This window comes from Segatella copri (assembly GCF_026015465.1).
In the GTDB taxonomy this organism is placed as follows: Bacteria; Bacteroidota; Bacteroidia; order Bacteroidales; family Bacteroidaceae; genus Prevotella; species Prevotella copri_E.
Window position 1 is genome coordinate 115,343 of the sequence record NZ_JAPDUQ010000003.1, and the last position, 57,671, is coordinate 173,013.

Sequence of the window (57,671 nt, forward strand, 5' to 3'; positions counted from 1 at the left end):
TCCCATCTCATCGAGGAAAACCGTTCCGCCGTTAGCTATCTCGAAGGCACCCTTCTTATCCTGTTCGGCTCCGGTAAAGGCACCCTTCTTATATCCGAAGAATTCAGATGCTGCCACCTCCTTAGGAATGGCGCCGCAGTCGATGGCATAGAAAGGTTTGTCCTTGCGCAGACTCTGTTCGTGGATGCTGCGCGCCACATATTCCTTTCCGGTGCCGCTGGCTCCGAGAATGAGCACTGACATCGGGGTAGGGGCAACGAGCGAAACGAACTCGTAGAGCTGTTTGGAAGCCTCGCTTTCACCTTTTATATATCTAGGCACCTCTGTAGCGCCCTGCTGCTCTTCTTGGGGCGCATCCTGCATGGCGGCAGATTCCGCACGCTGAGGGGCTGAAACCGCAGAAGCAGCCGACTGGATAGCCTCACGGATTTTCTCTAAGAGGATTTCGGGATGGAAGGGTTTAGCCACGTAATCGGTAGCACCCGATTTCATGGCACATACAGCATTCTGAACCTCTGCATAGCTAGTCATTACGATAAAAGGCAGGTGGGCATCGGACTTTCTGATATGCTGGAGCAATACCAGTCCGTCATGGTCGGGCAGGCGCAGGTCGGAAAGAACCAGATGGAATGCATCGCCGGCTCCCATCGCTTTGATGGCAGCGCCTACGGATGTTACCCTTTCTACATCGAATCCTTTCTTTTTGAGCCAAGTCTGTATCATTGTTCCGAATGCCAAATCGTCTTCTACAATCAATATCCTCTTCATAATGTTCTGTTTTATCCTCTTCTATAATATCGTTATATATAACTTTGTGCAAAGGTACGGAAAAGTTGTATGGAAAGCTATTTAATTCACATTATTTAGCAATAAAACCGACTAAAAATCTACAAACCCTGTTCTATTATCTTATTTTTAGTGAAAAGAACAATTGTTTTCGGATAAAAGCATGCTAGTTGCTTTATTTTTTGTATCTTTGCATAAAAAAAGCTGCACTCGGCAATTTGAAAGCAAGCTTTCATTGCACTCGTTTGCATTTTCTTTGCAACCATGTTAAAATAAGATTTAGAGTCATGAATCCGATAGTACAAACCATCATATTGTCAGCTTCGGCGGTGCGCATGTTGCCGCATATCGCTCTGTATCTGCTCTATAAGAAGGAGATAGATGCCGACTTGCTGAAGGTGCAGGACAGGAAGCCTACGGTGCTCAACCTGATCAAGGCATGCACCCGCGAAAGGAGTTTCCGTAATCTGTTTTATTACCGCATGGGCGAATACCGTTCGGTTTTCATCAGCTGGCTGTTGCCTCCCGAGCGTACGATGACCATCTGGTGCCCGCATATCGGGAAGGGTGCGCATCTGGAGCACAGCTATGCCACCTATCTCAACGCAGAAAGCATAGGTGATGACTTCTACTGTCTGCAGATGGTGACGCTGGGCAACGGCAAGGGCGGCAGGCCTACCATAGGAAATGACGTGAAGATTTATACCGGCGCCACGGTATTCGGCGGCATCCATATCGGCAACCACGTGACGATAGGCGCCGGTGCTGTGGTATTCCAGGATATTCCCGACGGGGCTACCGTGGTAGGGAATCCGGGGAGAATCATTCAGAAATAATCAATTTAAAGATAGAGAATATGAACTATGCATTGATCATAGCCGGAGGTTCTGGCAATAGAATGGGACAGGACATCCCAAAGCAGTTTATGCATGTAGACAACTGTCCTATCATCATCCATACGATGATGGCTTTTCAGAAGCATCCTGATATTCAGGGTATTGCTGTGGTATGTCTGGCAGGTTGGGAAACGGTACTGCAGTCGTATGCCAACCAGTTCTGCATTACCAAACTGAAATGGATATTCCCTGGCGGAAGCAATGGTCAGGAGTCGATCCACAATGGTATCTATGGCTTGAAAGAGGTGGGATGTGGTGATGACGACCTGGTGCTGGTGCATGATGCCGTGCGCCCACTCTTGTCGCAAGACATCATCTCATCCAATATCGCCATCTGCCAGAAGTATGGCTATGCCATTACGGGTATCAAATGTAGAGAGGCTATCCTGGAGAGCGAAGATGGTTTCACGACCAACACCAGTATTCCGCGCGACAAGCTGATCCGTACCCAGACACCCCAGACCTTCCGTTTGGGCAATCTGATAGCAGCCCACGAAGAGGCTAAGGAGAAGGGCATCGCCAATTCGGTGGCATCCTGTACCCTGATGGCAGAACTGGGAGGCAGACAGATGCATATCGTGCCTGGTTCAGAGAAGAACATCAAGATAACCACCGTTGAGGATTTGGAGATACTGAAGGCACTGATGAAGGTTCAGCCTGAGGCTTGGTTAAAATAAACGTGTTATGATAGGAAATTCACCATATAAGGAAGATATTGCGCGCCTTTTCCGGGAAGGTTTGGAATTGGGGCGTCTGCATGGCAAAACCATTCTTGTGGCTGGTGCTACAGGATTGGTAGGAGGCTGTGTGGTTGATGTGCTGATGCAGAATCCTGCCCGGTGCTACAAGGTGATAGCAGCCGGAAGAAACAAGGAACGTGCCCGACAGAAGTTTGCTGTCTATTGGGAGGATGAATCTTTCTTCTTTGCAGAGATAGACGTTACCCAGCCTGTCATCAAGAGCATGGACAGGATGATAGGGGAACCGGTCTATAATGAGTTGGCTGAGGGCGCTGATTACATCATCGATGCAGCCAGCAATGCGAGTCCTAACTTCTTTAGGCAGAACCCTGTAGAGGTGATGAAGGCAAACATCAACGGTGTATCCAACCTGCTGGAATATGGATTGAGTCACCGCATGCAGCGCATGGTTTATATCTCTTCGGGTGAAATCTATGGCGAGGGCGATGGCTCTGAATTTACCGAGAAGAGCAGCGGCTATGTGGATTGTGCATCGGTGCGTGCCTGCTATCCATCTTCCAAACGTGCTGCCGAAACGCTCTGCATGGCATACGGAGCAGAGTATGATGCCGATGTGGTGATAGCCAGACTGAGTCATACCTACGGTCCGGGCTTTACGGAGAGTGACAATAGGGTGTATGCCCAGTTTATCCGCAATGTTCTGAAGGGTGAGGATATCGTCCTGAAGAGTAAGGGTGAGGCTTTCCGCTCCTGGCTTTATGTGGTAGATGCCGCCCATGCCATCTTGCGCCTCCTGCTGGATGGCGAGAGGGCAAATGCCTATAATGTGGCTCATTCAGAATCGAATATCTCCATCCGCCAACTGGCAGAGCTGATAGCCCGGAAAGCGGATAGAAAGGTGGTGTTTGATATTCCTGAGGCGGATGCGCAGCAGGGCAATACCACGCCTATCACCAAGGCAACCTTCAGTACGGATAAACTCAAGGCTTTAGGCTGGAAACCGCTCTTTGATGTAGAAGAAGGTTTCGGACATACCTTGCAGGAAGTGAGGGAAGGCTAAAGCTTTCTTTTAATCTCATTCCATGTTTCCCGCTTTTCCATGTTCAGATAGTAGCGAAGGTGTTTCTCTACTCTCTGTTCTACGGGTGGAAACTTCATATAGTCGCCAAAGAAGTGGCGCAGATAGGTATCAGCCTGCTCCGGCAGCAAGACGGTGGTATCCTCGAACGGGAATTCCTTGCCCTTGCCGAGCCATTCCTTCGGGAAAATCTCCTTATAGTGGTAGGAACCTGTATTCACCAGTACGTTCTTCGCCTTATCGAAGTCATACCGGTGACTCATCTCGTCCATCTGCTGGATGAGGCGGTGGCGCATCTTGCTGCGGCAGAAGAAGGCGAGCGTCTTGATGGCAAAGCGGCCCCAGGTTTCCTTGTGCAGGAGCAGGGAGATGTACTCAAAGAAAGTATTGTGGGTGGTTACGGCATTCAGACGGTTGATGGTCTTAGAGTATTTGCGATACAGCGCCTTTGCCGTTTCCAGGTCATCGTCGGTGGCATCAAGAGGGAAGATATCTACGTAAAGACCGATGATGCAAGGACGCTCCTTCTCCTCGATAAGGGTGGTTTCGCGATTCACGAGTTTGGAGAAATACAGAGGGTATGACTCGTTGTTGTAGGGAGTTACTACCTCGTATTTGCCAAAGTCTTCGTGTTTGGCGATTTCGAGCAGACGGTCGTAGTCGGGGCGTGGCATCAGCACGTCGATGTCATCGTCCCAGGGAATCATTCCGTGGTGACGGGCGGCTCCGATGGCGGTGCCGGCACAACAGTAATATCTGAGGTGATACTTGTTGCAGATGTCGATGAATGCCTTCAATATATCGAGTATTGTGGCGTTCCATTCCTTCTTGATGTTCTTAATATCCATACTTTTTTCTGTTTTACGGCTGCAAAAGTAAGCAAAAAGTTTTGAACTTCAAACTATTTATGCTACTTTTGCATTCTAAAAAGTAAAAACAAGTAATATTCCATATTTATCAGATAGAAACGATGGCAGAATCATTAAAGGAAAAAACCGCCAAGGGATTGTTCTGGGGAGCGATGAACAGTGGCTCTACCCAGGTACTCAATATCCTCTTTGGCATCTTCTTGGCGCGTTTGTTGTCGCCAGCCGATTATGGTATCATCGGCATCCTCACCATATTCACCCTGATAGCGGGCAATCTGCAGAGTAGCGGGTTTACCCAGGCACTGGTGAATATCAGAAAACCCACCGATAACGATTATAACTCGGTGTTCTGGTTTAATGTCCTGGTGAGTCTTACCATGTATGTGGTGCTCTTTTTCTGTGCGCCGCTGATAGCAGATTTCTTCCATCAGCCTTGTCTCACCTCCCTGTCGCGCTTCGTGTTCTTGAGTTTCTTCATCTCTTCGTTTGGCATAGCCCAGAACGGATATATGATGAAGAACATGATGAACAAGGAGATTACCATCGTTAATTTCATGGCCCTGATCAGTTCGAATGTCGTGGGACTGGTACTGGCATTCAACGGCATGGCTTACTGGAGTCTTGCCTGGCAGCAGGTTATCTTTATCCTTGTGCTGAATATAGGAAGATATTATTATACGGGATGGCGCCCGAACTTTCATATCGATTTCGGACCGGTGAGGAAGATGTTTGGATTCAGCGTGAAACTCCTGGTTACCAACATCATCAATACGGTGAGCAACAATGTATTGACCTTTGTCTTCGGCAGGTTCTATCCGATTAATGATGTGGGTAACTATAGTCAGGCATACAACTGGGACACCAAGGCTAATTCGTTTGTTGCCAATACGGTGGGACAGATAGCTCAGCCTGTCTTGGCTTCTATCCAGAACGATAAGAACCGCGAGTTGCTGGTGTTTAGAAAAATGCTCCGTTTCACGGCATTCCTTTCTTTTCCATTGATGTTTGGTTTGACCCTGGTATCACGCGAATTCATTCTGATTACGATTCATGAGAAATGGATAGCCAGTGTGCCGCTGTTGCAGATTCTCTGTGTGAGCGGTGCCTTTATGCCGATTTATACGCTCTATCAGAACCTTGCCATCAGCAAGGGGCGTTCTGATGTGTATATGTGGTGCAACATCGGTCAGGTAGTGGGTTTGCTCGCCTTGGTGTTGTTCTGTCATCAATATGGCATCCAGACCATGGTGATAGCCTATACCGTGTTTATCATCGCCTGGCTTCTGGTCTGGCAGTGGATGATGAAGCGTGTTGCCGGATTGCGGTTCCTGGATGTGGCAAAGGATATACTGCCATTCATGCTCTGTGCAGCAGCCACGATGGTAGTTACCTATTTCATGACCCGCAGCCTGCAGAACATCTATCTCCTGCTGCTGGTTCGTCTGCTGGTTTCAGCCATCATCTACTTCTGTATCATGAAACTGCTGAAGGTGCAGATATTAGAAGAGTGTATAGCTTTCTGTAAGCGAGGTAGATAAGATTCACCCTCTTGACAGGTACCCCCTTTTTGATGAACTTGATGATGAGGCGTATGAGGTAGCTCTTAGGCTTGTAGTAGAGCGCCTGATCCACCTTTTCGAAGGCTACATGAGCGTTTGCTGCCCAGCGGTAGGCATTGACGATGCCTATCTCTGTGGCTCTGAGATACTGATGTTCCGTATCGTTCTGCTCGAAGAAATCGATGAGTCGGCGGGTTGACTTGAAGTATGACAGGAGGTTCTTTTCTGAGATGTTGTGATTGTAGGAATTCTCATTGTCGGTACGGTAATAATATACCGCATCATCGATGTTCACCTTTTTGCCGTAGAACATGAACTGGGCATTCCAGAAAAGATCTTCCGCATAGTTGATGCCCTCTTCAAAGAATATCCTGTGCTCCATGATGAGCGAACGCTTATAGATTCTGCCCCACAGCCGGTTGGTGATAATGTTCTGACAAACAAGCAGTTTGAGCAGTTTCTCATCAGAAACATCAAAAGGTTTCTGGAGTCTGCCTGCTTTTCCTTCGCACCATTCCCGGTAGCCGCCATCAACCAGGTCGGCATGGGTGCTTTCGGCTTTTGTGGTCAGTTTTTCTACTGCATCTTCCGGCAGCATGTCATCGCTATCGGCAAATAAAAGATAGTCGCCTGTAGCCGCCATCAGTGCCGTCTGTCTTGCGGCGCCCACGCCCCGGTTTCTGTCGTGGTGGATGATGCGTACCTGTTGTGCTCTTTCAGGATATTCTTTCAGGAGCGATTGTAGGATACCGATGCTTTTATCGGGGGTACAGTCATCTACAAAGATGTATTCGATAGACGCATACGACTGCTCGAACAGTGACCGGGCGCACTGTTCGATATATTTTTCTACTCCATAGATAGGGGTTAAGATACTTATTTTCAGCATGATGGTTTTAATCTAAGATACTTTTTTATCTTGTCGAGTTCTCTTTTTTTATCTTGTGAGATACTCGAATATCAGCGTGCTGTTATAGAAGAACAGGAAGATGGTGATGATGGCGAGTCCTCCACGAAGATAAGGCAGATATTTCTCCTTACAGTTTCTGATGATATATCCGATACAGATCGGAATGATGAACGCCCAATGGGCAGCCATGATATAAACCTCGTTCAGTCCGAATCCCATGACCAGATGAATGAAGGCATCGCATGCCACCCATGAGGCTGTGAGCCAGAGAAAGGCCGATCTTCTTCCCATCCAAAAGCCCATACACAGCAGAATCACGATGATACCCTCTATGATATAAGGAACGGGTGTCTGGTATTTCACGAATATCGGGCGGTGGCTGTGGATATCTTCCAGAAGATGTTCTCTGTGCAGGATAAGCGATTCGCCAAAAACGTTTTCTACCAGTGATTCTGAACGGGAGATAGACATATCTGCCCATGAGAGCATGCCTCGTTTCTGGATATTTTTGCCAGCGATGGCCTTATCGTGTTTTTGCTTCTGTTCCATCTTAGCCCTAAAAGTACTGTCTTTCGCAGCTTTCTGAGCCACGAGCCGTTCTCCTTCCAGACGGTTCGGAATGATGAAAGCCTTGTTCTGATAAATGCCTGCAGCACCTATCAGGAGGGTAGGCAAGATGATGCCCAATGCCAGATATTTCGGGCGGAAGAGTTTTTTGCCATTGGTAAAGAGGGCGGCAAGGAAGGTCTTGGCGCCATTGCTCAGCGTGATGCCTGCCGTGAAGAAAAAGAGCAGGGCTGTTTGCCACCAAGGCATGCTGCGGTGTTCCTGCTGCTGTTTGCCTGCCAGATAAAGTGTCATTGACAGGAAGAAAAGCGACATGCCGAAATGGTCATCCACAAAGGTGGCGAGCAGCACGTAGGCAAAGGAAAAAAGCATCGCTGTGAGCACATTGCTGTCTATAGCCTTCAGCTGCATTACCTCTCTGAAGATTCTTCTGAAGAAGAGGGTGGAGTAGGTGGAGAAGAATGTCATCATCACCGCCACGATGGTAGTTGCCCAGTTGCGGGAGGTGAGTTCTATCAGCCAGCCGTTCAGTAGCGAGAAAGGATAGAGGAAGAAAGGGAGCATGGGATGGCGATACTCCGTGTAATACACCTTCCACTTCGAGAGGGTAAGGTAGGTGTAGGGGTCGAAACCTGAAATCTGAAAGTTCTTGGTGAAGAGCGTCCAGAATCCTGCTTTCGGTTTGCCGAAATCATCAAAATGATAGGTTATCATCAGCACATTGAAGGCGATGATAACGATGAGTGTAATCAAGGCAAAGAGCCTTTCTTCTTTTTTAATTCTAAATATATTGTTCATTCTCTGATTATTTTTTGCTGGGCTGATGCATGCCGCATCTCCTTCTTAGCGCTGCAAAAGTAATTGTTTTTTCTGAATATTCAAAAAGAAAGGCTCTATTTTGTATCTTTTTTCTGATAAAAACGGAGTTTTATTTTGTATTCTCTTTTATTTGGTGTATCTTTGTCGCAATGATGATGAAAAAGTCATCAGGACGGACAGTTGGATAATAAAGATAAATAATGACAATGAAACATGCTTTTTTGATAATGGCTCATGGCAGTTTACCGCTTCTCAGGGTATTGCTGTCGATGCTCGATGATGAGCGCAATGATATATTTCTGCATATCGACCGGAAATCGGATATGCTGGATGGTGCTGAACCGCTGGCTCTTTCCAAGGCACGCCTCTTTGTGTTGGAACAGAGGGTGGATGTGCGTTGGGGAAATCTGAGCCAGATTAAGGCGGAGTATGTGCTTTTCGAGGAGGCTTTGAAGCATGGACCTTATGCCTACTACCATCTGCTGAGTGGTCAGGATTTACCTATCAAATCGCAGGATTACATCCATCAGTTCTTTGAGGAGCATCAGGGTAAAGAGTTTGTGGGCATCAATCATGGTGAGGAATTTGAATGGGATTGCCGCCGGAAGATGATGCGTTATTGGCTATTTACCAGTCTTACCCGCTCGAAGTATGGGGCTTTGAATGCCATTACCAGGCGACTGAATAAATATCTTTCGATGCTGCTCATGCCGTTCCTGCATCGCCAGAAGATGGATTTTGCCAAGGGAGCCAACTGGGTGAGCATCACGCAGGCATGCGTGGAATATGTGGTGAGCAAGAAACCGTTTGTGCTGAAGAGATTCAATTATACCTTCTGCCCTGATGAGTTCTTCCTGCAGACCCTGGTATGGAATCATCCCGACTTTCGGGCTGCCCTGTATTCTGAAAAGGATGAATACGAAGGATGTATGCGACTTATCGACTGGAAACGCGGTAATCCATACGTCTGGACTATAGCAGACAAAGAGGAGCTGGAACAAAGCAACCGCCTCTTTGCCCGTAAGTTTGATATGGAGCATGAGGATATCATCCGCTGGATCAAGGCTTCTTATGGGGCTTTATCCTAACATATAGCCTACCAGCAGGTATCCGTTGCTGATCCACAGATAGAGGGTGATGGCGAGCATCAATCCTCTGAAGGCCCATTTCAGGTTCTTTCCTTTTACCTTGAGCGCCAGGAAGGCGATGGCGATAGGAAGGGCATACATATAGTGGGCAGTCATGATATATACCTCGTTGATACCGAAGCCCAAACCGATATGGAGGGCAGCATCCATCAGGAAGAATGTCAGGGTGAGCCAGAGAAACTTTGATTTTCTTCCGGCAAGGATGCCAAGTAAGAAAAGCACAACGATGCATGCCTCTACCACATAATTGACCGCAGACTGGTATTTCACGATAACCGGACGGTTGCGCAATACATCGCCCAGAAGGTTCTGCTGGTGCAGCATGATGCTTTCACCAAAGAAATTCTCGACCAGAGTTTGCGAGCGGGAGGTCGTCTTGTCGGTCCAGTTCATGAATTCGCCCTTGGCGATAGGTTTGCCCGTGTTCTTGTTCCATATCTGTTTATGGTCACGAACATATTTGGCATGCGCTTTATCCTTGATGATTTTCTTGACGGCAGCTTCTACCTTTGCCGAGTCTTTCACGCCAGTGCTGTCGCGGTATTGCTGGTAAATCTTGGCTGTGGCTTCCTTGTTTTTCTTCATCTTAGCCTCGTGTCTTGCCATCTCCTTAGGCCATACGAAGGTGCGGTATTCCCATCTGGCGAAAGCCCACATGAGTGCGGCAGGAAGGATGACTCCTATCAGGAAGTATTTGATACTGAAGAACTTTCTGCCATTGGTGAAAAGGGCGGCAAGATAGGTCTTCAGACCATTGTTGAGCGATACGCCCGCTGTAAATACAAAGAGCAGGATAGTCTGCCAGATGGTAAGTTGTCTGCCTTTCTTCATGCATACGCCTGTGATATACAGGGTACAGAGGAGTATGATCATCGACATGATGAAATGGTCGGGTACCATCGCTGAAACCATCACATAGGCAAAAGAAAAATAGAAGGCAGAGAGCAGATTGGCATCAAAGCGCTCTGTACCAATCACTTCTCTGAATATACGATAAAGGAAAATGAAAGAATAGAAGGCGCAGAACACCAGGATAGCTCCCACGACAAACTGAACGCAGTTGATGCCGGTAAGCATTATCAATCCTTGATTTATCTGATTCGGGATATACATGAAGAACGCCAGTAGCGGGTGGCGGTATACGTTATATTCTGTGTCCCAGTGAGATACGATGCTATAGGTAAGCGGGTCGAAACCTGCCACATGGAAGGTCTTGACAAAGAGTTTGTGATAATTATCGGTAATCTGCGAGAACTGACTGTAATATTTGATGACAGTCAGGGCATTGAGGGCACACGCTATGATGAGTGCGATGAGTGCTGAAACTCTTTCCTCTTTCTTGATTTTAAAAATATCGAATATCTTTTTCATATCTTTCTTTTATCGTGTTTTGGGAATCCCCTTATTTCTTCAGGAAGAACCTTACCAGGAGGAAGTTTACCGGGATGCAGATGCAGAGGGTGGGTATCATAGCCAGTTGTTTGGCTAGACCCAAGCCTACGAAGAGGTTGAGGCAAAGGGTCTGCATCGAGTAGTTGACGATGTGGGAGAGGGTGAATCCTGCTCCGCGCTTGGCATTCGCCTTTACCTTGAAGGTATAGCGGGTGCTGGCGATGAAATTGAAGATGAAACTCACTATGTAGGCGATGGTGTTGGCTGTGGTAGCCAGGCTGTGGTCGCCCATGCTGGGGATGAAATGGTCCAGTGCCGGCATCATAGCCAGGTAGATGACATATTGCAGTACCGTAGCCAGTCCGCCTACGATTCCGAATCTGATGACTTCGCCCAGCTTCTCTCGCTTGGCATCATCCATATTATTTATCTTGTTCTTGATATTCATGTTGCAAAAGTACTTCAAAATCTCCAAATTACCAAATATATCCTGGTATTATTTATCTCAGCATCTTTCCTTTTCCGAAGAGATAAGCCAGTCGGGTCTTCTCCATCATCTTGGCGATGCCGATGCTTCCGGCTATGGCGATGAAGATGGTAACGAGGGCAAAACAGATTTCGCTCCTGTCCCAGTTAAAGAGGGGATGATAGAACTTGGCTGCCATCGTAAAGATGGGGTGGAAGAGGTAGATGGGCAGCGTGTTGCGACCCATATATAATAAGGTGTCTTCTGTCTTTCGGACGCTGACATTATCCTGTAGGCGTTTGATGAGGCTGTGTATCCACATCAGGGATGAAATGCAGCACCAGCAGGAGAAGACGATGGCGAGAGTGCCCCAGTCATACCATTCTTCCAAGCCCAGCAAGTTGATCCAGAGCAGCAGGGCAACCGGTGAAGGACGGAAAATTCTGTCAAAGCCGATATGGCATTGTCTGAGTACCGCTCCGATGAAATAATAGGTGGCGGCACTGGGCGAAAGAGCGGGTGTCTTGGACAGGAGCAGGAGTAGGGTGGCGAAGATAAAGAGGCTTGTGGTGGTGCTCATCGTCGTTTTTCCCTGTCTGATGGCTCCCCAGGTTGCTCCCTTGAAACTGACGTAATAGAGAATGCCGCAGATAATCATGGTCTGGATGAACCAATAGGGACCGATGGAAGTAACGAATATCTTCTCACAAATCTGAGAGAGTGACAGTTCCGTGATGCCATCTCTCACTGGCATGAAATAGGAGAGGACAGAGAAACCGGTCACCATGATGACGTAAGGCAAAGCGAGACACATCAGGTATCTTCCCATCTCCTTTGAGCTTTTCTCAATATTCACGAGATAGCCAGTGATGATGAGGAAGGTAGGCATCATGAACGAGAGAATGCCTGCCTTGAGCTGGGGGTATGCGTTGCCGAAGCTCACGATATGAATCAATATCATGAGAATAATGAGTATGGCTCTTATCCAGTCGATGTCTGTATTTCTTTGTTTCATAACAAGTTAAAGTGTTGTAAGTCAGTAAGTTGGTATACTTAATACGGCATTTCGACGTACATGGGTACTTGGCAAGATGGTTCGCGACTCCGTTAGGCTTTCCTGTCTTCCGTTATGCGTTTCTAAATTCTGAAGGGCTTGTAATGTCCTTTGTTGGCGAAGGCGAGCATCTCCTTATCGCCTCGGCTGTCGCCAAATGCTTCTATCTCGTATTGCGCGCGGTCGAAAGATAATGAGAGGGTACCGTAGGCATTGGCGGAGGTGGTCAGTGCCTCGCAGATGCGGTGCACCTTTTCCTCGCCATAGCAGTTGTTGCTCTTGAACTTGCCGGTAAGTCTGCCGTCAATCACTTCTATCTGGGTACCTAAAACCCTGACTCCATCTAGGCCGCGAACTTTAAAGAACGGGCGGACCCAATTGTCGATGCTGGCACTCACGATGAAAACCTGAGCACCTGCAACCAGGGCTTCGTGTACCAGCGTGACACCTTTGGGGCGCAACAGATGCTGGTATTCTTCGGCAAAATCGCGGCAGAGCGCATCAAACTTCTCGATACGCATGCCGGCAAAAAGATGGGCAAAGATGAGTTGCTTCGCCTTCCAGTTGGGAAAGAGATGCAGCTTCATCAGTACCAGGAGCGGACTGTACATCAGGAAAACCATCAGAAACCGACCGGTACCCTTGGCATATCTGATGAATTCCAGTAGGGTATCGCTTGTTGTCAGCGTTCCGTCGAAATCGAAACAATATATTTTCTTCTTCATTTTCTTATACGATATAAATAAGGATCAGGAAGGAGAGCAACCAGGCGAGCACGATAAACTGTGTAATGCGGTCGCGCAGGATAATCTTCGTAGGGTCACCACTCTTCTGGTCTACCACGGCTATCTGGATGTATCTCAGCAAACCGACCAGCACAAAGACACTCGTAAGATAGAGATAATCAGTATGGAAATTATCAATCACCTCCGGACTCACCGTATACATGATGTAACATACCAGGGTTACGGAAGCCGTAATCGTGATAGCCTGGTTAATGAAGGTGAGGTTGTAGCGAATGGTATTCTTGCGGGGAGCCTCGCCCGTCTTCTCCATGCGCAGCACATCATCGCGGCGCTTGGCAAAACTCATGAAGAGGGTGATGAGGAAGGTCATCAGCACAATCCACTTACTGAGTACGATGCCCGTTGCTACACCACCTGCCAGCAGACGGAGTACGAAACCGAAAGCCACGATACACACATCGATGATGGCATATTGCTTGAATTTGGCGCAGTAGCCGAGATTCAGAAGCCAATAGAAGATGATGATTCCCATCGTCTCCCATGAGCCGAGCAGGCTGCATACACCCATAGAGAGGGCAAACATCAGGAACATCAGTCCGTATGCCTGCTTGATGCTGACCGCCCCCGATGCTATCGGACGATGGCACTTGACCGGGTGGCGGCGGTCGGCCTCCACATCAAAGATGTCGTTGAAACAATAGATGCTCGATGCGGCAAAACTGTAGGCGAAGAAAGTAATCAGACCCGCCAGCAGAGCATCTGTATGCAACAGGGCGCCGCCAAAGAACAGCGGTAAGAAGATAAAGCCATTCTTGATCCATTGTTTCGGGCGAACCAGTCGCAGCAGCGCAGCAAAACCTTTACTGTCTTCCAATTTATTCTCGTTCATAAAACTCCTATTTTTCTTAATAAATAAACTCCTTTTTACTTGATAAACTTAGCTAACTCTTTAGAAATCCATCCGGCTATCTTACTCAGAATCCATGCTGCAGGCAGGGTGATGCCTATGCAGATGAAGAAAGTAGGCCAATAGCCCAAGTGATGCGGCTCAATGTATTTCAGTACGAAGTGGATATGGAGCAGATAACACTCCAGGCTCAGCGCTCCCACAAACATGAACCCCTTGTTAAACCAGCCCGGTGTGCGGCGGAAGATGCGGTTCAGCAGCAGGATGCTGGTGATGGTGAGCGGGATATAGAGCATGCGTTCCAGAAAGAGCGGAAACATGCCATGCTTCTCCTGTTCCAGGAAGATGCTTGCCAGCAGCGTCATCAGGAACATGAGCCATATCATCCATATCGAAGCGCCGTCGAGCGTCTGTTTCTGTCTTACCATCTCACCCATGTTGATGCCGATGAAGAAGATAGGCACGCGGCTCCAGAAAATCTCCAGATGTCCTACAGCCTGATGTATCGGGGTGACATATTGTACCAGGATGCACCACATGATCATCACCACCGGCAGCCAGCGGTAGATAGGATGGCGCTTGATGAGTTCCATGTAGGCAGGGGCAAAGAGATAGAGCATCATCGTAGCCGGGATGTACCAGAAGTTGAGCTCATCATGCAGCCAGAACCCCCAGTTGATGGTTATCTCGCCAAAGAGATAGATCCAGTTCCAGGTGCTTCCGCCCTGGAAAGAAGGGATATAGAAGAGGCAGGCTATGATGAGCCAGGTAGGGTAGATGCGCAGATAACGACGGATGAAGAAATGCTTGACAGAAGGATTCTTCATCCACGAGAACCAGAGACCTATTCCGCTGAGAAAGAGGAACATGTCTACACCGACATTGCCCATTCTGCGAAGCCCGAAAAAGGCATCTTCTCTAGGCAATGCCACATGAAAGAGGATGATGAACAGCATGGCTGCTCCCATCAACTCGCCGCGAAACCGGCTGATATTCGCCAGTTCTATATCTTTAATCTTCCAATTCATGCTGGTATTTCTTTTTTGTTTATTATGGGGGACAGGCGATGGAATCGCCTGGAACGGGGGCGCGCTTGCTGCTTTCTTTCTTGCTGCTTGCTTCTTCTTCGTTCTTTCTTCCTTCTCCCTTTGTTCTTGCTTTTTCCTTTGTTCTTCCTTCTTCCTATTGAAGAGGGTTAGGGCTTCGGGTTTGGAATCTTCTTCATCAGTTGGGTGAAGAGCCATGCCAGGCAGATGCTCGATATGATGTAGAGGAGCAGACCGGCATAGATGTCGCCCTGACGGCTGATAGGGATGAATATCTTGCGGGTGATAGGGTGGCATACGAAGAGGGCGGCGGAGATGCTGCCCATCCACTCTAATGCCTTGTAAATGCCTGATAACCAGTTGATGTTCTGGAGCATGTCGGCTACCAATACGCTCAGCAGACAGAAGAAGAACGGCACGAAGGTCCAGCCAACCATGCTGCCGCTCAAACTGTAAATCAGCGAGATGCAGAAGATGCAGCCAAAGAAATTGGTGATAGGCGAATGGAAGGTCATCAGAATCTTCTCGCCATAGCGGGCATAGAGTATGCCCAAACCGAATGGCAGCATGCCGCCCATAAAGTTGTAGCGGTAGCGGTTCATCACTTCACTCTCTGGATTGTCAAAACCTAGGATGAGCTGGATGCCGATGCAGATGGCCATCAATCCTACGGTCCATCCCCAATGGCGGCGATAGAGCAACAGACGATAGACGATGTAAAGTTGTAGCATCAGACCGAAGAACCAGTACGGACCCGGCCAGATGATGTTATCCGGATTTGGCAATACATTGTTGAACATGCCCATCATCGCAACGATGTCGAGTGCTGCATAGTGGTGAGAGCCAGGCGTGATAAGGTCGAGCATCGTGAATGCCACGAAACCTACTATCATCATCTTGAAGAGTTTCAGATAGTGATAGCGGATAAAGTGGAGCGGTTCGCGCCAGTTGATGCTTCCTGTAAGCTTCTTGCCCGAGATGCTGTACATTCTGGTCTGCTGTTCGGTAGAGAGATGAGGTTTAGCCTCGTATTTCATCACCAGTCCGTAAGCACTCAGGAAGAGGAATACGGGCACACCATAATGACCGAAGAACGAGAGCAGGTGTACAGGCAGGTTGAGGTCCATGCTGGCCATTACCTGGTTCAGCCAGTCAACATTATGTTGAAAGTACTGATATTCGTTCTCCTTGACAATAGGTCCCAGCCAATGGCAGTAGTTATGCATGAAGATGCCGATGATGGCGAGTCCTCTCAGGGCATTGCATGCTTTTCTTGTTAATATCGATTGTCTCATTTCTTATCTCCTTTCTTCTTTTTTACCTTTTTACTTTCTTCCTTTTTTACCTTTTCCAGATGCGCATCACGAAGTTTGTCGTAATCGGCAGAGTTTTTGAGGATACGTGGTCGCATCTCGTCATATTTCGGACTCAGGATGTTATATTCCTCCTGGTAGGTAGGTGTCTCAATGCCAGCCAGATACAGCAGGAGATGAGGCAGGGCATCGGTCATGAAGCGCTTGTCCTTAGCCTTGCGTATCTGACGGTAGATATCGCGGTGGTTCCTGATATATTTTGGCGAACAGTATATCCAGAACGGAATTTCAAACTCATAGTGAGCCAGCGGCCAGTCGATTTCTGCAGAGTGGTTACGGCAGATGAAGCCACGGTTCTCTTCGTAGCATTCCTCGCCATGGTCGGGCACGTAGATGACGATGGCATCCTGCTTCTGGAACCGCTTCACAATCTGGGCTACGATAGAGTCGTTGTAGAGGGTGGCGTTATCGTAATGACTCAGCATCTTGCGCTGGGCATTGGTCAGTTCAGGGCGCTTGTCTTCATAACTACTTGCCCAGAAGCGGGCTTGCTTTGTGCGGTAGCGCTGCTTATAGTTTACATGCTGGCCCATCAGGTGGAAGATGGTGAGGTTGTGCTCCTTCTGGAAGTTCTTCAGACTGTCATCATAATCCTTCAGCAGTCCGTCGTCCAGATCGTGGAGCTGGGTGTTGCGATGGTCAAACTGGAGTTTGCTCAGTTCCGGGTTGTTCAGGAAGAAACCGCCGCTGAAGTCGTAAACCGCCTCCTTTGCCTGTGGCAGGAATTCGTTGGTGATGAAGGTTACGTTATAGCCTGCCTTGCGGAACACTTCAGGGAAGAGCGGATAGTCGCACCATTCGCCTTTCTCGCCTACCACATGGGTAGAGAGCATGTTCTTGAAAACGAAACTGGTCAGGTTCCAGCAGGTTACCACATCGGTAAACTTGGTGAGCTTGCGCGATTTCTCCAAGGCTACCTGCTGTGGAGTGGTATCCATAAAATAGCCGTACTGCTGGGAATGATGGCGGCCGAAGCTTTCGCCGATAATCAGTACGATGTTTGGCGAACGGTAGCTGCAGCTGTCAACCTTTACCTCGTGGGCAGCATGAATGAGTTGGGTAATCTGATGCGCAGCCAGCTGGTTGGCATAGATACTGAATTGGAGTCGGTAGATTGGCAGATAGAGTACAGCATGATCCTTCTCTGTCAGGATATGCTCTACTTCGCCTATAGTTCTACCATTCATGAGTTTATGGTAAGCCATCTTGTTGTGCCAGGAGGTGCAGCATCCTGCGATGAGGATGATGAGGCATAGGATTCCGAAGCTGGCAGGCATGGCTGCAGTCATGCGGGGGATAGCCATTAGCCGTTTTTTGACTGAAGCCAACTCCAGAACGGTAATGATGAAAACGTATAGCTTGATGAGTTGCTTGCGGAAGATGGCGATGAGAATCTGGATGAGAGCCAGAAGCAGGATCCAGCCCACACTACTGAAGAGAACCTCGGCAGAGATGAGGGCTGAGAGGAAACTGCTAGCCTCCGAACTGTTGGTCTCGCCCACCAGCATCAGCATAGAAGGGTTGAGCGTAGAGCCGAAATTCACGTAGCAATAGGTGTCGGCGGCAGCTGTACTATATAATATAAGGTATAGTACGGCACGCAGACCCCAGCGCACCTTCTTGGGGAAGATGGCGACAACGGCACACACCACATAGAGGTCGACAAAGAGTTCCAGGAACAGGTTGTCGTATAAAGTCCCCTTGGCAGGTGTAGTCACGATAGAACTGATCATGCCCAGCAGGTACATGAACACAAAGAAGTTGGCATTTCTGCGAATCGGCGCAGAAGCCACGTTCAGACACTTCTTAATGATTTCTTTCCAACTCATTTTTTGCTGTTTGTTGTTTAAATATGATTTAAAGCGGTTTCGGAGAGAGGAATGCCTAGAACTGCCTGTAGTTTCTGACAGCCAGTTGTTCGATGCATTCCGGCACCATTCCCCTGATGCTTTCCTCCTCTTTGATACGCTTTCTGATTTCCGTGCTGCTGATGTTGAGCAGTGGAGTTTCTACGATGGTAACGCCTTCAGGCACATTGCCAATGCTGGCTCCCTGACGCGGATAAACCACGATGGGATAGTGGGCTAGGATGTCGTCGTGGTGGTACCACTTGTCGAAAGCAGCCCAGTTGTCGCCACCAATCAGCAGGGTGAACTCGTTTTCCGGGTAATCCTTGCTAATGGCTTGCAGCGTGTGCCAGGTATAAGATGGCTTAGGCAGGCGGAACTCATAGTCGCATGCCTTCAGTAATGGCTCGTGCTCCAGCGCTTTCTCTACCATTTCCAGGCGCAGTTGGTCGTCGAGCAAGTCGGTAGCGGTCTTCTTGAATGGGTTCATGGGCGAAACCATGAACCACACCTCATCCAGGCAGGCCTTCTCGCAAAGACTTTTCGCCAATGCGATATGGCCCGTATGGATGGGATTGAAGCTACCGCCAAAGATTCCTACCTTCTTCATTTCTTACTCTGCGTCTAGGAAGGCCTTGACGAGCTGATAAACCTCCTGCTGAGCCTTCTCCAAGTCATCGTTTACAACCACGTGGTCAAACTGAGGGGCAAAGGTCAGCTCATAGCTTGCCTTGGCAAGGCGCTGCTCGATAACCTCAGGCGCATCAGTATTTCTGCCTACCAGACGACGGCGTAATTCCTCTACCGAAGGTGGCTGGACAAAGATGCTCAAGGCACGCTCGCCATAAAACTTCTTGATGTTTACACCACCCTTCACATCAACATCGAAAATCACCGACTCGCCCTTGGCAAGCTGGTTTTCTACCTGTGACTTCAGGGTGCCGTAGAATCTGTCCTGGTAAACCTCCTCATACTCCAGGAACTCGTCAGCCTTAATCTTAGCCTTGAATTCCTCTGGAGAGAGGAAGAAATACTCTACACCATTCTGTTCTGTACCGCGAGGAGCACGAGAGGTGCAGCTGATAGAGAAAGCCAACTTCAATTCAGGGTGCTCTTTCATCAGCCAGTTTACTATTGTGCTCTTACCGCTGCCCGATGGGGCGCTGAAAATTAACAATCCGTTCTTCATTTTACTTTGAACTTTGAATATTGAACTTTATGATTAGTAAAGCAAATGAATTCTTCACTTTTCACTCTTTGTTCCTCACTTAATTAAAGAGCATTCAGCACCTGCTCCTTGATCTGCTCCAGTTCGTCCTTCATCTTCACCACGATGTTCTGCATCTCAGCCTGATTGCTCTTAGAGCCGGTGGTGTTGATTTCGCGTCCCATTTCCTGTGCGATGAAACCGAGTTTCTTTCCTACACCATGACCTTCCTCATTCATAGTCTCGCGGAAATACTTCAGGTGGTTGGCAAGGCGCTGCTTCTCCTCGCTGATGTCGAGCTTCTCGATGTAGTAGATGAGTTCCTGCTCCAGACGGTTCTTGTCGTAATCCACATTCGGAATCTGCTGCAGACCGCTAACGATGTTCTGTCTGATCTTCTCCACGCGAGCCTTCTCGTATGGCTCGATGCTGGCAAGGAGAGTCTGGATGTTATCCACCTTCTCAGTAAATTTCTTCTGGAGAGCGGCTCCTTCCTGCTTGCGGAAGGCAACGAGATGGTTCACAGCCTCGCAAATTGCATTTTTTGCTACTTCCCATTCCTCATCGCTCAATTCTTCCACATCCGTCTTCGTTGTTACATCAGGAAGACGCAACAGAGTGCTGTACCAGTCGGTTGGCTCAGGAATGCCTGTTTCAGCCGAAATCTTCTTGATTTGCTGGTAATAATTCTGTACAAGCGCCGCATTGATAGGAGTGGCATCTGTGGTAGCATCCTTATCAATCCAGATGGCGAAGTCAACCTTGCCTCTTTCCAGATTCTTAGAGATATACTGGCGGATTTCCATCTCCTTCTCTCTATAGAGCGGAGCAATACGAGTAGAGAGGTCAAGCGTCTTGCTATTTAATGACTTTATCTCTACATTAATCTTCTTTGTTTTAAAGGCCGCGGTAGCTTTTCCGAAGCCTGTCATTGACTGTATCATATAATCTTTCGCGTTAAATTTCTGCAAAAGTACAAAAAAAAGCGAGAAAATGAGTATATTTGCACCTTATTTAAGAATATATTTTTAAATTATGTCGTGTATATTGAATATTGAGACGAGTACGGACGTGTGCTCAGTGGCAATTAGTGATAGTGGACAGGTGATTTTCAACCAGGAAGATCACACAGGTCCTAACCATGCTGTTAAGTTGGGTGTGTTTGTGGATGAGGCTCTTGATTTCCTCGATTCTCATGGTCTTCCGCTGGAGGCTGTGGCGGTAAGTTGTGGTCCGGGTTCCTATACCGGATTGCGTATCGGTGTGAGTATGGCGAAGGGCATCTGTTATGGTCGCGGTGTGAAACTCATCGCTGTTCCAACACTCGAACTGATGGCTGTGCCTGTATTGCTTGGCGAACATCCTGAGGAGGAAGACGCCCTCATCGTACCTATGCTCGACGCTCGCCGCATGGAGGTATATGCCGAAGTGCTCGACCGCGCCCTGAAGGTGGTTCGCCCTATTCAGGCTGATATTGTGGATGCTGATACCTACAAGGAATATCTGGACCAGCATCATGTATACTTCTTCGGAAATGGCGCTGCCAAGTGTATGGAGACCATCAACCATCCGAATGCTCACCTTGTAGAGGGCATTGAGCCTTTGGCAAAGAATATGGCTCCGCTGGCAGAGAAGCGTTTTGTAGAGGGCAAGTTCGAAGATGTGGCATATTTCGTGCCTTTCTATCTCAAGGATTTCGTGGCTAAGATGCCAAAGAAACTGCTCTAGAATTATTGATTATATAAAATATTGTAAGAATGAATATAGAAGGATTAGACTATAATACCCAGAGAGCTAAGCTCATCCTGCCTGAGTATGGCCGTGAGATTCAGCAGATGGTAGATCATTGTCTGACGCTTACCGACCGTGAAGAGCGCCAGCGTTGTGCAGAGACCATTATTGCAGTCATGGACCGTATGTTCCCTGAGAACAGAGGGGTAGAGGACCATGAGCAGAAACTCTGGGATCAGCTTGCCATCATGAGCAATTTCCAGCTCGACATCGATTTCCCTTATGATGTACCGGATGCTGTGAAGATAGCAACCAAGCCGGAGCCATTGCCATATCCTATGCAGCGCATCCCGGTGCGCCATTATGGAGCTATGCTCTTCGAGATTTTCGAAAAGCTGAAGACAATGGAACCAAGTGAGGAGCGCGACAAACTCGTGGAACTTACTGCCAACCAGATGCATCGCGACCTGGTAACCTGGAGCCATGGTTCCAGTGATGTAGCCAAGGTAGCTTCCGATCTGGCACGTTTTACCGATGGCAACATCCAGCTCGATCTCGATACTTTCGTTTTCGAGAAGATTGAGGCACAGCCTAAGAATGTAAATAATAATAAGAAGAAAAAGTAATCCACATTATTATATATAGTAGACAAGCTTATGGAGTCTTTCATCATAGAGGGCGGTCATCCGCTCAAAGGTACTATCACACCTCAGGGCGCCAAGAACGAGGCTCTGCAGGTTATCTGTACCTCAATCCTTACCGACGAGCCTGTGCGCATCAGCAACGTGCCGGACATTCTGGATGTGAACAATCTGATTAAGTTGCTCCAGGAGATAGGTGTCAAGGTAACCAAGCACAGTCGTCACGACTATACATTCCAAAGTGATGAGTTGAAACTCGATTATCTCGACAGTCTGGAGTTTGTGAAGAAATGTTCTTCTCTTCGTGGTAGTGTGCTCATGATAGGTCCGCTGCTCGGTAGATGTGGCAAGGCTACCATAGCTCAGCCTGGTGGCGATAAGATAGGTCGTCGCCGTCTGGATACCCACTTCCTGGGCTTCAAGTATCTGGACGCCAACTTCGTTCACGATGATGAGCGTAATGTTTATCAGATACAGGCAAAGAAGCTGAAGGGCTGCTATATGTTGCTCGATGAGGCTTCGGTTACCGGTACCGCCAATATCATCATGGCATCTGTATTGGCAAAGGGCACTACCACCATTTATAATGCAGCTTGCGAACCATATATCCAGCAGCTCTGCCATCTGCTCAATGCGATGGGTGCTCAGATCAGCGGCATCGCCAGCAATCTGCTCACCATCGTGGGTGTTGATAAACTGCATGGTGCCGAGCATCGCATCTTGCCTGATATGATTGAGGTAGGTTCGTTCATCGGCATGGCGGCAATGTGTGGCGAAGGTGTGCGCATCAAGAATGTGTCTGTCAGGGATTTGGGCGTTATTCCTGATGCATTCCGCCGCCTGGGAGTGAAGATAAAGATAGAGGATGATGACCTTGTGATTCCAGAACAGAAACATTATGTCATCGATTCATTTATTGACGGCACCATCATGACGCTTGCCGATGCCCCTTGGCCAGGACTCACTCCTGACCTTCTTTCCGTGCTCCTCGTAGTGGCTACCCAAGCTCGCGGCAGCGTTCTCTTCCATCAGAAGATGTTCGAGAGCCGCCTCTTCTTCGTGGATAAACTGATTGATATGGGTGCGCAGATTATTCTCTGTGACCCTCACCGTGCAGTGGTGGTTGGTCATGACCATAAGATCAAACTGCGTGCTGGCAGAATGACCAGTCCTGATATCCGTGCCGGTATTGCCCTGCTGATTGCTGCCATGAGTGCCAATGGTACCAGCCGCATTGCCAATATCGCCCAGATAGACCGTGGTTATGAGGATATCGAGCATCGCCTTAATGCGCTGGGTGCCAAGATAACCCGTGTCAGTGATTAATCAATGTTAAATGTTAAATGTTAAATGTTGAATGTTGAATGATTAGACGCGATGAAGTATATAAAATAGGCAAGTTGGGAAAACCTCATGGCGTGAAGGGCGAGATAACTTTCGCCATTACAGATGATGTTTTCGACCGTGTAGATGCCGAGTACCTGGTGCTCGATATCGATGGCATCCTTGTGCCTTTCTATTTAGAAGAATATCGTTTTAAGAACGATGAGAATGTGCTCGTGAAGTTTGAGGATATCGATACCCAAGAGCAGGCACGCAACTATACCGGTTGCGAGGTTTTCTTCCCACGTCATCTCTCTGACAGTGATGAAGAGAATATGAGCTGGGCAGAAATCATCGGTTTCCACCTGGTAGATGCCGTAAGCGGCAAGGTGGTAGGAACCATTGATCATGTAGACGATTCCACCCTCAATCTTCTTTTCGAGGTAACAACCGATGCAGGTGATGAAATCCTCATCCCTGCCAGCAACGACCTCATCGAAGAGGTGAGTGCTGAAAAGAAAGAAATCAGAATGGCGATTCCGGAAGGATTGCTCGACTTATAAAGTGAAGAGTGAAGAACGAAGAGTGAAGAATTCATTTGCTTTACTAATCATAAAGTTCTAAGTTCAAAGTTAATAATTTCAAAGTAAATGAAGAAACAACAGATATGTATTCTCGGTTCTACGGGAAGTATCGGTACACAGGCGCTTGATGTCATCGAGCAGCATAGTGACCTTTACGAGGTATATTGCCTCACCGCCAACAACCGAGTGCAGGAACTTGCCGAGCAGGCTCGCAAGTTCCATCCGGCTGCTGTGGTCATAGCCAATGAGGCTCGCTACGAGGAGCTGAAGGATATGCTCAGTGATGAGCCTGATATCAAGGTTTATGCCGGTGCTCAGGCGCTTTGCGATATCGTACAGGCTGAGCCTATCGATATGGTGCTGGCTTCCATGGTAGGCTTCTCGGGCCTGGAACCAACCATCCATGCCATCAAGACGCGTAAGAAGATATGTCTTGCCAACAAGGAAACGCTGGTGGTAGCGGGTGAACTGATTTGCAATCTTGCACAGGAGTATCATGTGCCTATCCTCCCTGTTGACAGCGAGCATAGTGCCATCTTCCAGAGTCTGGTGGGTGAGGGCGACAACGAGGTAGAGAAGATTCTTCTGACCTGTTCGGGTGGTCCTTTCCGTAAATATACCCACGAGCAGTTGGAGAAGGTGACTGCTGCCGATGCCCTCAAGCATCCTACCTGGGATATGGGCGCCAAGATAACCATCGATTCGGCTTCGCTCATGAACAAGGGCTTCGAGGTGACAGAAGCTAAATGGCTCTTCGGGGTTCCGGCTGACAAGATAGAGGTGCTTATCCATCCGCAGAGCGTTGTGCATAGTGCCGTTCAGTTTGTTGATGGAGCTGTCAAGGCTCAGTTGGGTGTACCAGATATGCGTCTGCCTATCCAGTATGCTTTCTCTTTTCCTCAGCGTCTGCATCTGAATGGCGATCGTCTTGACCTCTTCAAGACGCAGGATTTGCAGTTCTTCAAGCCTGACTATCAGAAGTTCAAGTGTCTGCAACTGGCTTTCAATGCCATCAGAAAGGGTGGTAATATGTCGTGTATCGTGAATGCAGCCAACGAGATAGTGAATGCCGGCTTCCGCAAAGGTGAGTGTGGCTTCCTTCAGATGGCTGATATCATCGAAGAGACGATGGCGAAGGCTACTTTTGACAGTAATCCCGACCTCGATGTCTATCTGCAGACCGATGCTGAGGCTCGCCGCATAGCTACAGAGCTGATGCACAAGTAATAATTAATAATGTAGAATTAATAATCAAAATGAGCGCAGAACGTAGGGCTAATCATAAAGTTCAAAGTTCCAAGTTCAAAGTTCAAAGTAAATAAATGGAAGTATTTTTGATTAAAGCGTTGCAGTTGATGCTGTCGCTTTCCATCTTAGTGTTGCTCCATGAGGGCGGACACTTCTTCTTCTCCAAACTCTTTGGTGTAAGAGTGGAGAAGTTCTATCTGTTCTTCGACCCTTGGTTCCATCTCTTCGAGTTCAAGCCAAAGAATTCGGATACTACCTATGGTTTGGGATGGTTGCCGCTCGGAGGATATTGTAAGATTTCGGGTATGATAGATGAAAGTTTCGATACCGAACAGATGAAACAGCCGGAACAGCCATACGAGTTTCGCAGCAAACCGGCATGGCAGCGCCTGCTCATCATGATAGGTGGCGTGCTGGTTAACTTCGTGCTGGCTCTCTTTATCTATTCCATGATTCTGTTCCATTGGGGCGATAATTATGTGGCTACCCGCGATATGAGTTATGGTATGAAGTTCAATACCGAGGCAAAGGCATTGGGTTTCCAGGACAAGGATATTCTGGTAAGCACCGATCTGGGTGAGTTCAAGACCTTTGATGGCGATCTGTATCGTAATCTCTCTGAGGCTAAGCAGGTCAATATCATCCGTCAGGGCAAACCGATGACGCTTAATCTGCCTGGTGATCTCAACATGCTCGATATGATTAAGAGCAGTCCTCGCTTCGTAGATGTGTATGTACCGCTGCAGATTGATAGTGTGATGAAGGATTCACCTGCCAGCAAACTCGGTTTGACAAAGGGTGATAAGATTCTTGCTATTAATAATAAAAAGGTAGTCTCTTTCAACGAATTTCAGATTGAATTGGGCAGAGTAGAGGATGTGCTTGCTTCGGCTGAAACGCCGCAGGATAGTGCCAGAGCACTTACAGCTCAGGTTACTTATCTCAAGGCTTCTGGCGATACCGTCAAGTCGAGTGTTCTCCTGAAGTCTACCGAAGAGGGTGTGAAGTTTGGTTTCTACAATCATCCTGTCATGCTCGATTATAAGATTACTCATGTCAACTATGGCTTCTTCGAGAGTTTCCCTGCCGGCATCAAATACGGCTGGAATGTCTTGGCCGGTTATGTGGGCGATATGAAGTATGTCTTCTCTAAGGAAGGCGCCAAGAGCCTAGGTGGCTTCGGTGCGCTGGGCAGTCTCTTCCCATCTGTATGGGATTGGCATGCATTCTGGCTTATGACAGCGTTCCTGAGTATCATTCTTGCCTTCATGAACATTCTTCCTATCCCTGCTCTTGATGGTGGACATGTGTTCTTCCTTCTCTATGAGATTATCACAGGTCGCAAACCGGGCGATAAGTTCATGGAGCGTGCTGAGTATATTGGTTTCGGCATACTGATTCTTCTGCTTGTCGTTGCCAATCTGAACGATGTATTGCGACTCTTCGGCATCTTGTAATGCCGGGGAATCGCGAAAATAAAGGTCTAAAAAAGAGGGTGTGTCATAAATTAATGACACACCCTCCTTTTTTTTGAGTTTATTCTTTTATACGTATTATACGTATCTGATAATCTGTCCTACACTAACCTTCTTGTCTTTGCGGTAGCCGTTGAGTCTGCAGATTTGCTCGACAGTTACGCCACGCTTTTCGGCGATAGAATTAAGCGTTTCGCCTGGCTTCACCTTGTGGTAGAGCTTCTCGTGGCCAGCAGGCAGTTCGTTGTATCTTCCCACTTCGCCGCCGTTAACCTGCTCTCTGGTGTAACCACCGTTGCCAACCTTGCCGCGGGCAGCATTGGCATCAGCTGATTCGCTTTCGTAGGTATCACGGTTAAAGCTGTAGAAGTCGCCTGTAACGTCCTGGTTGCGGAAGTCGAAGAAGAGTGCCGGGTTCAGAGCCACACCACAGAGACGGGTCTCAAAGTGGAGATGCGAACCGGTACTTCTACCCGTGTTACCACCCAAGCCAATCACATCGCCGGCTCTTACCTCTTCGCCCTCAGTAACGAGCTGCTTAGAGAGGTGACCATAGATGGTCTCCAAACCATTATAGTGACGAATCACGATGTACTTACCGTAACCACCACCTTCATATCTTACGATGCGAACTTTGCCTGAAAAGGCTGAGCGGATTGAGTCGCCAATATAAACCTTGATGTCCATACCTTTATGTTGGCGGCCAAAGCTAGCACGGTAACCGAAGTTACTTGTGACAACGCGACTAGGAGTTGGCATGCAGAAATGACGGAGATCGATGCGGAAGTGCTCAGGTAAGGTTGTAGCCCTGTGAGCGTACTTGTTAGAGAAATCCTCATACAGCTCGGCTGCAGGGTTTTCTCTATCTTCAATCATTCGATAATGCGACACAGCGAGTGTGTCGAGCGATTTCATTCTGTGGTCTACAGGTGCCTGTCTTGCCAACAGGTCTTGTCCGCAAACGGGAGAAGCTGTTAGCGCCAACAATGCAACGACCGAAATTTTCTTTATACTCTTTTTAAAACTCATACTACTTTTTCTATTTTCTTTTTTAGGTTCGTGTCAACAGCGCAGAATCATACAAGAAATTCTGCAAAAACCACTAAGGCAAATGCCTTCATGTAGCGGTTTTGTTATATAGACGTTGCAAATATAACAAAAAAACTTCAAAAAACCAAAGTTGTTAAAGCCAAACGGGCGATATTTAACGCCCTAGCCTTATTTTTAACTTACATTAGGAAAATAAGATGCAAGGAGTTGACTTTTAGTACGTTTCATGCTTTTGTAGCATTCTCAACAGAGCCACGGCAGGAGAATGCCCCATGAAAATATACTTTTTTACTTCCGGACTGGTGAATCGGAGGCATTCCTGATAAGCGCGGTAGAGGTCGTTGAGATTGATGGTAAATTCCTTACCCGATGACTCTCTGATACCGATAATCATCTTTGCCGTGACATGCAGTTTGACGTATCTGATGCCTGTTGCGCTTTCTATTTCTGTAATGTTTTCGAGAATGGCTCTCATTTCTTCCAGGGTTATTTCTGGTCGCGGCTCTCTGATAGCCGGCTTTCTTCTTCTATCCATTGCTTTTTACTTTGAACTTTGAGCATTGAACTTTATGATTACTTCTAACTGTAAACTTTTAACTATTAACTTTAACTGATGGCTGCCCAGTTGATATGGGTTTTCTTCAAATCCCTGAGGCGGTTCCAGAGCAGGGCGTTGTGAGGAGCATTGCATTCGGGATCGTTGTCGATGATTTCCTGTGCTTCTGTGCGCGCCAGTTGTACCAGCTGACCGTCTCTGGCAATATTCGCTATCTTCAGGTCGAAAGCCATGCCGCTCTGCTGCGTTCCCTCCAGGTCGCCGGGACCACGGAGTTTCAAGTCGGCCTCGGCGATACGGAAACCGTCGTTCGTATCGCACATGATATCAATACGTTTGCGGGTTTCTTCAGAAAGCTTATAGTTGGTTACCAGAATGCAGTAGCTCTGGTCGCAGCCTCTTCCTACACGGCCTCGCAGCTGGTGCAACTGGGAGAGACCGAAGCGCTGTGCATCTAGGATAACCATCACAGAAGCATTGGGCACATTTACACCAACTTCTATTACGGTAGTGGCAACGAGAATCTGTGTTTCGCCCTTCACAAACAGTTCCATTTCTACCTCCTTCTCGGCAGATTTCATTTTTCCGTGTATCTTGCTCAGTCTGAACTCCGGGAATGCCTGTTTCAGCGTTTCGTAACCTTCTTCCAGGTTCTTCAGGTCGCTCTTCTCGCTTTCCTTGATCAACGGAAAGACGATATATACCTGTCTGCCGAGATTAATCTGGCGGCGGATGCTCTGATAGAGACTGGTGAGTTGGGTATCAAACTTATGTAGCGTCTGTATCGGTTTTCTGCCCGGTGGCAGTTCATCAATCACGCTCACGTCCAGGTCACCATAAATGGTCATGGCGAGGGTGCGGGGGATAGGAGTGGCGGTCATCACGAGGATATGAGGCGGATTCTCGCTCTTGTTCCACAGCTTGGCTCTCTGCGCCACACCGAAGCGATGTTGCTCATCGATGACGGCTACGCCTAATCTTCTGAAAACCACCGGGTCTTCGAGGATGGCATGGGTGCCCACCAGAATCTGGATGTCGCCCGTAGCCAGATCGGCAAGAATCTTTTCTCTCTTCTTCCCCTTTACGATGCCTGTGAGCAGTTCTACCCGGATATTCATTCCCTGCAGGAAGTCGCAGATAGTTTGCAGATGCTGCTCGGCAAGAATTTCGGTAGGTGCCATCATACATGCCTGATAACCGTTATCCAGCGCAATGAGCATGGTCATGAGTGCCACGAGCGTCTTGCCTGAACCTACATCACCCTGCAGAAGACGGTTCATCTGTCTGCCGCTGCACATATCGGCTCTGATTTCATGCATCACCCGTTTCTGGGCCCCTGTCAGTTCGAAGTGCAGATGATGGGCATAGAACCCGTTGAAGATATCGGCGATGCGGTTGAAGACATATCCCCTGAACTTGCGTCGCTGGTCGGTGGCATACCTTAATATATTAAGCTGCACATAGAAGAGTTCCTCAAATTTAAGGCGTACCTGTGCTTTCTGCATCTCCTGATGGGAATGCGGATAATGAATCATGCGGATGGCTGCATCGCGTGAAACCAGATGCAGACGGTCTACGATATGGTTTGGCAGCGTTTCGGGAAGTGGAGGAAGGATGGTGACCAGCTGCTTGGTCATCTTCTCTATGGAACGTGAGGTGTAGCCGCGTTTTCTCAGGTTCTCGGTAAGCGAGTAGTAGGGCTGCATGCCCATCTCTGAAATCTGGAGATTGGTGGCATCGTCCATATCGGGATGGGTAAACTGGAATCTGCCGTTGAAGACGGTTGGCTTTCCGAAAACGAGATATTCGGTTCCCACACGGTAAGTCTTCATGATGTATTGGGCACCGCGATACCAGATGAGGTCAGCCACACCGTAGCCGTCTGAGAAATGGGCTACCAGCAGCTTGTTGCGCTTGCCGGTATCTATCTCATCGTAGCTGAGTATCTTGCCTTTGAGCTGTACAAAGGGCATGTCGGCATTGAGTTCGCTGATGTGGAAAACCTTGGAGCGGTCTACATATTTATATGGATAGTATTCCAGCAGGTCACTATAAGAGTTGATGCCGAGCTCCTTGCTCAGTATCTCTTTCTTCTTGGGTCCTACCCCTGGCAGGAACATGATGTCTTGGTCTAAAATACTATTCATAATGATGCAAAAGTACAACATTATGGCAAAACAGCCAAAATGTTTAACTCTTTTTTTCCGCAATTGTGGCTTTTTTATTTGTTTATATTGATTTTTCTTCGTACCTTCGCACCGAATAAGATTAAAACTTTCATGAATAGTAAGAAAAGATATATGGTGATAGCTTTGCTGGCGCTTCTGGTTGTGTCGGCAATGGCATATAATGACGAGGCTAAGCCTTGGACCTTCTGGAACTGGAAGTATGGCTCCGTTTCCAGACCGGGTATTCATGCTGATCTGACGGGTATGAAGAATGTAGGTATGGGCGGTATCTGGCTGATGCCGGTACGTGAAGCCGGCGAGCGTCTGGAATTTCAGGACGGGGTGGCACAGCTGTCGCCTGAGTTCTGGAAGATGATGGATTATTCCTTCCAGCTAGCCGACTCTCTCGATTTTAATATGGGCATCCATGTCCTGCCTGGTAATCCGCTTGTCCTCCCTGATGAATCGATGCAGAAGGTTGTCTGGACCGATACCATCGTGAAGGGCGGAAAGAAGATTGAAGGTTTGCAGATGTGGCAGCCCGAGAGTTATAAGGACGGAAAGATGCAGTCTGCCGGAAGCGAAGGTGGATATTATCAGGATATTGCTGCTTTTGCCATCCGCTTTAAAGGGAAAACGGGTCCTGCCTGGCGCAACGCAACCGATTCGGCTGCCCGGAGCGAGGCGGTGCCGATGACTGATGTGCTCCCCTTGAAGATGGAAGGGGGAATGGTGATGGGTGGCATGGTGAATGGTATCTTGCAGAATAAGTTGCCTAAGGGCTCCTGGTGCCTGTTGCGGATGGGACATACCTCAACGGGTCAGACTCATGCAACGGATGGGAAAGGTATGGGACTTGAGGTGGACAGGTTCTCACCGGCAGCCGTAAAGAAACTATTCGATTCCTGGTATGCGCCGTTACTGGACCGTCCGCATGGCGATGTGGTGTCGTATCTGTATATCGACCCGAGAGAGTGGGGCAGCCAGAATTGGGGCTGTCAGTTTGCCGAAGAATTCAAGGCGCGCCGCGGCTATGATCTCATCCCTTATCTTCCTGTCATGGCAGGTGTTCCGCTGGAGTCGGCTTCCCGATACGAACAGGTACAGAATGATATCCGTCTCACCATCGAGGAACTGGTAAAGGAGAAGTTCTTCCAGACCTTCACCCGTCTGGCAGAAGAACAGTATGTTGAGGTTTCTTGTGAGGCTATCCCGCGTACCGATCATCCCGACGATATGTTCCGTGCCGTAAGTAGAGCCCATATCTATAATGAAAATCCGGTTCAGGCTGTGGCTTGTACAGGAAACTATGGCGCACGGAACGGAACGCCCGCCTTGCTCAAACCTTTGATAGACCGCCACCTGGTGCTTGGCATCAACAGGTTCATTTTCCTGCATGATATTGTCCGGCATCCTGAGGCTCGGGGTTTCATGGATTACATCACCATGTGTCAGCATTATCTGCAGCAGGGCAGACCGGTGGTTGATATCGCTGTGTTTCATCCTTCGGGAAACCCCGCACAGAAGAACAGCTATCGTGCCCCTCGTGGTTACAAATACGATTTGATCAACAAGGATGCCTTGCTGAAATGGAATTTCGGATACAGTCCGAAGGGAAAACTGCCTGGAAATCAGGATTATCGCATTCTCTTGATTTCGCAGCCGGAGAGCTCTCTCTCTGCTGAGATAAAAGCGAAACTGGAGGAATTGCGTGAGGAAGGCATCGTCATCATCGACAAGCCTTATCAGGCGAAGAACTTCTCGCAGTATGGCATCGATCCGGATGTCATACTGCCTGAGAATATGGATTATGCCCACCGTCTGGTTCTGGAGGCAACGGGCAGGAAGGATATCTATTTCCTGATTAATCAGGAGAATAAGGAGCGCCAGATTACGGCAACCTTCCGTACCGGTACTTCCAGAATCCGCCAGATAGTGAACTTGAACTTGCCAGCTTATGGCTCAGTCTTCGTCATCCTGTCTAACAGGGATGACATGCAGATTATCAGCCCAGCAAAGCTTCCGCTACCTTGATGTCGAATGGAGTGGTAATCTTGATGTTCTCACGGTTACCCTCTACCATTGCAACCTGACAGCCAAGACTTTCTACCACCGAAGCATCATCGGTAAACTGTTCCTTGTATTCCTGGTTGAAAGCCTGCTTTGCCAGACCGATGTCGAAGGTCTGGGGAGTTTGCACCACGCGGTAATCGCTGCGCAGCACGTTCTTTCCGCCTCCGTGCTGGTCAATATAGCGCAAGGTGTCGGTTACGGCATATACAGGGATGGCTGCATATTCTTCGCGAGCCGTCTCGAAACATTCTTCAATCACTTCCTTAGATACGAATGGGCGCACACCATCGTGAATGCCCACAACGCCATCTTCATCATCAGGAATGAGAGCCAGTCCGTTTTTGGATGACTGGAAACGGGTGTCGCCACCATTGGCTATCTGGTGCTTGATGCTGAAATGATGCTCCTCGCAGAGCTGGTGCCAGTATGCCTGCTGACTCTCCGGCAGAACCAGAATGATGTTCAATGCAGGGTTGTATTCATGAAAACGCTCTATGGTGCGCATCAGGATAGGCTTGCCCGCTACTGGCAAGAACTGTTTGGGAATCTCACTTCCCATGCGGAGGCCCTTGCCTCCGGCTACTATGATTACGTAATCCATTTTTTAAGTGAAGAGTTAAAAGTGAAGAGTGAAGAATTCTAATCCTGCCTTTCTTCACTCATTGTTATTATTTGCTTTTCATGAGATGATCATACATCATGCCATCCTGCAGGGCAGCCACAGTTTCCTTGCTTACGAAGTAACTCAGTATCTTATAAGCGTATGGGAGGGTTGCGGCAGGACCTTCGCCCGTAATCACGTTGCCGTCTTCCTGGAAGAGGGTGGCGGTATATTCGGTGTTCTCGCCGAAATACTGCTCGAAACCAGGATAACAGGTAGCCTTCTTTCCTTCGAGGATGCCTGTGCTTGCCAGAACCATTGGGGCTGCGCAGATGGCACCGATTCGCTTTCCAGCCTTGTGCTGGGCGATGAGCGCCTGGCGTACACCTTCGTGCTCGTTGAGATTCGTACTTCCTGGCATTCCGCCTGGAATCATCAGCATGTCAGCATCTTCAAAGCTGGAAATATCCTCAAACTTCAGGTCAGCCTTGATGGTTACACCATGTGATGTTTCTACCCATTCTGTACCCGTTACACTTACTGTCTTGATGTCTACACCACCTCTGCGGAGGATGTCAACCGGAGCCAATCCTTCGATTTCCTCGAAGCCATTGGCAAGAAATTCATATACCTTTGCCATAATTTATTCGTTTTTTGTTTCGTTATTCGAATTATATTATTACCTTTGCAAAAGTAAGAATAATAATTGAAATAACAAAATAAATGGCACAGCAACATTTAAAATTCGCAATATTTGGTAATGAATACCAGGCTAAGAAGTCGGCTTCGATAGAGAAAATCCTTCTTTATCTTGAAAAGAAGGAGGCTGAAGTTTATGTGGAGAATGCTTATTATGAGTTTCTTACCCGCGACCAGCAACTCGATGTGAAGGCGGCTGGGGTGTTCGAGGATTACAACTTTGATGTGGATTATGTCATCTCTATGGGTGGTGACGGTACCTTCCTGAAGGCGGCGAGCCGGGTGGGAGCCAAGGGTACGCCTATCATCGGTGTGAATATGGGCAGATTGGGCTTCCTTGCCGATGTGCTGCCTAGCGAGATAGAGTCGGCGCTGGACAGTCTTTATGCTGGTGAATGTCTGATAGAGGAGCATGCGGTGATTCAGGTTGAGGCTGAAGGAGGCGTTCTGGCTGGCAATCCGTTCGCACTCAACGATATTGCCGTGCTGAAGCGTGATGATGCTTCGATGATTTCCATCCGTACGCAGGTAGATGGCGAATTCCTCGTCACTTATCAGGCGGATGGTCTGATTGTTACTACGCCAACAGGTTCTACGGCATACAATCTATCTAATGGCGGACCTATCATCATTCCGCAGAGTGGCAGCATCTGTCTTACTCCGGTGGCTCCTCACAGTCTGAACATCCGTCCTATCGTCATCAACGATACGGCAGTCATCACGCTCGATATCGAGAGTCGCAGCCACAACTATCTGGTAGCCATCGATGGACGCAGTGAGCGTATGACGGAGGAAACCCGCCTCATCATCCGAAAGGCTCCTCATAGCATCAAGATTGTGAAGCAGCGCAACCAGCGTTATTTCTCTACCCTGAGAGAGAAACTGATGTGGGGTGCTGACCAGCGCGAAAGATAAGTAGAATAAGAAAGATAATTAAAATAAGAAAAGAGGTATATCCCGAAGATGACTCTTGGGTATACCTCTTTTTCCTAACCTAAAACAACTAACTAATAATTTTGTTCACACAAAACTAAACCTAAAAACATAAACCTTAATAAACCTAAAAACTTAAAACTGAAAAACTTAAACTAAAAACTGAAACTATTCTTTGAACTTATTTGTTGTATTCTTATCTGATAATCACTTTCTTTCCCTGATGGATGTAAATACCATTCTTTGCAGGCTTCTTACCCATTTTCATACCGCTAAGTGTATACCATGCATTGTCTGTTGTGGTATTGCTTATGGTTGGAGTTCCTGTGATGCCTGTTGGTGCCCAGATGGCGGTAACATCCTTGCAGGTGTATTTGCCTTGACTCTGTGTAGTGGTAATCTCATAATACTTGGTGCTGTTGCCGGCATTCAAGTCTACGGTCTGCTTCTTGCCTGTTCCATTTCCCTGATTGAAGATGATGTTTACGATAGCATCCTTGCTTTTGATCTTGAAGTCCATATAGTACCACTTCTTTCCGTTCAGCGTTTTGGTTGCTGTAACAGCAGTACCTGGCCAGGCTTGTGTAAAGGTTTCGCTGGAATTCCATGCGTAGAAATACATGGCTGCCCCCCAGTTGGTTACCTGGTCGGCATTGGCATATATGGTGATGGTATATGGCTCGAATGCCTTGATGGTATAATTGTAAGTACGGATACCTGTTACGGTTCCGTTGCTGAGCAAGCCAACCTTCAAGGTGCAGGTCTCATCTATGTTGATGGTGCTACCTGTAGCCACCTGCTTGCTCTTGGCTGTAGGGTCTGTGCCGTCAGTAGTGTATACCAGTTTGGCATTGCTGTTCTGACTCACAGCCGTAAGCTTAGCCCTGAATCCTGCCTCGTATTCGCCAGTCGGTATATTGCACCATGCGGTTTCTGCAGATTTAGAAAGATAATAACGGTAGTGGTATCCTTCGAGAATCTGTGCATAATCAGCACTTGGAGTATATGTCTTGGTGTTGTTTCCTACAACCACGATGAGTTTCGCCTTGTTGCCAGTAGTCTCATTGGCAAAGCAAGAGGTCTGCGCCATCTTGTTGGTATAATTGCTCATGTTGGTGATGCCTGCAAGTTTGCGGGCTTCGATCATGCTCTTCAACTCTTGCTTGTAGGCTCTCCAGTGTGGTTGGAAGATGCAAGGTGTGCCCGGCATGGCAAGCATGTAGGCGTTGGCAGCCAAGGTGTCTTTGCGTAGAGGGTCAAGAGGCTCAGAGGCAGAACGATATTGCATATCGTGATTTTCCACGAATGTTACTGCATACTGGCGATAGTTGGCATCGTGCATCAGATTGTTAGTGCTATTGAGCTTGCTCCAATCAGAAAAAGAGGCTACCTTTCCGTCGGCTGCACCATTCACTGCATCACGCACATTGTAACGGAACTGGAAGTCGAAGGCTGCACTCTTCTTGTTGGTGCTGTTTATCCAATTGATGATATATGGGTTTCCGTCCCAATATTCACCCACAGAGAATTTTACACCTGTTGCATCATTGTAGTCAGCCACGTGGGTACCGCTGAAACCCTTTACCATGTCGTAGCGGAAACCGGTATATCCTATATCCTCCTTCAGAAATTTCAGATATGCCTTGATAATCTTCTGTACGTTCTCGCTCTTATGGTCAATATCACGGCATCCTCCAAAGTCGGTTCCCTCATCATAGTTATTGCTGAGGCTAACCCCGTCTTTTTTTGCTTGTGTAGCAGTTTTTCCACCATCATCATTCTTGCAGATATCGGTAGACAACATCTGGTAGGTCACTCCCTTGTAGGTTTCTGCAGGGAAGGTATACCAGCCGTCTGTATTGCGATGATTGACCACAACATCAGCAATTGCGCCTATGCCGTTGGCTTTGAACTTGGCAATCAGACTTCTGAGTTCAGCCTCAGTTCCGAATGAGGAGTTCTGGTTGAAATAATAATATGGCATATAGCCCATCACCTGTGTGGTTTCGATACATTTTCCGCTTTGTGGAAGCCATACTAGGTCGATGAAACCTTTCATGTCGTCGGCTTGTTTCTCTAGGACGCTCCATTGGGAGTAGTCGTAAGAATCCCATGAGAATCCTTGCAGCATGACGCCACTATAGTTAGCAGGCCAACCTTGTGCAAACATATTGATGCTTGCCAGTAAAGCGATAAGTGTAAAGTATATCTTCTTCATAATTATCTTTGTATTTTGTGATTATTATTTTATGTTTAATTGCAAGTTGTATTGTTATACGTTGGCAAAGTTACGATTTATTTCATTAGCTTGTTCAAAAATTGATGCAAATCAAGCGAATAAATTGTGCAAACGTTTGCATTCCGGTGCGCTTTTCTTCTATATATAATTAAGGTATATGTAGTTTTAGAAGATAATTATTATTAAAAAACTGGAAAACATTTGGCGGTCTCGTTTTTTATTGCGTAATTTGCGTTGCGTAAAAAGCGCAATGAACGTTTGTATAATGAATGATAACAAGATATGGCAAGATTGAACAATCCTTTTGTGGGCGATAGTTCGTGAGCATTTGGTATCTTCGCCGTTGAGCCAGCAGTTTATCAGCACCCACCATCTTCCAGCTACGAGCAGCGTGAAAACGGCATTAAAGGCATTGGTAGATAAGCAGCTGGTAAGCAAGACTCCAACTGGCTATCTGGTTAGTGACCGCTTCTTTGCGAAATGGCTGGTGAGAGGAGGAATCATAGCCAACTGAGGAAATGAAAATTACGTCCCGATGCTTGGCTATGGTGAGATGGATGATAACAATGCCGCAACTTATACGATGCAAGGAATCAATTATAACGATGCAAGGAAGCCTTTCTTGCGATTGCGTGACATTTGTCATGCGTTTATACGACACTTGTCGTACGGCCGTATGACAAATGTCGTATAATCACATGACATATATCAAAGTATAAATAAACCTAATATTTTACACCAAAAGATACAAGTTATCACATTATTATATATATATGCATCATCTTTCATAGAAGACAAAGAATGCGAATTCAACAAGCAAGTGCAAAAATCCATCCCATTGTCTGTTAAAGAATATGATCATAAAAATCTTGAAAACGTACAGAAGGCTTAATACGATTTGCATAACGTAAAGGCATACAAAAAAGGCGGCTCCCGATATGTTCGAGAACCGCCTGGTAATATATATATCACGCATATTCTTGATGTCCTCGTCATACAGCTCTAGTTCCTCTCGGGAGAGCTTGCGGAGGTCGCCTATTTCTGCCAACTTGCGGAAGACTGGATACTTCTCGCTGAATGGCATCTGTTCAAACATGTTCATATTCTTTCCTCCTTTTTATATTGTTTTATTCTTTGGATTCTCTTTTGGTTTCTATAGAAAATTTCAGCACTCCTAAATTTACCCCAAAAGTCAAACTGCGCATTTTTAATGGCAGCTTATCTGCGAAGACTTCGTTCATGGCAGCTTGTATCTTACCTTCTGTTGCTTTGTCTGGTAAAATACCATGCTCCTTTGCATCTTCATTCACCTTATCTATAGTTCTTGCCAATTTGCGAAGTTGAGTGAAAGTATCAATGATGGCAATGGCGGTGGCTGTCGCCATTGGTGATTTTAATATTGTGGCAAGCATATAAAGTCCTTGCTCTGTAAATCCCTTTACTGTTGCATGAGAAAACTTCAATGTTTCGAGGTGGTCAAAATTTTTGACCACATGCTCTTTCTCGCTGTTAGTCAGTTCGATAACATATCCAGAAGGATACTTATCTGGATTGTTTCTTATGGCTTGGTTAACCACCTTGGTTGTTACGCCATACAATTCAGCAACATCTCTGTCAAGGATAACTTGCGTATCCCTGATGATAATGATTTTACTTTCTGTTTTTACAATATCTTCTTGATGTCCCATAATTTCTTTTTTATAGCTTTTCTTATGCAAAGAGACGACTTTTCCTCGTAACTTCCAAGGTTTTAGGGAAAAAATACTTGAAAAGGATGGGGAGAAAGAAAAATAGGCGACTCCCGGATTGGAGGAGAGTCGCCTATTCTATGAGTTTTTAACCAAATCAGTAAAGTTCGACCAACTTTCAACTTTGAATCCTCTTAGATCTCTGACTGATTTCTTAAACCACTCTATTTTAGAAAGCTCCATAACTGTTTTTACAAGTGCAGTCAAATCATCATTCATCGTCATGTATGTACTGCCTTGCACCCATTCGAAACCATTCTTCTTTAGAAGCTCTTTTATTTCGTAGTAAGCTTTGTTGTAAGGTTCGCCATAGTATTTCTGTAAATCAGAAATTACCATATCAAATGCTAGTGCGTACATACTGTCTCCTTTACTGGTTCAAATAAGTCCTTATATCCAAAGAATATGTTTCCATCTGCGGTTTTTGCGGAGATGACAATTCCTACGAAAGGATTGTTCTCAACTTCAATCACTTCGCCCTGTGTCCAGTCTTTGGCATGTGTCAAGTCTGGAGATATTAATACTTTGTCGCCTGTTCTCATAATCATAAAAATATAAATGTTGTACTTATTCGGTGCAAAGATACGACTTTATCCTGAAACTCGCAAGGATTTAGGGTGGAAAAGTTTTTTTGAGAAGAAAATAGGCGGCTCCCGATATGTTCGAGAACCGCCTAGTAATCTCTTCTTATTCCTTCATTTTCTGAATTTCCTCCAGCGGAAGCTCTGTGGCTGTTGCCACTTGCGCTTCAGAAAGACCCATTGACAAAAGGCGGTAAGCTGTGGCTATCTTTTCTTTCGCCATACCTTTTTCCATCCCTTTCTTTTCATCAAACATTCTGGTGGCATATATATCACGCATATTCTTGATGTCCTCGTCATACAGCTCGAGTTCCTCTCGGGAAAGCTTGCGGAGGTCGCCTATCTCTGCCAACTTGCGGAAGACTGGATACTTCTCGCTGAATGGCATCTGTTCAAACATGTTCATATTCTTCACTATATAAATCCAACAATCAAATATATCCATACACTCTGCCTCCGTGTGCTTGTCGAACAGTGGCTGTTAGATTAATTATAATACAATGTTTGTAATAGAGTATTTCATTCTAAGCACTGTTTGATTAAGTCGTGAGCATCTTTTGCATGATATACTCTGCCTGCTTTAACATCTTCTAGGGCTTCTTTAATACCACTTTTCTTTTCGGTTTGAATAACCCAGCCAAACTTCTTTGCCAGTTTCTTTAATAAGTTGAAGTCAACTTGCGGAACAGTTATAGTTGTTTTTATATTATTTATAGCTACATCCATATTGCTTTCCTTTTAATGTTATTTTAAATGATGCCGCAAAGATACGACTTTTCCTCGTAACTTCCAAGGTTTTAGGGAAAAAATACTTGAAAAGGATGAGGAGAAAGAAAAAAATAGGCGACTCCCGGAATGGAGGAGAGCCGCCTATTGAATATTGTTGTTTCGATGATGAAACGAAGGGTTATTTATTCTTTGATTTCCCAATGGCCTCCAAATGTAGAAGAACCAACACGCTCTATTCTTTTTTGAGCCTTTAGCTTTTCTATGTGTTTTTGTATTGCACTTGCCTTGATACCTATTTTGTCCACGAGTTCTTGTCTTGTTATATACGGATTGTCTTTTATTAATTCAAAAACTTTTTCAATGGTTTTTGGTAATCCAGTTTGACCACCAGTTTGACCACCAGTTTGACCACCAGTTTGACCACCAGTTTCATTAGGAATAGGTAATCGTAGTTCTACCTCTTGTAACTCGTATTTATCTATTAATTCAGGCTTACCCCAACCTGCCTTTTGCCAAGCAGAGATAATTTTTGGAAATCCAGAACCTATATTCTCACCATATCCTATCATACGGAGCATATTCTGTATTCTTGGGTTGCGTGCTTTTGAAACCCCACCTTCATAGATGTTTTCTATCGGAAGTTTCAAATTTCCAGGATTCCGTAAGCATAGGCAGTCATCATGCTTTTCTATCCTTAAGATACCACTATCCAAGAATAGGTCAGAGTGAATAATCGAGTTGGTAAATCCTTCTCTTACAGCTTTCATTTGTGGTGTGTCATCTACACGCTGATAACCTTCCATATGAAAAGGGTGAGGTAAGTCGAATGTCAACTTAGGCATAACAATTCTAAAGAATTGATACAAGTTGTTCTCCCAACGCCCATCGTAAGTTAGTCTGTCTCTATATCTTTCCTCACCTTCTAGATGGCTCATGTCGAGATAGTCCATGCGAAAATTTCCAAATCGCTCCCTTATGGCTAACCCTGTTCCAAACATCATTAGTCCTGCTACCGTCAGTCCTTCTTTTCCTGTTTGTCTATTCTTAGTATATCCACCTAAAAGTCGCAAGAATTCTTTATCGTCCTTATCGTTCCATTCATGGTCGGCATTTAGTATTCTGAATTGATTACGGTAACCATGGAGTGTATTTGTATCAATGTCATCCAGAGTAAACCCATCTAGTAATCCGCCGTCATTGCCATCTTCGTTAGCATCACGAATCATGGCTCTTACTTCCATTTCTGTGCAATGGTAATCACCTTCATGGTTGCGTTTGAAGGAACCTTTGTAAGGATTTTCATTTAAGAAGACAGGCTTCATTCGCCAATCTGCTTGTGGCACGTGGATACATATAATAGATTTCCCGTCTATTGTATTTACCTCTACATCTGAGTCAAGCAAAATGTTTCTATTTACTTTGTTACTATTGATGGTGTTCCATAAATCAGAGATAAGCTTAGGGATATTGTCAACTCCGATGATAGTAAAACGTTTGGCAACATCCGTTTCTTTTCTATTTTCGTCTATACCTAATAATATATAGCCACCAATAGTGTTGGCAAAAGCGGAATATGACTCCCAAACAGATTTTGGGAGCTCCGTCTTTGCTTTTTTGCATTCCAGGGTAAGTCGTTCGCCTTGGGCAAGCATTTGCTTAATTTCTGTTTCTGTCATGCCTTGTCTTTGTTAGTTGGTGGCAAAGATACGACTTTTCCTCGTAACTTCCAAGGATTTAGGGGAAAATGTGGGGATGATGATGATGAAAAAATAAGTGTTTCTTTTCGGAGCACCTGCATAAACCTGTGTTTAGGCATAAATGTTAGTAAGTCTAAACAGGAAGAACTTGGGAAGCCTTTCTTACGATTGACGTTTTGCGGAGCCGCTTATCATTATATTACGGTTGTACAACTAAAAGGGTTATAGTTGTACGACTATAAAGCTACGGTTGTACGACTAAAGGGTGTATAGTTGTACGACTAAAGGGTGTATAGTTGTACGACTAAAGAGGTTATAGTTGTACGACTAAAAGGTGTTGTCACTAGGCTCAGCAGAGGTGCTGACTGCAGTCAGCAGACCTACTGACTAGGCTCGGCAGAGCTGCTGAGCCTAGTGGCAATGTCTGAGAAGGTATATTCCACCAGGGCAGACGCATTAAATATTTTGCACCAAAAGATACAAGTTATCACATTATTATATATATATGCATCATCTTTCATAGAAGACAAAGAACGCAAATTCAACAAGCAAGTGCAAAAATCCATCCCATTGTCTGTTGTTATGGACTTTATTTTTCTGAAATTTTATACCTTTGCGTCATGAAAATCAAGGACTATTAGCGTTGGCACAATTAATTCTGCCATCAGAGATACTTTCAAATTTTGAAGTAGTACGTGTAGAAGAAGAGGCATCCCTTATTCGCATCTATCTTGATGAATCAGTTAAGGCTGATTATAAAGAGAACCCTTTGATTGAATCTAAAGGGTTCTGTCATGTCGTAACTATCCGTAACTTCCAAGGATTTAGGGAAAAAATACTTGAAAAGGATGGTGAGAAAGAAAAATAGGCGACTCCCGGAATTGAGAGCCGCCCATTGAATGTTATTCTTTAATCTTCTAATAATCTCCAAATGTTTAGGGGGATATTATTCTTCCTTGTTTTTTAGCAAGTCCATCATTTTCTTCATATCAGGCAAAGCCTTGCGTAACCTTTCAGGCATGTCATCCAACGTCTTGTAGGTAGCAACTCCCATCGGCTTGCTGTAGTCTCGAACAGCATATTCTGCATAAGAGTAGTTTGCTGATTGGCAAAGAATGATTCCAATAGACGGATTCTCGTGTGGCTTACGCACCTTGTCGTCGAGAATTTGGAGATAGCCAAAAAGTTGCCCAAGATAAGAGGTCTTAAACTCGCCAAGTTTTAGCTCTATGCAAACCATGGCGTTCAATTCTCGATTGAAAAACAGCAGGTCTGGGAATTGTTCAACACCATAGATTTTCAAATGGTATTGGTTGCCGATGAAAGCAAAGTCTCTGCCAAAGGTCATGATGAAATTCTTGATGTTCTGAACGATGCTTTGTTCTACAACTCGTTCGTCGACATCTATTTTTTCGCGTTCCCCAATCTCTTCTACATTGATAAAGTCAAGTAGATATTCATCCTTGAACATTTCTACTGCACGTCGAGCTTCCCTAGGATTGTTGATGGTCCTGGTAAAATTGTTAGGCATGCGTCCTTGGCCATGGTAAGCATCCTCCTTTATAAGTTGGCGGAGCTTCTTTACGGAAAGATGTTCCTCTACAGTGCGGTGAATATAATAAAAGCGTGCCGAGGTTTCTTTTGGTCCACTAATGATGGCAGAGTGGTGTGTGAATGGTACTTTAAAGAAGTCCTCAACAGGAAAATCTGGAATATTAGAAATAGATAAAGTATGGAATATATCTATCTGATTTTCACTATTTTGTAATTCAGCGGTTGCAACCGCTGAATTCTCAAAGCACAATTCGGCGGTTGCAACCGCCGAATTGCTGTCAAGCATATTCCATGCTTCATAAAAACGTCTCATATCCTTCATTTGAGTTTCCGAGAATCCTCGAAGACCTGGTAGTTCCTTGCGAAGTTGTTCGCTGATGGATGCTAATGCGCCCTCGCCCCATACTCCTTTGCGGGTATGTTGTGAAAGATATTTTCCGATGGCAAAATATAAAGCAAGTTGTATGCGGTTCACACCTTTGGCTGCTTCATATTGTCCTTGAAGTATGGCTGTCTTTATAGCGTTGACAGCATTGTTATATTGTATCAAACTATCCATAGAGTAATGTTTTAATTTGGTCTTCTAACAGAAGGCATACGGATTTTGGGACAAAGAAAATGCAAACGAGTGCAAAGAAAGCTTGCTTTCAATTTGCCGAGTGCAGCTTTTCTTCTGCAAAGATACGACTTTATCCTGAAACTCGCAAGGATTTAGGGTGGAAAAGTTTTTTTGAGAAGAAAATAGGTGGCTCCCGATATGTTCGAGAACCGCCTAGTAATCTCTTCTTATTCCTTCATTTTCTGGATTTCCTCCAGTGGAAGTTCGGTGGCTGTTGATACTTGCTCATCAGAAAGGCCCATTGACAGAAGGCGGCGAGCTGTGGCTAGCTTTTCTTTTTCCATACCTATTTCCATCCCTTTCTTTTCATCAAACTTTCTGGTGGCATATATATCACGCATATTCTTGATGTCCTCGTCATACAGCTCGAGTTCCTCTCGGGAGAGCTTGCGGAGGTCGCCTATTTCTGCCAACTTGCGGAAGACTGGATACTTCTCGCTGAATGGCATCTGTTCAAACATGTTCATATTCTTCACTATATAAATCCAACAATCAAATATATCCATACACTCTGCCTCCGTATGCTTGTCGAACAATGGCAACTGGAGGTACACAATACGCATCCTGTCGGACACTCGCTGGCGTGTCTGCAAATCGGTAAGCACCAAGTCGGTACGAAACTCCTTTAGCATTGGACTATTCGACACGAAATCCATGAAACATACAGTATAGACAGGAGCCAAGTGATAGTCCCAAATTCCACGGATGCCTTGCTGCACAATGGCACGTGCCGTGTAATACAATGCCCTGTCGGCAAAGTATTCCTGTTCTTTCTTCTGCATCTCTACGATGACATGCTTGCCCTCGTTTGTGATGCAATAGACATCGAAGACCACACCGCGGTCATCGGGGCGCAAGCCAAGTTTTTCGGTCTTGGCAAACGTCACGTCCTTGATTACCAACTCGTCTTCAAACAGTCCGTTGAGGAATGTGATCAGACATTCTTTCGTGTCTTCGCTTCCAAATATCCTCTTGAAAGCCCAATCGACACGTGGGTCTATAAATCTTGCCATCTGCTTACGCTTTATAAGGTCGTGGACGCAATATTGCTATTCGCCTGCAAATATACGACTTTTCCTCGTAACTTCCAAGGATTTAGGGAAAAAATACTTGAAAAGGATGGTGAGAAAGAAAAATAGGCGACTCCCGGAATTGAGAGCCGCCCATTGAATGTTATTCTTTAATCTTCTAATAATCTCCAAATGTTTAGGGGGATATTATTCTTCCTTGTTTTTTAGCAAGTCCATCATTTTCTTCATATCAGGCAAAGCCTTGCGTAACCTTTCAGGCATGTCATCCAACGTCTTGTAGGTAGCAACTCCCATCGGCTTGCTGTAGTCTCGAACAGCATATTCTGCATAAGAGTAGTTTGCTGATTGGCAAAGAATGATTCCAATAGACGGATTCTCGTGTGGCTTACGCACCTTGTCGTCGAGAATTTGGAGATAGCCAAAAAGTTGCCCAAGATAAGAGGTCTTAAACTCGCCAAGTTTTAGCTCTATGCAAACCATGGCGTTCAATTCTCGATTGAAAAACAGCAGGTCTGGGAATTGTTCAACACCATAGATTTTCAAATGGTATTGGTTGCCGATGAAAGCAAAGTCTCTGCCAAAGGTCATGATGAAATTCTTGATGTTCTGAACGATGCTTTGTTCTACAACTCGTTCGTCGACATCTATTTTTTCGCGTTCCCCAATCTCTTCTACATTGATAAAGTCAAGTAGATATTCATCCTTGAACATTTCTACTGCACGTCGAGCTTCCCTAGGATTGTTGATGGTCCTGGTAAAATTGTTAGGCATGCGTCCTTGGCCATGGTAAGCATCCTCCTTTATAAGTTGGCGGAGCTTCTTTACGGAAAGATGTTCCTCTACAGTGCGGTGAATATAATAAAAGCGTGCCGAGGTTTCTTTTGGTCCACTAATGATGGCAGAGTGGTGTGTGAATGGTACTTTAAAGAAGTCCTCAACAGGAAAATCTGGAATATTAGAAATAGATAAAGTATGGAATATATCTATCTGATTTTCACTATTTTGTAATTCAGCGGTTGCAACCGCTGAATTCTCAAAGCACAATTCGGCGGTTGCAACCGCCGAATTGCTGTCAAGCATATTCCATGCTTCATAAAAACGTCTCATATCCTTCATTTGAGTTTCCGAGAATCCTCGAAGACCTGGTAGTTCCTTGCGAAGTTGTTCGCTGATGGATGCTAATGCGCCCTCGCCCCATACTCCTTTGCGGGTATGTTGTGAAAGATATTTTCCGATGGCAAAATATAAAGCAAGTTGTATGCGGTTCACACCTTTGGCTGCTTCATATTGTCCTTGAAGTATGGCTGTCTTTATAGCGTTGACAGCATTGTTATATTGTATCAAACTATCCATAGAGTAATGTTTTAATTTGGTCTTCTAACAGAAGGCATACGGATTTTGGGACAAAGAAAATGCAAACGAGCGCAAAGAAAGCTTGTTTTCAATTTGCCGAGTGCAGCTTTTCTTCTGCAAAGAAAATGCAAACGAGCGCAAAGAAAGCTTGTTTTCAATTTGCCGAGTGCAGCTTTTCTTCTGCAAATATACGACTTTTCCTCGTAACTTCCAAGGTTTTAGGGAAAAAATACTTGAAAAGGATGAGGAGAAAGAAAAATAGGCGGCTCCCGGAATTGAGAGCCGCCTATTGGTTATACTATTTTTATTATGATGAAGCAAATGCTTATTCTACTGTGCAGTAGATATTGTCCTTAGTCTTTCTTGTAGGATACAACTTGACTGTGTTGCCTGCAACCGAAAGGTTGTCGCCACCTGCTGTCAGGTTGTTGAGGCTTCCACCGAGGTTGATGTCCCAACCACCATTTACGCGGAACTTCCAACCGTCGGCTGTCACACCAACATTAGTTGCCTCGAAGCAATACTCTTCAGCATTCCAAGTCATTGGAGCGTCGCCAGCCCAATTATTGAAACCACCAATGATACCCATGGTCTCAACCTTAGTGGCTGTGATAGTGCCTTCTCCAAGATTAACATCGAAGTAGTATACACCTTCTCCTGCGTTAACGCTGATGTTTCCACCTTCGCTGGTTGCTGCACCAGAGAATGTGCTGAATGCACCAGAATTTATCTCATTATCCCAACTACCGGCTACACGCTGGAACTTGAACTGATTGCCCCAACCGTTAGGGTCGGCACAATAAAGGTATCCAGTGTATACTCCCTTTGCATCGTCTACGAGTGCAAGCTTCTGCTCAGCGTTTGTCCAGCCGTCAGTTGCGCCGATGAAGTAGATGAATGGATCGTAGTTAACCTCCTCTATGGTATAAGTGTAGTCCATCATGTTGATGGTGAGCTTGTACTTACCAGCCTTGGCAATCTTACCAGCCTTAGCGTCACCGTTGGTCAGCGTACCAGTCATGCTGTCGTCGCCGTCAACCTTAGGACCTACTACGCCGGCAGCCCAGATGTCGCCAGAGTCGATGTTCTTCTTAGGAATAATTTTCCAGTACTGGTCAGCCTTGGTTGTTTCGAAAGATACGGTGAAGACCGGATCTTCATATACATCCTTGTCGCTGTGGTTGAATGCTTTTGCTACTTCCTTAGTCCAACCATTTACGTCATCTGTAGTAAACATGTCGCCAACGAGGTAGTAACCTTCTTCTATAACTGGAGCCTCAGGAATGGCCTTAATCTGGAACTTCTCTGAAGTAGCCATCTTCACGGCTGTTGCTCCATTGCTTACCCATGCATCAAGAGTAGCATCGATGTCGCGCTCTGTAGGACGCTTGCCATACTTATCTACGATATAGCTTGTCAATTCAGCTGTTGCCATATTGCCATCAGCATCAATGTCGAATGACTGACCGTCGAAGTTAATCTTATAATTAGGTGTATAAGCAGCATCGGAAGAAGTAGGAGCAACAATGCTCGCTACTTTTACCTTCTCTGTCTTAACGTCAGCCAAGTTGATGACATCAACTGGAGCTACGCTACCGTTTCCGAATGCCACAGCTTCCTCCTGAGGATTTGTCTGTGGGTTACCCCAATCTGTGTAGTCTTCGGTGCAAGACACCATAGCCATCAGCAGGGTCATTCCCAATAATATTTTCTTAATCATAATTGTCTATACTTTAAATGTTTTACAATTTAACGATGCTGAACGAACCAGTGATGTCGTTGAATGAGATGACGTACTTGCCTTCTGCCAAGCCGATGTTCTTGCCACCTGCATCACACTTTCCGTACATGTTGATAGCGCCATCTTCTGCACCATATCCCCAGCTGGTGTCCCAAGAACCTTCAATCTTAAACTTGAACTGTGCAGTCTCGCCGGCAGGAACATCCATTACATAGTACCAAGCGTGGTTCTCAACGCCCTCAGTGTTGTAAGGAAGCATTGGAGTGTCAGCCCAATCATTGAATGAACCACTAATCTGGATAGTACCATAGTTGGTTACATTACCCTCGTACTTCACCATCTTGGCTGTGTTGTCAGCGGTGTTAAGAGTGATGGTGTAGTAACCGGCTGTTTCGGCTACGATGTGACCACCGTCGCTACCACCGTTACGGTTGACGATTGTACCCTTTGTAGCGCCATCGGCGTTCATACAGTAATCCCAGTTGAAGCTTGAAGGCATAATCTTGAAGCCAGCTCCGTCGCACTCGGCCTTGTCGTTGTAATCGCCGGTAAGGAAGTAGTTGGTGTATTCAATCTCACCAGCACCAGTCTTCTTGTCGTAAGAGAAGTTTGGCTTAAGGAACATAGGAAGTGCGTCTACTCCAATGTTCTTGTCGTTTGCCCACTTAGCGCCGAACATATTACCTACAAGATACCACATTGTTGGAACAGCATCCTTCAGTTCAATATAGTAAGGCTTTACTTTGAGCTTTACTGAGTTTGAAGCGACAGGGTTCAGGTGGTTTGTGCCCTCAAGGATGTAAGCGTTAATACGAACGTACATCTCCTGCTCGGCAGGAACATTACCTTCAGTCCATTTAAGTATCTTTACCAATGCCTTGTCCATTTCTTCTGCAGAGGCAGAAATATTACATTTCTGTGTGGTGTTGCTAAGAACAGCGTAGTCTGGCACCTTTTCTCCACTCTCGTCTGCAGCAGCTTCATCAGTAGAAACTGTGAAGCTGTTGGTTGGAGATACTTGCACTTCGTATGTTGCGTTGATTGGGGCATTGTCTGCTGTGTACTTAGGCTGTGACCATGTAAGCTCAAGACCAGTAGATCTTTCCAAATCAATAGTCGCATTGGCATATTCTGGAGTATTCAACGTGAACTCCTTAGGCTGGATAAGCGTAGGGTTTGAGTCGTTGTCATCCGAACATGAAGCGAATAAGCTGATGATGCCGATAAGCAGAGCACCAATTATATATTTATTCTTCATATTGTGTTTTCTTTTATAATTCTATTATACTTTAGTTTTGAACCTCGTTGTATCCATCAATCTGTGTCAAGTTCTTGTTAGAACGAACCTCTGAAGATGGGAGAGGATATACATTATAGGTCTTGGTGAAGGTTGTACCATTAGTACTACCACCCTTAAGCTCCCATTTGTATGTAGCCTCAGTTCCACCAAACTGATTGAAACGAATCAAGTCGGTACGGCGCAGACCCTCGCAATAAAGCTCGCGAGAACGCTCGTCAAGAACATCGTTAAGAGTGTAAGAAGGACGTACGGCTGCGTGGGCACGATTGCGGAGAGCGTCGATATAACCCTTAGCCTTAGCCGAACCCTCGCCATTGATGTGCATCTCTGCCTCTGCAGCATTGAGGTAAGCCTCTGCTACACGGAAGAGGAAGAAGTCTATATCTACGTTATAGCTGTCGTGAGGAGTATCACCATTAGAATAGTTGTTATTCCATTTTGGTGTTGCAATACCCTTGACGAACTTATCGTTAGCACCAATCTCCAAAGTACGATCGCCGTCACTGTTGCCCTTACCCCAAAGGATAGCACGGTCGTCAACGTTCATAGCACGGATTTCGGAAGCTGACTTGTTTACAACAACTTTTGGATCGGTGAAGAACTTCTCTACGAATTGTGGACGAACACGCATACCTGACCATGTGTTGGCAGTAGTGGCAGCATCCTTACCTGTAACAGTCTGCATCGTAGCATCCCAAAGAGCTGCTACATAGAACATAGAACCACCCCATCCCTGAGTCTTTTCTCCATCTTGCATCAATGGGAGAAGAGCCTCGCAGCTTGCACCATTTGAACCATTGTCGCCCATGAAGAGCAGGTCGTATGGCTTGTAGCCATTAGCCTTTGCCTCATTAGACATCTTGCTGTCATCGAAGAGCTTATAGTCTGAATTGATAACCTTCTCGGCATATTCGAGAGCCTTATCCCAATGTGGATTGTTCTGACCATCGTTATTGAGGTATGTACCAGCATTGAGGTACAGACGGCTTAAGAGCAACCAGCATGTGCCTTTGTCTACACGACCATAGTCTGGATCTGTGTCTGTCTCAGGCTTTGCCTCCAACAGGTCTGGCTCTGCAGCGAGCAATTCGTCCTTTACCCAGTTGAACAAGAACTCACGACCTAACTGAAGAAGCTCAGCGCGAGTATATGTCTTGCCTTCCTCGAACTTAGAATTGTAAGCGTGGGCCTGGCGTGGTGTTTCTGGCGAAATCTTGTCAATGAATGTCGGGTCTCCAAAGAAGTCGAGCATCAAGAAATAGCTATAGGCACGAAGTACACGTACCTCTGCATACTTAGTTTTATCAGCCATTGCTGCATCGAGGCTCAAGAAATGATTCTCGTAAGAGATGTTTGACATCAGACGATAGTAGAGGTTCTTCAGAGTGGCATTACCCGGATCTAACTTATTGTAGGCAACATCTGCGATACCGCCATCCGACCACCAGCAGACAGCTTCGTCGGTAGGTACCTCGTTGAAGTTGAACAGGTTGCGTAGAAGGGTTGACTTACCATTGTCGTCGATAGTGAAATCGGCATTACCGTCATTACCCTCCATGATAAGACCAGCATAGCACTTGCTGTATAAGCCCATAATATTAGGATTGGCATCAACAGTAGGGTCAATGTTTCCCTTGTTCAAGTCATCCATGCAAGAGCTCAAGCTTGCTGAAAGCAGAAGAGCTGCTGCTGGGGCAATTATTTTGAATTTATTGAGTTTCATATCGAAATCTATTTTAAAATGTTAGAAGTTAAGGTTCAGACCGAGCAGGAATGTGCGGCAACGAGGATAGATGTTGTCGTCCTTACCTGATGTTACTTCAGGGTCGATACCTTTATACTTGGTGATAGTAAATACGTTAGAGCATGAGGCGTAGATACGGCCAGAGATGCCCTTGTAGTTGCCACCCTTCAGCAGATTGTTGAAGTTATAGCCCAGTGTGATGTTGTCGCACTTCAAGAAGCTACCATTCTGAACGAAGTAGTCGGTAAGAGGATAGTTGTATGAAGTCCAGCCCAAATTTACAATATCCTTTGTGCTGTTTTTGTAATATCCCTTAGCACTACAAATTTCTTTCGTATTTATTGCACCCTCAGCGTATCCATTGTAGAGATAGTTTCCGAAGCTTGCACGGAAATTACTGCCGAGATCCCAGTTCTTGTATGCAACCTTGAAGCTGAAACCGCCTGTCCAAGGAGCCACGATATTCTTATAGAAGTATCTGTCGTTCTCGTCAATTGTACCATCGCCATTACGATCTACGTAGCAACCCATGATTGGACGTCCGCTCTCATCGTAAACCTGCTGGTAAACCAAGAATGAGTTGGCTGGCTTTCCTACCTTATGATAGGTGATAGCCTGATCCTGACCTACCTTCATACCTGCCTCTATCATATCACGACCACCAGCAAGTTCGGTAATCTCGTTCTTGTTGTAAGCAGCGTTGACGCTCAATTCTACAAACCAGTCCTTGGTCTGGATAGGACGACCTGTGATAGCTACCTCAAAACCCTTGTTTTCCAATGTACCTGCATTCATCAAGAGCGCATTGTCAAAGTTCTGACCTGCAGCGATGGTTGTTGTGCTGAGCAAGTCGGTTGTCTTGCGGATATAACCATCAAGGTTGATGGTGAGTCTCTGGTCGAACATACCATAGTCGAGACCTACGTTCCATGTAGTAGTCGTCTCCCAAGTCAATTCGTCATTGTATGCCAATGGACGGTAGAGTGTTCCTGGGTTGTTGGCAATACCACCGATTGGATAGAGGAAGTGATTACTTGTACTCTTCTTATAGGTAGCGGTGTAGTACTCTCTACCTGTATCCTGCTGACCGGTCTTACCCCAACCAAGTCGGAGTTTCAAGTCGCTGATAGCATCAACATCTTTCAGGAATTTTTCGTCTTTGATACGCCATGCGAAGGCTGCTGATGGGAAGAAACCCCAACGGTGTCCGTCTGCAAAGCGGCTTGAACCATCATAACGGGCAGTGAATGTAAGGAGGTAACGATCCAACAGAGAATAGTTGGCACGTCCATACCAGCTCACGAGGTAAGTCTGTCCCTTCCAGTTGCTTGTATCGTAAGACTTCACGGTTCCTGCAAGAGCTTCGCCTGCATCATTCTTACCTTCGTAGGTAGATGGATACATAGACTTGCTCCACTGGTCTCCCCAATATTTCATGTGGCTATATTCGTAACCAGCCATGATGTCGAAGTGGTTAGCCTTGTTGAAATCCTTGGTGTACTGAGCATAGGCAGTAGCTACAACGTTATACTTCTTCTCCTTATTTTCGCTGTTGCCACCATAGTAGAATCCGTATGTAGATTGTGGATTGTTGGTGTTGTACTCTCCACCAGTGCTATATTCTCCAGCTATGTTGGCGTGAAGATGAAGGTCTTCGAAACCATGTATCTTATAGTCTGCCTCTACATTACCCAAGAGAATATGCGCACTCTTGTAGAAATCGTAGTTTTCAACTTTTTCTACAGGGTTTGTTGGAGCATCGTCGTTGCGGTTATATGGGAATGTAGGGTCATATGAGGTAGTAGGTAATGCCCACTGCCAATAGCCACCCCAGTTCTTGAATTTCTCATCACTACTCTTAACAGGACGAGTAGGATCCATGTTGATAGCTGCACCTACTGCATCCTGTCCACCTGGATTTGTTTTTGAGTAAGAATACTTACCGTTGACATTAATGTTAAGGTGCTTGTCGAACAATGATGGATTGATGTTGAAACCGGCAGTAACACGCTTATAGTCAGAACCCTTCAGAATACCTTCCTGACCGGTATAACCAACGCTGACACGATAAGGCATAGACCAAGAATTCTTACTGATTCCACCTGTCAAGCTGACATTATGCTCATGGCTGACAGCTGCACGATAAATCTCGTCCTGCCAGTCGGTATCGTATGTGCCGGCAGAATAATCTGGAGTTCCATCTGCATTGAACTTCTTCCAGCCTAAGCCTTGGTAGGCAGAAGAATCTTCACCATAATAGTTCTTGATGAAGTCTGTATATTCAGAAGCATTCATCACATCCATCTTCTTGGCAACAGTACTTACTGAAAGTGTACCATTGTAAGAAACCTGTGGCTTCTGACCGCTACGACCCTTCTTGGTTGTAATGATGATGACACCATTAGAACCACGGGAACCATAGATGGCAGTAGCTGAAGCATCCTTCAATACGGTGAAGCTCTCGATATCGTTAGGATTGACAAGAGAAAGAGGGTTGTTTACACCTTTTGTATTATTGTTATCCATAGGCATACCATCGATAACAATCAATGGGTTGTTGCTCGCAGTAAGAGAAGCACCACCACGGATACGAATCTGTGCACCATCACCAGGAGCACCCGTTGATGAGTTGACATTTACACCGGCAATCTTACCTTGAATCATATCCTGTGCAGAAGTAATGATACCATGGTTCTTCTCGTCTGGCTTGATAGCTGTAACGGAACCTGTCAAGTCGTTCTTCTTAGCCACACCATAACCGATGACAACGACTTCGTTCAAAGCCTTTGAGTCATCTTCCAAGGTAATGTTCATGTTACTAGATGCCTTCACTGTCTGTGGTGTCATACCCAGATAGGTGAATGTAATCTTGGCACCTGGCGCTGCATCAACTGAGAAGTTACCATCCATGTCGGTAATACCTACTGCCTTACCGTTCACTGTAATGGTAGCACCCATGATAGGCTCACCGGAAGCATCCTTCACGTGTCCCTTAATCGCATTAGTCTGCGCAAAGGAACTCACCGTCAGAAGCAGACCGCTTGCAAGGGTCAATGCTCTGAGAGGCAATTTAATTTTTACCTGCTTCATCATTTGCTTGATTTTTAAGTTAATGTATAATATTAAATTATTTACTTTTTCATTCTTTTTGGCTTAAGTTGTCATCGTTCCTACTCTAAAATACCGCTCTGGCTCTTTTCGGGGTCTTTCTGGCATCTTGCTTATATTATATAAGGTAGGAATGGGGCGTTTGCCCATAAACTTGTCGTTTCTGTGTGCAAAATTAAGTTCTTTTCTCTTATGTTGTACTATTTTTATGTTAATTCCGTTATTTATTTTGTGCAAACGTTTGCACAGAAATTACTTGATTTATGTCAATGAATTCTGACCAATATTGAGGATATTTCGTAATTTTGCAGCACAACTAATAGCAATGGGCGATAAAGAAACAATAACAATGAAAGATATAGCTCGCGATCTGGGCGTAAGTGTTGCCACAGTGAGCCGGGCATTGAAGGACAGTTCTCGTATCAGTACTGCCCAAAAGGAGCGTATTCAAAAATACGCGCGTGAAAATAACTTCTTCCCTAACTTCCTGGGTGAGGCTTTAAGACATAATAAGGTGAAGCCGATGAAGGTGATTGGAGTTATTGTACCTCAGGTGGTGCACTATTACTTCATGTCGGTGCTTTCGGGTATAGAGGAAGAGGCTAGAGCCAGAGGTTACCGTGTAATGGTGGCGCAGAGTAACGAGCGCTACGATAAGGAGGTGGCCATCTGTGAAGACTTCTATCAGAACAAGGTTTGTGGCATCATCGTTTCACAGGCGAAGGATACCAAGCAGTATGATCATTTCGAAAAACTGCGGCAGAATGGGGTGCCGCTCATCTTCTATGATAGAATATGTACGGGCGTGAACTGCTCGCGAGTGGTGGTAGATGATTATATGGGTGCCTTTACTGCCGTTACCCACATGATTGATACGGGCTGCAAGAAGATTGCCTTCTACGGCTCGCCGATGAATCTGGAAATTTCCAAGAACCGATATAACGGTTATCATGATGCGCTGGTAAAGCATGGTTTGACGGAGAACCCTGACTGGGTGAAGATCTGCGATGACCGTGCCAATGCCGAAGCAATAACACCGGATATTCTGATAGAGGAAGATCGTCCGGATGCTTTCTTTGCCATCAATGATGATACGGCAATCGGCATCCTCTATACCGCCAAGCGGATGGGGTTCAAGGTGCCTGAAGAAATCAGCATCTGCGGATTCACCAATGGTGACCGTGCCAAGGCGTGCGACCCGATGCTTACTACGGTTGAGCAGCGAGGTGTAGCCGTAGGCGAGGAAGCTGCCAATATCCTGATTGGTCAGGTGGAAGGCTCCATCCCTAAAGATGAGGTGGAGAAAAGAGTGGTGAGAACACGACTCGTGGTGAGAGGAACAACGAGATAATAATATAAAAGCATAACAATATGAAACAAAAACCTGATTTAAGTTTCTGGAAGCTCTGGAACTTGAGCTTCGGATTTTTCGGAGTACAGATTGCCTACGCCCTACAGAGCGCCAATATCTCCCGAATCTTTGCAACGTTGGGTGCTGACCCACACAACTTGAGTTATTTCTGGATTCTCCCTCCTCTGATGGGAATCCTGGTACAGCCTATCGTGGGCACGTTGAGCGATAAGACGTGGTGCCGCTTCGGTCGCCGCATCCCTTATCTTTTTGTGGGTGCTACGATTGCCGTCCTGGTAATGTGCCTGCTCCCGAATGCCGGTTCGCTCGGACTGACCGTGAGCGGTGCGATGCTCTTCGGTCTGATAGCGCTGATGTTCCTCGATACGAGCATCAACATGGCGATGCAGCCGTTCAAGATGCTGGTAGGTGATATGGTAAATGAAAAACAGAAGGCAAAGGCTTACTCTATCCAGAGTTTCCTCTGCAATGCCGGTTCTGTAGCCGGATATATCTTCCCGTTCCTCTTTACCTTCCTCGGTATCAAGAATTATGCTGAGAAGGGTGTGGTTCCTGATTCTGTCATCTGGTCGTTCTATATCGGTGCGGCTATTCTGATTCTCTGTGTTATCTACACCACGATGAAGGTGAAGGAGTGGAATCCACAGCAGTATGCGGAGTATAATGAAGCGAAGAGTGAAGAGGGAAGAGTGAAGAATCCTAATGCTGAGGCTTCTGAAGACAAGGCCGGTTGGATTACTTTGCTCCGTAAGGCGCCATCTACCTTCTGGAAGGTGGGACTGGTTCAGTTCTTCTGCTGGGCTGGTTTCCTTTATCTCTGGAATTATTCTACGGGAGCCATCGCTGAAACCGTATGGAATACGACCGATCCTGCTTCTGAAGCATTCCAGGAGGCAGGCAACTGGGTGGGCATTCTCTTTGCCGTACAGGCGGTAGGTAGTGTAGTCTGGGCTGTGATTCTCCCTCAGTTTAAAAATACGAAGGTGGCATACGCTGTCAGTCTGGTTATCGGCGGTGTGGGCTTTGCCCTGATACCATTCCTGCATGATCAGTATCTGCAGTTTATTCCGTTCCTGATGATTGGTGCCGGTTGGGCAGCCATGCTGGCGATGCCTTTCACCTTTGTTACCAATGCTTTGCAGGGATATGGTCACATGGGTGCTTATCTCGGTCTGTTTAACGGAACCATCTGTATCCCTCAGATTGTGGCTGCCATCTGCGGTGGAACAGTCCTGAGTCTGGTGGGTTCTCATCAGAGCGATATGATGATTGTGGCAGGTATCCTGCTGATTGCGGGTGCGCTGTCTGTGAGCATCATCAAGGATAAGAAATAGGTGTAAGTAACAGAGTGAACGATTAATTGATTGCTTCTGCGGAGTGGGGAATGTGCAAACGTTTGCAAGGTTTGTGTGAGAAAAAATGCAAATTTCTGATACGTTTATCATACGTTTTTCTTACCTTTGTAGCAGCAAATATAAATTATAACATTTTCTAGAGCCTTTAAGAGTCTTATGACAGTACAGTTTAATATTGAGTATAAAGCAATGTTCGGCGAACAGATCGTCGTAAACATTCAGACGGAGGAAGGTGAACTGAAACTTCCTCTCGAGACAACAGATGGTGAAAGATGGGCATGCGACTGGTGTGTTGAAGCACCAGAAAAATCGTATACCTATTATTATAGTGTAGAACGTGAAGGTAGAGCAGTCAAGACCGAATGGCTTATGATTAAGCATCAGCTCGAAGTAAATGCCAAGAAGGCTGCGGTTTATACCCTTTACGATCATTGGAAGACTATGCCTGAGGATGCTTTCCTCTACAGCAGTGCCTTTACCGATTGCATCAATCATCAGGCTCCACAGAAGATGAAGCCGGAATCGGGCAGCAAGATTGTGCGTCTGATAGTCCGTGCTCCTCAGCTTCGCGATGGTGAGCGTCTGGGTGTATTGGGTGCAGATAAAGCTTTGGGTGCCTGGGATGTGCAGAAGATTCTTCCGATGACTCAGCATACCTATAATGAATGGGTGGCTGATATTGATGCGACTCATCTTGAGGGCAGTCATCTGGAGTTTAAGTTCGTGGCTTTCAGAAATGCAAAGAACGAGCTTCTCTGGGAAAACAGCATGAACAGAACCGTGGATTTGCCGGAGATGAAGGCAGGTGAGTTGGTATCTTATGAACTCGACCAGGCTTCCTTCGCTCTGTATAACCGCAAACTTGCCGGAACGCAGGTGCCTGTATTCTCATTGCGTACCCGTAAGAGTGCCGGTATCGGTGATTTCGGTGATCTGAAGACCATGATTGATTTTGTGGCTTCTACCGGTCAGAAGGTGCTCCAGCTCCTTCCTATCAATGATACCACCATCACCCATACATGGACCGACAGTTATCCATACAGCTGC

Annotated in this window: 53 protein-coding genes (2 of these 53 running past the window's edge); 18 read left to right on the top strand and 35 right to left on the bottom strand. The window is 46.2% G+C overall.

The genetic code is table 11. The features are described 5' to 3' along the window. Window positions 1–768, bottom strand: partial view of a sigma-54-dependent transcriptional regulator gene (locus ONT08_RS11680; protein ID WP_118200276.1) — the 5' portion only. It extends 606 nt beyond the left edge of the window; the window shows 768 of its 1,374 coding nt (coding positions 1–768); the start codon lies at window positions 766–768; its stop codon lies beyond the left edge, outside the window. A 305-nt stretch (window positions 769–1,073) separates the two neighbouring features. Here ONT08_RS11680 and ONT08_RS11685 point away from each other — a divergent pair, with 305 nt between their 5' ends. The 3 genes from ONT08_RS11685 to ONT08_RS11695 are packed head-to-tail and all read left to right on the top strand — an operon-like array spanning window position 1,074 to window position 3,443. Beyond that, window positions 1,074–1,622, top strand: coding sequence for a serine O-acetyltransferase (locus ONT08_RS11685; protein ID WP_181985832.1), 549 nt, complete (start codon window positions 1,074–1,076; stop codon window positions 1,620–1,622). A 20-nt stretch (window positions 1,623–1,642) separates the two neighbouring features. After that, window positions 1,643–2,359: an IspD/TarI family cytidylyltransferase gene (locus tag ONT08_RS11690; protein WP_117586429.1), complete on the top strand. Its 717-nt coding sequence runs from the start codon at window positions 1,643–1,645 to the stop codon at window positions 2,357–2,359. A 7-nt stretch (window positions 2,360–2,366) separates the two neighbouring features. Next, a complete protein-coding gene (locus ONT08_RS11695) occupies window positions 2,367–3,443 on the top strand; it encodes an NAD-dependent epimerase/dehydratase family protein (RefSeq protein ID WP_264960005.1) in 1,077 nt (358 codons plus the stop codon). On the opposite strand, the gene ONT08_RS11700 is transcribed toward ONT08_RS11695, so the two are convergent. Further along, window positions 3,440–4,309 carry a LicD family protein gene (locus ONT08_RS11700; protein ID WP_117586428.1) on the bottom strand — a complete coding sequence of 290 codons (870 nt, stop codon included), beginning with the start codon at window positions 4,307–4,309 and terminating at the stop codon, window positions 3,440–3,442. The genes ONT08_RS11695 and ONT08_RS11700 overlap by 4 nt on opposite strands. A gap of 122 nt (window positions 4,310–4,431) precedes the next feature. Between ONT08_RS11700 and ONT08_RS11705 the strand changes: the two genes are divergently transcribed. Further along, the gene (locus tag ONT08_RS11705) at window positions 4,432–5,868 is read left to right on the top strand and encodes a lipopolysaccharide biosynthesis protein (protein ID WP_117586427.1); all 1,437 of its coding nucleotides are present in this window, start codon (window positions 4,432–4,434) and stop codon (window positions 5,866–5,868) included. Here ONT08_RS11705 and ONT08_RS11710 read toward each other — a convergent pair. Both ONT08_RS11710 and ONT08_RS11715 read right to left on the bottom strand, forming a co-directional pair. Beyond that, window positions 5,804–6,778 (bottom strand): glycosyltransferase family 2 protein, encoded by a 975-nt coding sequence (locus ONT08_RS11710; RefSeq protein ID WP_264960006.1) that lies wholly within the window; start codon window positions 6,776–6,778, stop codon window positions 5,804–5,806. The two genes, ONT08_RS11705 and ONT08_RS11710, sit on opposite strands and share 65 nt — an antisense overlap. A 48-nt stretch (window positions 6,779–6,826) precedes the next feature. Next, entirely contained in the window at window positions 6,827–8,164 is a 1,338-nt protein-coding gene (locus tag ONT08_RS11715) for a DUF6080 domain-containing protein (RefSeq protein ID WP_264960007.1), read from the bottom strand. Between the two features lie 227 nt (window positions 8,165–8,391). Between ONT08_RS11715 and ONT08_RS11720 the strand changes: the two genes are divergently transcribed. After that, window positions 8,392–9,273, top strand: a complete 882-nt coding sequence (locus ONT08_RS11720; RefSeq protein ID WP_264960008.1) for a beta-1,6-N-acetylglucosaminyltransferase — start codon at window positions 8,392–8,394, stop codon at window positions 9,271–9,273. Here ONT08_RS11720 and ONT08_RS11725 read toward each other — a convergent pair. The 11 genes from ONT08_RS11725 to ONT08_RS11775 all read right to left on the bottom strand — a co-directional run bounded on the left by ONT08_RS11725 (window position 9,265) and on the right by ONT08_RS11775 (window position 20,315). Continuing rightward, window positions 9,265–10,704 carry a DUF6080 domain-containing protein gene (locus tag ONT08_RS11725; protein ID WP_264960009.1) on the bottom strand — a complete coding sequence of 480 codons (1,440 nt, stop codon included), beginning with the start codon at window positions 10,702–10,704 and terminating at the stop codon, window positions 9,265–9,267. The two genes, ONT08_RS11720 and ONT08_RS11725, sit on opposite strands and share 9 nt — an antisense overlap. Before the next feature lie 31 nt (window positions 10,705–10,735). Beyond that, entirely contained in the window at window positions 10,736–11,173 is a 438-nt protein-coding gene (locus tag ONT08_RS11730) for a GtrA family protein (RefSeq protein WP_181976390.1), read from the bottom strand. A gap of 52 nt (window positions 11,174–11,225) precedes the next feature. After that, complete coding sequence (locus ONT08_RS11735) at window positions 11,226–12,206, bottom strand: acyltransferase family protein (RefSeq protein WP_264960010.1); 981 nt, start codon at window positions 12,204–12,206, stop codon at window positions 11,226–11,228. Window positions 12,207–12,328: 122 nt separating this feature from the next. After that, on the bottom strand, window positions 12,329–12,970 hold the full coding sequence (locus ONT08_RS11740; protein ID WP_117586422.1) for a haloacid dehalogenase-like hydrolase: 642 nt from the start codon (window positions 12,968–12,970) through the stop codon (window positions 12,329–12,331). A 4-nt stretch (window positions 12,971–12,974) separates the two neighbouring features. Next, on the bottom strand, window positions 12,975–13,880 hold the full coding sequence (locus tag ONT08_RS11745) for a decaprenyl-phosphate phosphoribosyltransferase (RefSeq protein WP_117691883.1): 906 nt from the start codon (window positions 13,878–13,880) through the stop codon (window positions 12,975–12,977). A gap of 35 nt (window positions 13,881–13,915) precedes the next feature. After that, a complete protein-coding gene (locus ONT08_RS11750) occupies window positions 13,916–14,926 on the bottom strand; it encodes an acyltransferase family protein (protein ID WP_117586439.1) in 1,011 nt (336 codons plus the stop codon). A gap of 167 nt (window positions 14,927–15,093) precedes the next feature. After that, window positions 15,094–16,239 carry an acyltransferase family protein gene (locus tag ONT08_RS11755; protein ID WP_118200266.1) on the bottom strand — a complete coding sequence of 382 codons (1,146 nt, stop codon included), beginning with the start codon at window positions 16,237–16,239 and terminating at the stop codon, window positions 15,094–15,096. After that, the gene (locus ONT08_RS11760) at window positions 16,236–18,146 is read right to left on the bottom strand and encodes a phosphoethanolamine transferase (RefSeq protein ID WP_117586419.1); all 1,911 of its coding nucleotides are present in this window, start codon (window positions 18,144–18,146) and stop codon (window positions 16,236–16,238) included. Before ONT08_RS11760 ends, ONT08_RS11755 begins: the two co-directional genes overlap by 4 nt. A 55-nt stretch (window positions 18,147–18,201) precedes the next feature. Further along, window positions 18,202–18,774 (bottom strand): nicotinate (nicotinamide) nucleotide adenylyltransferase, encoded by a 573-nt coding sequence (nadD, locus tag ONT08_RS11765; RefSeq protein ID WP_117691890.1) that lies wholly within the window; start codon window positions 18,772–18,774, stop codon window positions 18,202–18,204. 3 nt (window positions 18,775–18,777) lie between these two features. Continuing rightward, a complete protein-coding gene (gene gmk / locus ONT08_RS11770) occupies window positions 18,778–19,353 on the bottom strand; it encodes a guanylate kinase (protein ID WP_117691891.1) in 576 nt (191 codons plus the stop codon). An 83-nt stretch (window positions 19,354–19,436) separates the two neighbouring features. After that, window positions 19,437–20,315, bottom strand: coding sequence for a YicC/YloC family endoribonuclease (locus ONT08_RS11775; protein ID WP_117586418.1), 879 nt, complete (start codon window positions 20,313–20,315; stop codon window positions 19,437–19,439). A 91-nt stretch (window positions 20,316–20,406) separates the two neighbouring features. On the opposite strand from ONT08_RS11775, the gene tsaB reads away from it, so the two are divergent. The 6 genes from tsaB to rseP all read left to right on the top strand — a co-directional run bounded on the left by tsaB (window position 20,407) and on the right by rseP (window position 26,355). Further along, window positions 20,407–21,099, top strand: a complete 693-nt coding sequence (gene tsaB, locus ONT08_RS11780; RefSeq protein WP_040553267.1) for a tRNA (adenosine(37)-N6)-threonylcarbamoyltransferase complex dimerization subunit type 1 TsaB — start codon at window positions 20,407–20,409, stop codon at window positions 21,097–21,099. A gap of 29 nt (window positions 21,100–21,128) precedes the next feature. Then, window positions 21,129–21,728, top strand: coding sequence for a DUF4290 domain-containing protein (locus tag ONT08_RS11785; RefSeq protein ID WP_117586417.1), 600 nt, complete (start codon window positions 21,129–21,131; stop codon window positions 21,726–21,728). Window positions 21,729–21,758: 30 nt separating this feature from the next. Next, window positions 21,759–23,069 (top strand): UDP-N-acetylglucosamine 1-carboxyvinyltransferase, encoded by a 1,311-nt coding sequence (gene murA / locus ONT08_RS11790; protein WP_264960011.1) that lies wholly within the window; start codon window positions 21,759–21,761, stop codon window positions 23,067–23,069. 38 nt (window positions 23,070–23,107) lie between these two features. Next, window positions 23,108–23,629, top strand: a complete 522-nt coding sequence (rimM, locus tag ONT08_RS11795) for a ribosome maturation factor RimM (RefSeq protein WP_117586415.1) — start codon at window positions 23,108–23,110, stop codon at window positions 23,627–23,629. Window positions 23,630–23,716: 87 nt separating this feature from the next. Then, the gene (locus tag ONT08_RS11800; protein WP_117586414.1) at window positions 23,717–24,877 is read left to right on the top strand and encodes a 1-deoxy-D-xylulose-5-phosphate reductoisomerase; all 1,161 of its coding nucleotides are present in this window, start codon (window positions 23,717–23,719) and stop codon (window positions 24,875–24,877) included. Between the two features lie 95 nt (window positions 24,878–24,972). Next, window positions 24,973–26,355, top strand: coding sequence for an RIP metalloprotease RseP (gene rseP / locus ONT08_RS11805; protein WP_117691900.1), 1,383 nt, complete (start codon window positions 24,973–24,975; stop codon window positions 26,353–26,355). Window positions 26,356–26,451: 96 nt separating this feature from the next. Here rseP and ONT08_RS11810 read toward each other — a convergent pair whose 3' ends face one another. The 3 genes from ONT08_RS11810 to recG all read right to left on the bottom strand — a co-directional run bounded on the left by ONT08_RS11810 (window position 26,452) and on the right by recG (window position 30,126). Then, window positions 26,452–27,402, bottom strand: a complete 951-nt coding sequence (locus ONT08_RS11810; protein ID WP_118200421.1) for a peptidoglycan DD-metalloendopeptidase family protein — start codon at window positions 27,400–27,402, stop codon at window positions 26,452–26,454. Window positions 27,403–27,637: 235 nt separating this feature from the next. Further along, entirely contained in the window at window positions 27,638–27,958 is a 321-nt protein-coding gene (locus tag ONT08_RS11815; RefSeq protein WP_006847964.1) for a hypothetical protein, read from the bottom strand. A gap of 71 nt (window positions 27,959–28,029) precedes the next feature. Next, window positions 28,030–30,126, bottom strand: a complete 2,097-nt coding sequence (gene recG, locus ONT08_RS11820) for an ATP-dependent DNA helicase RecG (protein ID WP_264960012.1) — start codon at window positions 30,124–30,126, stop codon at window positions 28,030–28,032. 132 nt (window positions 30,127–30,258) lie between these two features. Between recG and ONT08_RS11825 the strand changes: the two genes are divergently transcribed. After that, complete coding sequence (locus ONT08_RS11825) at window positions 30,259–32,181, top strand: glycosyl hydrolase (RefSeq protein WP_264960013.1); 1,923 nt, start codon at window positions 30,259–30,261, stop codon at window positions 32,179–32,181. Here ONT08_RS11825 and ONT08_RS11830 read toward each other — a convergent pair. Both ONT08_RS11830 and ONT08_RS11835 read right to left on the bottom strand, forming a co-directional pair. Next, window positions 32,153–32,821, bottom strand: a complete 669-nt coding sequence (locus ONT08_RS11830) for a 2-C-methyl-D-erythritol 4-phosphate cytidylyltransferase (protein ID WP_144154970.1) — start codon at window positions 32,819–32,821, stop codon at window positions 32,153–32,155. The two genes, ONT08_RS11825 and ONT08_RS11830, sit on opposite strands and share 29 nt — an antisense overlap. 67 nt (window positions 32,822–32,888) lie before the next feature. Beyond that, window positions 32,889–33,461 (bottom strand): DJ-1 family glyoxalase III, encoded by a 573-nt coding sequence (locus ONT08_RS11835; RefSeq protein ID WP_117691939.1) that lies wholly within the window; start codon window positions 33,459–33,461, stop codon window positions 32,889–32,891. An 83-nt stretch (window positions 33,462–33,544) separates the two neighbouring features. On the opposite strand from ONT08_RS11835, the gene ONT08_RS11840 reads away from it, so the two are divergent. Next, window positions 33,545–34,435: an NAD kinase gene (locus ONT08_RS11840; protein WP_264960014.1), complete on the top strand. Its 891-nt coding sequence runs from the start codon at window positions 33,545–33,547 to the stop codon at window positions 34,433–34,435. 214 nt (window positions 34,436–34,649) lie between these two features. Here the strand turns inward: ONT08_RS11840 and ONT08_RS11845 are convergent, their stop codons facing one another. After that, window positions 34,650–36,671 (bottom strand): alpha-amylase family glycosyl hydrolase, encoded by a 2,022-nt coding sequence (locus ONT08_RS11845; protein WP_264960015.1) that lies wholly within the window; start codon window positions 36,669–36,671, stop codon window positions 34,650–34,652. A gap of 325 nt (window positions 36,672–36,996) precedes the next feature. On the opposite strand from ONT08_RS11845, the gene ONT08_RS11850 reads away from it, so the two are divergent. Next, the gene (locus ONT08_RS11850; RefSeq protein WP_147379957.1) at window positions 36,997–37,206 is read left to right on the top strand and encodes a hypothetical protein; all 210 of its coding nucleotides are present in this window, start codon (window positions 36,997–36,999) and stop codon (window positions 37,204–37,206) included. Between the two features lie 264 nt (window positions 37,207–37,470). Here the strand turns inward: ONT08_RS11850 and ONT08_RS11855 are convergent, their stop codons facing one another. The 7 genes from ONT08_RS11855 to ONT08_RS11885 all read right to left on the bottom strand — a co-directional run bounded on the left by ONT08_RS11855 (window position 37,471) and on the right by ONT08_RS11885 (window position 41,426). After that, window positions 37,471–37,794 carry a hypothetical protein gene (locus ONT08_RS11855; RefSeq protein ID WP_264960016.1) on the bottom strand — a complete coding sequence of 108 codons (324 nt, stop codon included), beginning with the start codon at window positions 37,792–37,794 and terminating at the stop codon, window positions 37,471–37,473. 25 nt (window positions 37,795–37,819) lie between these two features. Then, the gene (locus ONT08_RS11860) at window positions 37,820–38,380 is read right to left on the bottom strand and encodes an ORF6N domain-containing protein (protein ID WP_264960017.1); all 561 of its coding nucleotides are present in this window, start codon (window positions 38,378–38,380) and stop codon (window positions 37,820–37,822) included. A 138-nt stretch (window positions 38,381–38,518) separates the two neighbouring features. Further along, window positions 38,519–38,800 carry a virulence associated protein D gene (locus ONT08_RS11865; protein ID WP_022120086.1) on the bottom strand — a complete coding sequence of 94 codons (282 nt, stop codon included), beginning with the start codon at window positions 38,798–38,800 and terminating at the stop codon, window positions 38,519–38,521. After that, window positions 38,788–38,982 (bottom strand): transcriptional regulator, encoded by a 195-nt coding sequence (locus ONT08_RS11870; protein ID WP_264960018.1) that lies wholly within the window; start codon window positions 38,980–38,982, stop codon window positions 38,788–38,790. The genes ONT08_RS11865 and ONT08_RS11870 overlap by 13 nt, the downstream gene beginning before the upstream one ends. A 145-nt stretch (window positions 38,983–39,127) precedes the next feature. Continuing rightward, the gene (locus ONT08_RS11875; RefSeq protein WP_264960169.1) at window positions 39,128–39,496 is read right to left on the bottom strand and encodes a PD-(D/E)XK nuclease family transposase; all 369 of its coding nucleotides are present in this window, start codon (window positions 39,494–39,496) and stop codon (window positions 39,128–39,130) included. Window positions 39,497–39,540: 44 nt separating this feature from the next. Next, window positions 39,541–39,747: a hypothetical protein gene (locus tag ONT08_RS11880; RefSeq protein WP_264960019.1), complete on the bottom strand. Its 207-nt coding sequence runs from the start codon at window positions 39,745–39,747 to the stop codon at window positions 39,541–39,543. 185 nt (window positions 39,748–39,932) lie between these two features. After that, window positions 39,933–41,426, bottom strand: a complete 1,494-nt coding sequence (locus ONT08_RS11885) for an RNA-binding domain-containing protein (protein WP_264909211.1) — start codon at window positions 41,424–41,426, stop codon at window positions 39,933–39,935. A 664-nt stretch (window positions 41,427–42,090) separates the two neighbouring features. Here ONT08_RS11885 and ONT08_RS11890 point away from each other — a divergent pair. Continuing rightward, a complete protein-coding gene (locus ONT08_RS11890; RefSeq protein ID WP_264909212.1) occupies window positions 42,091–42,315 on the top strand; it encodes a hypothetical protein in 225 nt (74 codons plus the stop codon). A gap of 78 nt (window positions 42,316–42,393) precedes the next feature. On the opposite strand, the gene ONT08_RS11895 is transcribed toward ONT08_RS11890, so the two are convergent. From ONT08_RS11895 to ONT08_RS11925, 7 genes are all read right to left on the bottom strand, one after another. Continuing rightward, window positions 42,394–43,560: a PDDEXK nuclease domain-containing protein gene (locus ONT08_RS11895; RefSeq protein WP_264960020.1), complete on the bottom strand. Its 1,167-nt coding sequence runs from the start codon at window positions 43,558–43,560 to the stop codon at window positions 42,394–42,396. 227 nt (window positions 43,561–43,787) lie between these two features. Further along, window positions 43,788–44,633 (bottom strand): Rpn family recombination-promoting nuclease/putative transposase, encoded by an 846-nt coding sequence (locus ONT08_RS11900; RefSeq protein ID WP_264960021.1) that lies wholly within the window; start codon window positions 44,631–44,633, stop codon window positions 43,788–43,790. Window positions 44,634–44,837: 204 nt separating this feature from the next. Further along, a complete protein-coding gene (locus tag ONT08_RS11905) occupies window positions 44,838–46,004 on the bottom strand; it encodes a PDDEXK nuclease domain-containing protein (RefSeq protein WP_264960020.1) in 1,167 nt (388 codons plus the stop codon). Between the two features lie 325 nt (window positions 46,005–46,329). Further along, window positions 46,330–47,724, bottom strand: a complete 1,395-nt coding sequence (locus tag ONT08_RS11910; RefSeq protein WP_264960022.1) for an Outer membrane protein SusF domain-containing protein — start codon at window positions 47,722–47,724, stop codon at window positions 46,330–46,332. Between the two features lie 22 nt (window positions 47,725–47,746). After that, window positions 47,747–49,003: a SusE domain-containing protein gene (locus tag ONT08_RS11915; protein WP_264960023.1), complete on the bottom strand. Its 1,257-nt coding sequence runs from the start codon at window positions 49,001–49,003 to the stop codon at window positions 47,747–47,749. A gap of 31 nt (window positions 49,004–49,034) precedes the next feature. Next, a complete protein-coding gene (locus tag ONT08_RS11920; RefSeq protein WP_264960024.1) occupies window positions 49,035–50,768 on the bottom strand; it encodes a RagB/SusD family nutrient uptake outer membrane protein in 1,734 nt (577 codons plus the stop codon). A gap of 21 nt (window positions 50,769–50,789) precedes the next feature. Beyond that, window positions 50,790–53,882, bottom strand: a complete 3,093-nt coding sequence (locus ONT08_RS11925) for a SusC/RagA family TonB-linked outer membrane protein (protein ID WP_437183608.1) — start codon at window positions 53,880–53,882, stop codon at window positions 50,790–50,792. 340 nt (window positions 53,883–54,222) lie between these two features. On the opposite strand from ONT08_RS11925, the gene ONT08_RS11930 reads away from it, so the two are divergent. The 3 genes from ONT08_RS11930 to ONT08_RS11940 form a co-directional block, all read left to right on the top strand. Beyond that, complete coding sequence (locus tag ONT08_RS11930; RefSeq protein WP_117728985.1) at window positions 54,223–55,248, top strand: LacI family DNA-binding transcriptional regulator; 1,026 nt, start codon at window positions 54,223–54,225, stop codon at window positions 55,246–55,248. A 20-nt stretch (window positions 55,249–55,268) separates the two neighbouring features. Further along, complete coding sequence (locus ONT08_RS11935; protein WP_264960025.1) at window positions 55,269–56,603, top strand: MFS transporter; 1,335 nt, start codon at window positions 55,269–55,271, stop codon at window positions 56,601–56,603. Between the two features lie 177 nt (window positions 56,604–56,780). After that, window positions 56,781–57,671: the start of a 4-alpha-glucanotransferase gene (locus ONT08_RS11940; RefSeq protein WP_264960026.1), read on the top strand. The gene runs 1,785 nt beyond the window's last position; the window shows 891 of its 2,676 coding nt (coding positions 1–891); its start codon is at window positions 56,781–56,783; its stop codon lies beyond the right edge, outside the window.

Bases quoted from the DNA above. Each gene is read 5' to 3' on its own strand.
- ONT08_RS11685 (WP_181985832.1), top strand. From the start codon at position 1,074: ATGAATCCGATAGTACAAACCATCATATTGTCAGCTTCGGCGGTGCGC.
- ONT08_RS11690 (WP_117586429.1), top strand. From the start codon at position 1,643: ATGAACTATGCATTGATCATAGCCGGAGGTTCTGGCAATAGAATGGGA.
- ONT08_RS11695 (WP_264960005.1), top strand. From the start codon at position 2,367: ATGATAGGAAATTCACCATATAAGGAAGATATTGCGCGCCTTTTCCGG.
- ONT08_RS11700 (WP_117586428.1), bottom strand. From the start codon at position 4,309: ATGGATATTAAGAACATCAAGAAGGAATGGAACGCCACAATACTCGAT.
- ONT08_RS11705 (WP_117586427.1), top strand. From the start codon at position 4,432: ATGGCAGAATCATTAAAGGAAAAAACCGCCAAGGGATTGTTCTGGGGA.
- ONT08_RS11710 (WP_264960006.1), bottom strand. From the start codon at position 6,778: ATGCTGAAAATAAGTATCTTAACCCCTATCTATGGAGTAGAAAAATAT.
- ONT08_RS11715 (WP_264960007.1), bottom strand. From the start codon at position 8,164: ATGAACAATATATTTAGAATTAAAAAAGAAGAAAGGCTCTTTGCCTTG.
- ONT08_RS11720 (WP_264960008.1), top strand. From the start codon at position 8,392: ATGAAACATGCTTTTTTGATAATGGCTCATGGCAGTTTACCGCTTCTC.
- ONT08_RS11725 (WP_264960009.1), bottom strand. From the start codon at position 10,704: ATGAAAAAGATATTCGATATTTTTAAAATCAAGAAAGAGGAAAGAGTT.
- ONT08_RS11730 (WP_181976390.1), bottom strand. From the start codon at position 11,173: ATGAATATCAAGAACAAGATAAATAATATGGATGATGCCAAGCGAGAG.
- ONT08_RS11735 (WP_264960010.1), bottom strand. From the start codon at position 12,206: ATGAAACAAAGAAATACAGACATCGACTGGATAAGAGCCATACTCATT.
- ONT08_RS11740 (WP_117586422.1), bottom strand. From the start codon at position 12,970: ATGAAGAAGAAAATATATTGTTTCGATTTCGACGGAACGCTGACAACA.
- ONT08_RS11745 (WP_117691883.1), bottom strand. From the start codon at position 13,880: ATGAACGAGAATAAATTGGAAGACAGTAAAGGTTTTGCTGCGCTGCTG.
- ONT08_RS11750 (WP_117586439.1), bottom strand. From the start codon at position 14,926: ATGAATTGGAAGATTAAAGATATAGAACTGGCGAATATCAGCCGGTTT.
- ONT08_RS11755 (WP_118200266.1), bottom strand. From the start codon at position 16,239: ATGAGACAATCGATATTAACAAGAAAAGCATGCAATGCCCTGAGAGGA.
- ONT08_RS11760 (WP_117586419.1), bottom strand. From the start codon at position 18,146: ATGAGTTGGAAAGAAATCATTAAGAAGTGTCTGAACGTGGCTTCTGCG.
- nadD (WP_117691890.1), bottom strand. From the start codon at position 18,774: ATGAAGAAGGTAGGAATCTTTGGCGGTAGCTTCAATCCCATCCATACG.
- gmk (WP_117691891.1), bottom strand. From the start codon at position 19,353: ATGAAGAACGGATTGTTAATTTTCAGCGCCCCATCGGGCAGCGGTAAG.
- ONT08_RS11775 (WP_117586418.1), bottom strand. From the start codon at position 20,315: ATGATACAGTCAATGACAGGCTTCGGAAAAGCTACCGCGGCCTTTAAA.
- tsaB (WP_040553267.1), top strand. From the start codon at position 20,407: ATGTCGTGTATATTGAATATTGAGACGAGTACGGACGTGTGCTCAGTG.
- ONT08_RS11785 (WP_117586417.1), top strand. From the start codon at position 21,129: ATGAATATAGAAGGATTAGACTATAATACCCAGAGAGCTAAGCTCATC.
- murA (WP_264960011.1), top strand. From the start codon at position 21,759: ATGGAGTCTTTCATCATAGAGGGCGGTCATCCGCTCAAAGGTACTATC.
- rimM (WP_117586415.1), top strand. From the start codon at position 23,108: ATGATTAGACGCGATGAAGTATATAAAATAGGCAAGTTGGGAAAACCT.
- ONT08_RS11800 (WP_117586414.1), top strand. From the start codon at position 23,717: ATGAAGAAACAACAGATATGTATTCTCGGTTCTACGGGAAGTATCGGT.
- rseP (WP_117691900.1), top strand. From the start codon at position 24,973: ATGGAAGTATTTTTGATTAAAGCGTTGCAGTTGATGCTGTCGCTTTCC.
- ONT08_RS11810 (WP_118200421.1), bottom strand. From the start codon at position 27,402: ATGAGTTTTAAAAAGAGTATAAAGAAAATTTCGGTCGTTGCATTGTTG.
- ONT08_RS11815 (WP_006847964.1), bottom strand. From the start codon at position 27,958: ATGGATAGAAGAAGAAAGCCGGCTATCAGAGAGCCGCGACCAGAAATA.
- recG (WP_264960012.1), bottom strand. From the start codon at position 30,126: ATGAATAGTATTTTAGACCAAGACATCATGTTCCTGCCAGGGGTAGGA.
- ONT08_RS11825 (WP_264960013.1), top strand. From the start codon at position 30,259: ATGAATAGTAAGAAAAGATATATGGTGATAGCTTTGCTGGCGCTTCTG.
- ONT08_RS11830 (WP_144154970.1), bottom strand. From the start codon at position 32,821: ATGGATTACGTAATCATAGTAGCCGGAGGCAAGGGCCTCCGCATGGGA.
- ONT08_RS11835 (WP_117691939.1), bottom strand. From the start codon at position 33,461: ATGGCAAAGGTATATGAATTTCTTGCCAATGGCTTCGAGGAAATCGAA.
- ONT08_RS11840 (WP_264960014.1), top strand. From the start codon at position 33,545: ATGGCACAGCAACATTTAAAATTCGCAATATTTGGTAATGAATACCAG.
- ONT08_RS11845 (WP_264960015.1), bottom strand. From the start codon at position 36,671: ATGAAGAAGATATACTTTACACTTATCGCTTTACTGGCAAGCATCAAT.
- ONT08_RS11855 (WP_264960016.1), bottom strand. From the start codon at position 37,794: ATGAACATGTTTGAACAGATGCCATTCAGCGAGAAGTATCCAGTCTTC.
- ONT08_RS11860 (WP_264960017.1), bottom strand. From the start codon at position 38,380: ATGGGACATCAAGAAGATATTGTAAAAACAGAAAGTAAAATCATTATC.
- ONT08_RS11865 (WP_022120086.1), bottom strand. From the start codon at position 38,800: ATGTACGCACTAGCATTTGATATGGTAATTTCTGATTTACAGAAATAC.
- ONT08_RS11870 (WP_264960018.1), bottom strand. From the start codon at position 38,982: ATGAGAACAGGCGACAAAGTATTAATATCTCCAGACTTGACACATGCC.
- ONT08_RS11880 (WP_264960019.1), bottom strand. From the start codon at position 39,747: ATGGATGTAGCTATAAATAATATAAAAACAACTATAACTGTTCCGCAA.
- ONT08_RS11885 (WP_264909211.1), bottom strand. From the start codon at position 41,426: ATGACAGAAACAGAAATTAAGCAAATGCTTGCCCAAGGCGAACGACTT.
- ONT08_RS11895 (WP_264960020.1), bottom strand. From the start codon at position 43,560: ATGGATAGTTTGATACAATATAACAATGCTGTCAACGCTATAAAGACA.
- ONT08_RS11900 (WP_264960021.1), bottom strand. From the start codon at position 44,633: ATGGCAAGATTTATAGACCCACGTGTCGATTGGGCTTTCAAGAGGATA.
- ONT08_RS11905 (WP_264960020.1), bottom strand. From the start codon at position 46,004: ATGGATAGTTTGATACAATATAACAATGCTGTCAACGCTATAAAGACA.
- ONT08_RS11910 (WP_264960022.1), bottom strand. From the start codon at position 47,724: ATGATTAAGAAAATATTATTGGGAATGACCCTGCTGATGGCTATGGTG.
- ONT08_RS11915 (WP_264960023.1), bottom strand. From the start codon at position 49,003: ATGAAGAATAAATATATAATTGGTGCTCTGCTTATCGGCATCATCAGC.
- ONT08_RS11920 (WP_264960024.1), bottom strand. From the start codon at position 50,768: ATGAAACTCAATAAATTCAAAATAATTGCCCCAGCAGCAGCTCTTCTG.
- ONT08_RS11925 (WP_437183608.1), bottom strand. From the start codon at position 53,882: ATGATGAAGCAGGTAAAAATTAAATTGCCTCTCAGAGCATTGACCCTT.
- ONT08_RS11930 (WP_117728985.1), top strand. From the start codon at position 54,223: ATGGGCGATAAAGAAACAATAACAATGAAAGATATAGCTCGCGATCTG.
- ONT08_RS11935 (WP_264960025.1), top strand. From the start codon at position 55,269: ATGAAACAAAAACCTGATTTAAGTTTCTGGAAGCTCTGGAACTTGAGC.